The organism is Occultella gossypii (assembly GCF_019947135.1).
In the GTDB taxonomy this organism is placed as follows: Bacteria; Actinomycetota; Actinomycetes; order Actinomycetales; family Beutenbergiaceae; genus Occultella; species Occultella gossypii.
Window position 1 is genome coordinate 57,095 of record NZ_JAGSHT010000021.1, and the last position, 54,960, is coordinate 112,054.

Below are 54,960 nucleotides of genomic sequence, written 5' to 3' on the forward strand. Positions count from 1 at the left end.
CTACCGGTGGGAGATGCTGGACCGGAAGGTCTGACCCCGGTCAGGAGCTGGTGGCCGGCCACGCCGCGCGCCGGGCCTCCCACTCCTCACGGAGCGTGCCCATGACCACCGAGTCGTGCACCCCGCCGGACCAGCGCCGCGCCTTGCGGAACCGGCCCTCCTCAACGAAGCCGAGCCGCCGGCCGACGCCGATCATGCCCTCGTTGCCCGAGTAGGTCGCGAAGTCGAGGCGGAGCGTGTCGGTGGCGTCGAACAGGTACGTGGTCCACAGCGCCATCGCCTCGGTGGCCAGGCCGCGGCCCCAGTACGCCTCGTCGTGGATGCCGATGCCGAGGCGCCGCCAGTCCGTCTCGTGGCTCTCCCAGTACCAGCTCACGGCGCCGACGAGCGCGTCGTCCGAGCGGTCCACGACCGCGAGCATGCCGCGGGGATCGGGGCGATCCGTCTCGTCCATCGCCGCCAGGGCGAGGATCCCGGCCCGCATGGCCTCCATCGACTCCGCGGTGGGCGGGCCGAAGTACGGGCCGTTCGTCAGGTGCCAGGGGCGCGCCGGGTCCAGCAGCGAGCGGATTCGCGGGTCGTCGGCGATGGTCCAGTCCCGCAATTCCACGCGGGTTCCGGTGATCTTCATCGGGCGCGGATCCGTCAGCGGCGGCGCTGGTCGGCGACCCGGTCGAGGATCGCCTCGCCGACCCGTCCGAACGTGGCCAGATCCTCGGCGCTGACGGCGTCGACCACGAGTGTCCGCGCATGCTGGACGTGGCCGGGCGCGGCGGACTCCACGCGAGTGCGTCCGGCGTCGGTGAGGATCGCATTCGTGGCCCGGCGGTCATCGGCGCAGGTCTCGCGGCGGACCAGTTCCTGGCGCTCGAGCCGCTGCACCACGTGGGACAGCCGGGACAGCGATCCGTTCGTGAGCTCGGCCAGCGCGCTCATCCGCAGCACGCCGTCGTCGGATTCGGCGAGCATCGCCAGGACCATGTACTCGTAGAAACTCAGGCCCGCGTCCCGGGTGAGCTGGGAGTCGAGGGCGCCTGGCAGCTTCGTGATCAGGCCCGTCAGGGCGAGCCAGGTCGAACGCTCCTCCTGGGACAGCCAGCGTGGCTCGGACATGTTCACCTCTATTGTTTACGGTTCAAGTAATTCTAGCCGAGGTGGTGGGTTTGTCAAGACAACGCCGACCGTGTGGCGTACGTCAACCCTCGTCGGTCTCCCGTCGGAAGATCACGATGAGGACGCGCAGCACGAGGATGATACTGATGCACAGGAGCGTGCTGCCCAGGACGTGGTAGATCCCGATCTCGGGAGTGACCAGGGGGCCGGGCGCGACGGCGAACAACACGACCGACATCAGGCCCGCCGTCGCCCCCAGGATGGCGAGCAGCGCCTGGTGCCAGAGCCCGGTCACGAACCGCCGGTCGCGCGGATCGGCGAGGAGCCGGACCCCCACCGACAGTCGCCCGTGCTCGGCTGCGTCGGCCAGCCGGTCCATCCGGCGGGGTAGCCGCCGCAGGATCGGCAGTGCCGTGGCGACCTCGCGGACCACGCTGGTCCGCACCGCCTCCGGCGTGAGTTCCCGGGCGATCCGGCTCGTGCCCGCGGCCCGGGTGGCGCCCAGCAGGTCGTAGCCGGGATCGATGGTGGTGACGGTCCCCTCGAGCGTGGCGACCGCCCGGAACACGGCGGCAACCTCCGGGCGGATCCCGAGCCGCTGCGTGGCGACGAGGCGGAACAGGGCTCCGAACGCGGCGGCACCGTCGGTGCTGCCGGCCGTCGTGAACCGCAGGATGATGGTGCCGATCTCCTGCTCCAGGCCACGCTCGTCCACGTTCTCGGGACGGTCCACCAGCTCCAGGAGCGCGTCCGTGGCCGCCTGCGAGTCACCGGAGCCGAGCGCGGCGACCAAGCGGCCGACGTTCGCGCGGGTCACGGACCCGAGCCGACCGACCGAGCCGAGGTCGAGCATCGCCAGGGTCCCGTCCGTGTCGACGAGCAGGTTCCCGGGGTGTAGGTCCACATGGAAGATGCCGCTGGTCAGCAGCTGGTCGATCACAACGCGCAGCAGCGTGTCCGCGATCTCCCGACGCCGCTCGTCGCCGAGCGCGGCCAGGGGCTCCCCGGCGCTACCGAGCGGGACACCGGCCATCCGCTCCATGACGAGCACGCGGGGCGTACACAGGTCCGTGTGTGGGGTGGGCACGCGGATCCCGTCGGTGCCGGCGGCGCGCAGGGCGGCGGCCACGGAGCGCATGTTGCCGGACTCGATGGTGAAGTCGAGTTCCTCCGCGAGGGCGTCCGAGAAGCCGTCGACGAGCCCTTGGAGCCCGAGGGAGGCGCCCCACTCGGTGCGAGCGGCGAGGGTGCGCGCCAGCCGCGCAATGATGTCCAGGTCGCGCTCCACCTCGGCGCTGATCCCCGGGCGCTGGACCTTGACGACCACCTCCGACCCGTCCAGCAGGCGCCCCGCGTGGACCTGCGCGACGGACGCGGCTGCCAGCGGCTGCGAGTCGAGGGAGGCGAACACGTCCTCGAGGCTGCGGCCGAGCTCGGTCTCCAGCACGTCTCGGACCTGCGGCCACGGCACCGCTGGTGCATCGTCCTGCAACGCGGCCAGTTCGGCTGTGAACTCCGGGGGCAGCAGGTCGCGGCGGGTGGACAACTGCTGCCCGAGTTTGATGAAGGTGACCCCGCCATCCTCGAGGGCCCGGCGCAGGGAGCGGGCCAGGTCACGCCGCTCCGGGGCGGTCCGCAACCCCCGGTGCACGCGTCCCCGGAGGAACCGGGACAGTCCGTGCTTGGCCACGACGCGCAGGATGTGCAGGTAGCGGCGGGTCCGGGACAGTCGGGCCCGCGCCGAGCGCCGCAGTTCCAGCGGTCCGGGCAGGGAGCCGTTCGGGACCAGGGCCTCGATGACCACGAGGATCGCCATCGCGACGATCACCACGAAGCCGGACAGGAGCGCGGCATACAACCCGAGGGTCAGGACGTCCTGGTCCTGGGGCGGCGCCGGCAGGATCGCCTGGAGTACCGACGGGCCGATTGCGCCCGCGACGAAGGCGGCCACCATGGTGCGCAGCAGACCCATGCGCACGCCGAGCAGCCGCCGCACGAGCAGCGCGAAGATCAGCACCGAGAAGATCACGCTGGCGACGGTGAGCGAGCTCCCCAGGAAGTCGACCATGGTCCCGAGTCTCCCGGCAATCGGAGCGTGGCACCAATCCCCTCAGGGGTGAAACTGCAGGCGTGGACTCACCCGGAGGGTGGAGACGCGGCGTCCCACTCGGCCACCAGGCGGGCCGGGCTGACCTGCCGGTAGGAGGCGTCCACCAGCTCGAACACCTCGTCCCAGTCCACCTGCTCCGGGGTCGCGCCGCCGTGGGCGAGGTCCCAGCCGATCCAGCCGTACGGCCCGTAATAGGCCGGCAGGTAGTAGTGCCCGTCCTGCTCGAGGGCCGGGCGCTCGCCGGCGTCGGGCAGGACGATGATCGACTGGTCGTACCTCTCCCGGGTGCCGCTCGGGCCCCTCGTGCCGCCGCCGTAGGTGACGAAGATCTTGGCGGTGCTGAAGGTGGGCCGTCCGTGGCTGACGGTCTCGGTCGCGCCGGGGAACCGGGCGCAGATGGTGCGCAGGCGGGCGAGGTACGGGTCGGCGTCGTCGAACATCTGTGGGTGTCCCATGGGTGCCTTCCGGGGCCGGGCCGGTCGGAGTGTCGGTCCCGATCGTAGGGACCCTCCACCACGTTACCGTTGCACCATGCGCGGGACGTTGAGCGAGCGGGCCCATGCGGCCGTCGAGGAGGTGCAGGAGAACCCGGTCAGATTCGCCGACCGCGTGTTCTTCACCTTCGCGACCGTCGCGGCCGCGTGGCTGGCGTTCCTGCTCGTCAACCAGTTCCTGACGGCGGGCTGGCGCCACCTCTGGGCGTTCCTGCCGTTCTGGCTGATCGTCACCTACCTGCTGCTGCCGCGGATCCACTCGCTGCTCACCAAGGTGTACGTGCCGGACTACTTCATCGGCCGCTCCCGCACCCGCGAAGGGCTGCTCGGGGACCCGGTCAACGTCGGCTTCCGGGGCCGGCAGGACCGGATCCACGAGGCCATGCTCCGGGCCGGCTGGCACCGTGCCGACGAGATCAACCTGACCAGCAGCCGCCGGATGGTGGTCTCGACCATCATGCGCCGGTCCTACCCGGACGCCCCGGTGAGCCCGCTCTACCTGTTCGGGCGCCGTCAGCGGTTCACCTACCAGCAGGAGGTCGAGGGCAATCCCGCCAAGCGTCATCACGTCCGGTTCTGGCCATGCCCGAAGGGCTGGCGCCTGCCCGGCGGACACCGCGCGAACTGGCTGGCCGCGGGAACCTATGACACCGCCGTCGGGCTCAATCTGTTCACGCTGCAGGTGACGCACCGGATCGATGCGGACATCGACGCCGAACGGGACCACATCGTCGCGACGCTGACCGCACCGGAGGCCGGGAACGACGGCCTCCGGGTGAAGCACCTGAAGAACTTCTCCACCGGCTACCACGCCCGCAACGGCGGCGGGGACGCGATCCGCACCGACGGGGACCTGCCGATCGTCGACGTGCGGGCGCTGCCGCCGGCGACGCCGGAGATCCTGGCGGCCGTCGAGGCCGATCACCGCGAGGCCGAGCAGAGCCGCGCCGTGCCGCTGACCGTGGCCCTCGGGTTGTTCCTGATGCTGCTGCGGGTGGTGGCCGGCGCGTTCTCACTGAACTGGGTGCTGCACCTGGCCCGGGAGTCGATCGACGACCTGTGGATCCTCGCGCCGATGCTCGACCTCGGCTTCAGCCTCGAGCAGGGGTACGTGCTCGTGCGCGGGGTCATCATGGGCTACCTGCTCGCCTACCTGCTGCTGTCCTACCTGGTGTACCGGGGCCGGAACTGGGCCCGGATGGTGACGATGGCGATCAGTGCGGTGAGCATCATCGTGTACGCCGTGCTGTGGCTCACCGCGGCCCCGGAGAGCGCGCTCTCGAGCAACCTGATCGGCTCCTCGCTCGAGATCCTTGTGCTCCTGGCGTTCTCGGGTGAGACCGCGCGGAGGTTCACGAGCGGGAAGAACCCGGAGAACCACCCGATCGACGGGGTCTGACCGAGTCGATCGGGCAAGCGCCGTGCGAACGGCCATGGCCGCGCCGGTCAGGCGGCCCGCTCCAGCTCGAGAAGGGTGGCCTTCGCGTCCGGACCGCCCACGTAGCCACCCAGCGAGCCGTCCGCACGCAGGACCCGGTGGCACGGCACGACGACCGGCAGCGGGTTCGTCGCGCAGGCGGACCCTACGGCCCGGACGGCGCCCGGGTTCCCGACGTGGATCGCGACCTCGCGGTAGGACTGGGTGTGTCCGTAGGAGATGTCCGGCAGGTGCCGCTGGACCAGGCCGCGGAACCCATGGGACAGGCGACGGTCCAGTGCGACGTCGAAGGAGGTGCGGTGTCCGGCGAAGTACTCCTCGATCTGCCGGGCCGCGGGCTCCAGCCGGGCCGGCGCTCGCAGCACGCGCGGGCCGATGCCCGTCGCAAGCTTCGTGAGGACCTCCTCGAAGCCCTCGCGTTCGTAGGCGACGCGGACCAGGCCGACCTCGGTGGCGGCGAGCAGCAGCCGCCCGACCGGGGTGTCGACCTCGGTGTAGGCGACCTCCACGAGGCCCTGGTCCTGCGCGGCATCCTCCAGTCGGCGGTGCAGGCGGGCCAGCACGTCGTCGTCGGGGGTGGTGCGCGCGAGCAGGTCGGCGGCGTCGGCGGTCGGTGGCATGGGGTTGGTGGTCATCGGTGGTGTCCTTCCTCGGCAAGTCCGATCAGGTGCGGGTTGCGACGCAACGACCGCAGCCCGTCCGCGGCGGCCCGGCGGACGGCCGCCGGTGTGCCGCCGATGAGCTCGGCGGTCTGGGTGTGGGCGAGGCCACCGAGGTAGTGATAGGCGACGGCGAGGCGTTGCCGCTCGGGCAGGGCGGCCACGGCGGACCAGATGTCCGGGTCCGTCCCGCCCGGGACGCCGATGGTCGAGGCTCGGTCCGGCACCGCCTCGGTGGGGATCGCGAGCCGTGCCCGCGAGCGGGTGACGTCGATCGCCTTACGGTGCGCGACCCGGACCAGCCAGGCCTGCACGTTGGTGTCCTCCGGAAGGCCGGGCCACTCCCGCAGGGCAGCGAGGAACGTCTCGGACCAGGCGTCGTCGGCATCCGGGCCGGGGCCCAGGACCGCACGACAGACCCGCAGGACGGTGGCGCCGTGGCGGGCCACCGCTTGCTCGAAGGGCTGTTTCATCGTCATCACCAGGTAGACGCGTGCGGGACCGAGAATGTGAGGTCTGCGGGTCAAGCCTAGGATCCGACCATGGACCCGCTCTCCGAAGCAGACACGAACGCGGTGATCGCGATCGTCATGGACCTGGCTCGCGCCGGCAGCACCGACGAGCTTGTGGAGTTCTTCGATCACGGTCTCGACGTCGATGTCCGCGATGCCGACGGGAACACCGCCCTCATGCTGGCCGCCTATCACGGCCACGCCCCGGCCGTCGCCGCGCTGATCGAGCGGGGCGCAGACGTGGACCTGCGCAACAACCGGGACCAGTCACCGATCGCCGGCGCCCTGTTCAAGGGCGAGGACGAGATCGTCGCTGCCCTGCGCGCGGCCGGCGCGGATCTGGACGCCGGGACCCCGAGCGCCCGTGCGACGGCCGAGATGTTCGGCCGGGCCCACCTGCTCTCCTAGCCCCGCCGTCGAACGCGAGGTTGTTGGCCCGGAACGCCCGGGACCAGCCAACGATGTCGCGCTCGGGCTCCACCGGACGAACGGACGGCCCGGACACCTTCATGGGTGCCCGGGCCGTGGTCGCCGGTGGGTCGGACGTGGGTCAGACGAGTTCGCTGATCCGGTCGTCGTCACCGAGTGCGCCGGCCTTGCGGGCCTCGATGGCCCTGCGCACACCCTCGCCGTAGGCCGGGTCGGCCAGCGTGCAGTTGTTGATGTGCCGCTCGATCGTCGTCTCGGAGGCGCCGTCGATCGCCCGGGCCGTGTTGGCGAACAGGGCCGACCGCTCTTCCGGCGTCATCTGCCGGAACAGGTTCCGCGGCTGCTCGAAGTAGTTGTCGTCGTCCTCGCGGTACTCGAACCGGTCCGCCGGACCGTCCAGGGCGAGCGACGGCTCGTTGTAGGCGGGCTGGTCCGAGAAGCGGTCGTAGCTGTTCGGGGTGTACCCGGGCACGCCGCCCTGGTTGCCGTCCACGCGCATCTGACCATCGCGGTGGTAGGTGTTCACGTTCGTGGCCCCGCGCGGGTAGTTCACCGGGATCTGGTGGTGGTTCACGCCCACGCGGTAACGGGCGGCGTCACCGTAGGAGAACAGCCGGCCCTGCAGCATCCGGTCCGGGGACGGCCCGACGCCGGGCACCATGTTGCTCGGCGCGAACGCGGCCTGCTCGACATCGGCGAAGTAGTTCTCCGAGTTCCGGTTCAGCTCGAACTCGCCGACCTCGATCAGCGGGTAGTCCTTCTTCGACCACACCTTGGTCACGTCGAACGGGTGGAACCGGTAGTCCTTGGCGTCGGCCTCGGGCATGACCTGGATGGAGAACGTCCACTTCGGGTTCTCGCCACGCTCGATCGCGTCGAACAGGTCCCGCTGGGCGGACTCCCGGTCCCCGGCCACGAGCTTGGCGGCCTCGGCATCGGTGAGGTTCTTGATGCCCTGCTGCGTGCGGAAGTGGAACTTCACCCAGAACCGCTCGTTCTCGGCGTTGATGAAGGAGTAGGTGTGGGATCCGAACCCGTGCATGTGCCGGTAGCCGTCCGGGATGCCGCGGTCGGACATCACGATGGTGACCTGGTGCAGCGCCTCGGGCAGGTTCGTCCAGAAGTCCCAGTTGTTCTCGGCCGAACGCAGGTTCGTGCGCGGGTCGCGCTTCACGGCGCGGTTGAGCGCCGGGAAGTGGTGCGGGTCGCGGTGGAAGAACACCGGGGTGTTGTTGCCGACGAGGTCCCAGTTGCCCTCCTCGGTGTAGAAGCGCAGCGCGAAGCCGCGGATGTCCCGCTCGGCGTCCGCGGCGCCGCGTTCACCGGCGACGGTGGAGAACCGGGCGAACATCTCGGTCTGCTTGCCGACCTCGGAGAACAGCGCGGCCTTGGAGTACCGGGTGATGTCCTGCGTCACGGTGAAGGTGCCGAACGCCCCCGACCCCTTGGCGTGCATGCGGCGCTCGGGGATGACCTCACGGCTGAAGTGGGCCAGCTTCTCGAGGAACCACACGTCCTGGAGCAGCATCGGACCACGCGGGCCGGCGGTGACGGCGTTCTCGTTGTCCGGAACCGGGGCACCGGCCGCGGTCGTCAGGGGCCGGGTGTTGTCTTGGAACTGTTCGGTCATTCCTTGATGCTCCTTCAGTGGTGGTGGGAAATCTCTGGGCGCGGCGCCGGATCGGTGCTGGCGGCCTGGCACGCGGGGCAGATGCCCCAGTAGGTGACCTCGACGGCGTCGATGATGAAGCCGGGTGCCTGGGGCACCGCGAGCGGGATCGCGCCGGGTGCTCCGTGGACGTCGGTGAGGGTGCCGCAGCGTCGGCAGACCGCGTGCTGGTGGTCGTCCCAGCGCAGCCCTTCATAGCGGGCCGACGAGTTCGGGAGATCGATCCGTCGCGCCAGATCCGCGTCGACGAGCGTCTTCAGGACGTCGTAGACGGCTTGCGTGGAACAGCCGCCGATCCGCGTACGGACCAGCCCGACGATCGCTGCGGCGTCGGAGTGCGGGTGCTCGTGGATGACCGTCAGGACGGTCACCCGCGGCCGCGTCACGCGCAGTGATGCCCCCCGCAGAAGTTCCTCCGCCTCGGACTCGATCACGTCTGCAGTCAATCATCTTTTCTGGATTCATTCCAGAAAGGCCGGGTGTCCTGTGTCACACCGGGTCGCCCGGTGGCGGCGAGATCAGCCGAGAATGATCCAGAGCAGCGCCGCGAGGATGAGGACCGCGCTGCCGGCGAGGATGCCGGGCAGCATCGACATGTCGGACGTCGTCGTCGCCGGTGGTTCGAAGGATCGGGCGACGGCGGGGGTCGCCACGCGGGGCTCGTCGCTCTCGCCGGGGCTTGCGTCGGGCGAACTGTCCGCGGCCGCGCGGTCGTGGTCCGGGCCCGTCTCGTCGTCGGCCGGGTGGAGGTCGCCGAGGTCGTCGCCGGCGGCCGTCGGGCTGTCGAGCAGGGTGACGCCGTCGTCGGAGTCGACGTCGACCCCGACGGGCCCGGTCGACCCGGCGGTCGCCGGTCGCGGCGTGCGCACGTGGGCACCGGCCGCGGGGCTCGTGGGATCGATGATCATGGTGGGCAGCGACTCGCTCAGGGCCGCGCCGGCGTCCGGGGAGAGCGTGATGCCGTCCGTGACCGCACCGGCGAACACCGGTGCCGCGTCGAGCGGGTCGGTGTCGACGTCGGGCTCGGTGACCACGTCGGCCACCACCACGGTGACGTTGTCCCGGGTCCCCAGCACCAGCGCGGCGTTGATCAGGCCGCGAGCGGCCTCGGCCGGGTCGGGGCGGGTGAGCAGTTCACCGATGTGCTCCGCGGACAGGTAGTCGGAGAGGCCGTCGCTGCACAGGAGCAGGCGGTCCCCTGGGCTCACCGTCAGGGCGATGATGTCCAGGTCGGCGCCGCCGGGCTGGTCGTCGAGGGAGCGCAGCAGCATCGACCGGTACGGGTGGGTGCGGGCCCGCTCCGGGGTGAGCTGGCCCTGGTCGATGAGCCGCTGCACGTGCGTGTGGTCGGTGGTGACCTGGTACAGCGAGCCTTCGTGCAGGCAGTAGACCCGGGAGTCCCCGATGTGGCCGATCGTCAGCTGCTCGCCGTCGCTGGCCACCGCGATCAGGGTGGTCCCCATCGACTCGAGCATGGCGTCCGCCTCGGACATGCCCTGGAGTGCGTGCCGGGAGGCCCGCCCCGCGTTCAGGAACTGGGTGGGGATGTCCGTGCCGGGGGAGTGCTCCACCTCGGCGAAGACCCGCACCGCCACGCTCGAAGCGACCTCGCCGGCCGCGTGCCCGCCCATGCCGTCGGCGAGCACCAGCAGCCGTGGGCTGCCGAGAGCGGAGTCCTCGTTGTTCGTCCGGACGGTCCCGAGGTCGGTCTGCACGGCGTAGCGGAAACTCACCGCCATCGTGTGCACCGCCTCTGACTGTCAGCCGCCTTCGGGGGCGGGGGCTTGGGAGCGAGTCTCACCCTACAACGCGGGAGGGCGCCGAATCTGCATCGCAATGGACCGAGGTGCCCATCTCCAGGAGGCGGACCTCCGGCGCGGCCGCCGCGTTCGAGTGTGGCCGGTCGTGGCCCGGTGACATTGCCGGGTCAGAGCGCGTTCTGCTTCTGCAGGTAGCGCAGCGCCGCCCAGCCGAGGGGTACCCGGATCCAGAACGTCAGCACCCGGAACAGCACCGCCGTCGATGCCGCGGTCGCGGTAGCGATCCCGGCGGTCCGCAGACCTGTGGAGAGCGCGAACTCCACGGTTCCGATGCCACCCGGGGTGGGCACGGCCGAGCCGACGGCGGTACCGGTGAGGTAGACGATCGCGAGCGTCGTGGCCGGCAGGGTCTGGCCGAACGCGGCCAGCGCGGCAGCGAAGGACGCTAGGTAGCCGAGGGTCTGCACCAGGTTCCCGCCGAGGGCGAAGGCGAGCCGCTGCGGCTGGCCGACCACCCAGACGAGCCGCGGCCAGACCTGCTTCAGCGTGGGGGTGACCTTCGCGATCACCCAGCGGCGCAGCGCGGGCACCGCGAACGCGACCCCGACCACCACGGCCAGTGCCGCGGCGACGATCAGCGCGGCGCCCGAGGGAAAGCCCTGCAGTGCCCCGGAGCTGCCGGTGAGCAGGGCGATCGCGATCAGGAGCAGCACGGTGGTGACGAACTGGGACACCTGGAGCAGGGCCACCGTGGCCAGGGCTATTGGTGTCTCGAGGCCCCGCTTCTGCATGTACCGGAGGTTGAGCGCCGCCGGGCCGACGCCGGCCGGGGCCACCAGGGTCACGACGGACGCGGCGACCTGGACCAGCGTGGTACGCCACAGCCCGAGCTTCTCGGGAGAGAACCCGACCAGCCCCATCGCGGAGCCGACGTAGGTGACCAGGCCCAGCACGAAGGCCACGACCATCCAGAACGGGTTCGCCTCGCTGATGACCTGAGCGATCTCCTGGAAGTTCAGGGTCGTCAGGAGCGCCCAGCCGGCCACCACCGCGATCGTCAGCGTGATCACCGTGCGGGCGCTGAACCGACTGAGCCGGATCGGCTCGACGATCCCGGCCGTCGGGATGAAGTCGACGAGGTGCGCGCGCAGAGCCGCCATCCCGGCCTTGTCCGCGCGGGCCTCGGCGCGGGTCTGCATCGGCAGCGCGATCGGCTGCAGAAGGGGTGCGATCTCGGCGAGCTGCTCGATGGACAGCACCCGGGCGGCGGCGGCGATGGCACGCTCGGGTCCGACCCGCAGCGCGAGCAGCGTCAGCAGCTGGGTGCGGTCGACCCGCCTGGCCAGGGAGCCGGACGCGATCTCGCCCTCCTCCCAGCCGTTCAGCCAGACCTCGCCCGCATCGGGGCCGTCGGCGTCGGCGATCATGAGGGTGTCGGCGGTGAGGTTGCGGTGCGCGAGGCCCGCCTCGTGCGCGATCTGGAGCTGCTTCCAGGCGTTGATCATCACCTCGTCGGTGATCGCGCTGTTCGGGAGGTCGGAGAGCTGGCGGGCATGGTCGATGTGCTCACCGAGCAGCAGCACGGAGTCCTCGGTCTCGGCGATGCCGCGCAGGCGGGGACTGTTCACGCCGGCGGCGGATGCGGCGTAGTACATGAGGGCGGCGCGCTCTGCGGCCTGCCGCAACGAGACCGCGGTCCGGCGGGCCAGCCCGCGCCGCATGATCGTCGAGATCACGGCGCTGAGCATGCCGATGACCTGCCGGTCACCATCGAGCACCACGGCGTCCCAGCGCACACCGCCGGAGTCGATGACGGCGTACACCCGGTTCGCACCCTCGCGCTCGTTCGCGATGGTCGCGGACTCGGGCAGCTGGGCGAGCAGGCTGGTCTCGGTGTCGCTCGGGCCGCTGACCGTGTCGGTCGGGACGCGGAGTGGGTCGCTCGGGCCGTCGAGTGTGTCGTTTGGGGTGCCGAGGGCGTCGCTTGGGGCGCCGACGGTGTCGCTCGGCGCGGCGAGGGCGTCGGTCGGGGTGCCGAGGGCGTCGCTCGGGCCGCCGAGCCCGTCGGACGTCGCGGTCACTCCCGTCCGCGGGGCGGTCGGCGGCACGGTCCCGGCCCGGGACGGTGTCGCGAACGACGGCGCGGTGTACCCGATCGGTCCCGACGCCTCGACCACATCCTGGCGCAGGTCCTCGGCGAGGGTCGAGTCGCCGATCCGGATCACCCGGACCGGGTCCACCCCGGCCCGCCGGATGCCCTCGACGAGCTCGAGTCCATGGGCCCGCTGGCTCAGGACCCCGGACAGGTACCGCATGCCGAGGCCCGTCGCGCGGCCGATCAGCACGGACACGATCGCCGCCACGAGGGTCGCGGTCCCGGTGATCACCGTGACGACCAGGACGAACCACAACAGGTTCCAGGAGATCCGCACGATGCGGCGCCGGTCACTGGTGCCGACCGCCGTCAGGAAGGCGCCCAGCGCGGCGACCGGCGCGGAGATCGTGATCACCCAGGCGCCGTCCTGGAACCGGAGCAGGGACCGGGCCAGGGCGTTCGTGGCGAACGAGTCCAGCAGCCAGATCGCGAGCAGGGCCACGACGTAGGCGACCGCTGCCGCGGCGATGGCGTCCAGGACGGCCCGGACGTTGCGCCGGACCAGCTGCTCGATGACCACGATGATCGGCAGCACGAGGATGAGCAGACCCTCGATCACGTTCACCGGGACGAGCAGGATCGTGCGGACCACCTGCGCCAGTGCGGACTGGACGTCCTCGGTCACGCCGGTCGTGGTCGCATAGGCGTACACGGCCAGTGCCAGGACCGCCGCGATACCGAGCAGCGACAAAAGCATCAGGACCAGGTCGACCGGGCGCCGGACCCGGGTCAGTGGGATGTCCAGGATCCGCACCTGGCGGACCGGGCCCCTGGGGGTCACCGGCCCTGCGGAATCGGTGGACATGCTCCCGATAGTAGGTGAGATGGACTCTGCGCCGTCGGTGCGTCCAGGCGCGGCGCCGATCAGCCGATCAAGCCAGCCCGAGCGCCGTCAGCGCGGCGGCGGGAAGCAGGGCGTAGCCCACAAAACCCACGATATCGATCAGGGTGTGCGCGATGACCAACGGCGCCACCCGCCGTCGGCCCCATTTCGAACAGTAGAACAGACCGAAGATCACGCCCATGATGACGTTCCCGAAGAACGGGCCCCAGCCCTGGTACAGGTGGTAGGAACCGCGGATCAGCGCCGAGACCACGATGATCGACCACAGTCGCCAGCGCTTCTCGCGGAGCCGCTCGAACAGGTATCCGACCACGAGGACCTCCTCGAGGACACCATTCTTGAGGGCCGCGAGGATCAGGATCGGGACCGACCACCAGTACGGATCGAGCGCGGAGGCCTGCACCGACACCGTGATGCCGACCGCGCGTCCGGCCAGATACAGACCGAGCCCGGGGATGCCGATGATGGCGCCGAGGGCAAGACCCCAGCCGAAGTCGCGACCGGGGCGGCTCAGGTCGAGGCCGATCCGCCGGAACGGATTGCGCCCGGTGTCGCTGAGCAGGTACAGCGCGAGGGCAACCGGTACCAGCGCGAACGTCAACGAGAGCACCTGGTAGAGCAGGTCCCAGTACGGCCTCTCGGACAGTGGTGGGTTGAGCGTCGCGGTCTGGTCCCCGAGTGGGCCGCGGGTGAGGCGGTCGAGGATGTTCACGACGGCGTACACACCGGACCGGCCGAGCGACAGGCCCATCACGATCCAGATCTCGACCGTCAGGCGCCGGGACCGGGCCTTTGCCGACGGCGGCGGTGCGGTCAGGGAGGGTGTCGACGGTTCGCCCTGGGTCGCCATACGCCGGTTATAGCGCATCCACCTGCGCGTCAGGAGGTGTCAATGGGGATTGACCCTCCTGGCAGCGTCAATATAGATTGACGGTCATGGACGATTCGGAGGTGAAGTCGATGAGTGCACTGTCCGCCGCTGCCGAGGACGACGGTGACATCTTCGCCGGGCTCGCGGCGCTCGTGGAGCTACGCCGCCAGGCCGATGCCCGTGAGGAGGTGCTCGTGCGCCGGGCGCGGGGCGAGGGGCTGACCTGGGCCGAGATCGCGTTCCTGCTCGGGGTCTCCAAGCAGGCCGTGCACAAGAAGTACGGCGGCTCGCGGTTCGAACGTCGCAGGCCCGGCGGCGCCTGACTGCGGCCGGAGGGTCAGGTTGTCAGACGAAAATAACTTCTAGCCCGCGGGCGTCTCGGAGCGGCGCGAAGTCGTCGTCCTGTGTGACGACCGGCAGGCCGTTGGCGACCGCCGTCGCCGCGATCCACAGGTCGTTGACGTTGATACGTCGGCCGGCCTGGGCCAGGTACACCCGAAGGCGCGCCCATTCGGCCGCGACCAGGCCGTCGATCGGGAGCACCTCGATGTCGGCCACCGCCTCCAGGGTGGCCAGCCGACGGGCGCGAATGTCGACATCGGCGGCGACGAGCACGCCTGCCTGCAGCTCCGCGATGGTCACTGGGCAGATGACGCCCTCATCCGGCAGCCTCCGACTCTCCAGTGGCCGGCCCGACTCGAGGGCGATGAACACGCTCGTGTCCAGAAGGCCTCTCGACGCGGAGGTCATCACCGAATCGGGTCGAGGTCGTCAGTCGTGTCCCCGGCCAGCGCCGCCAGATCTTCACGGATTCCGGGGTCGGCCTGTGCGCGGCTGAGCCGCCGGACGAGTTCCGCGCGCGCGATCGGCCTGCGACGCGCTCCGCGTACCGGTGTCAACTCCGCTACGGGACGGCCGCGGGAGGTGATCGTCACCTGTTCGCCCGCTTCCACCCGTCGAAGCACGTCGGCGGTGTGGTTGCGCAGTTCTCGCGCCGCGATCTCCGACATGCGACAAACGTAGCACTTGCGTAGCCGCCCGCCGATGGCTCAGGGTCGCTTCTCGATCAACCCCACGACCTCGCAACGGTAGTGCTGGGACGCGGTCATGGACCCGCGGAACCACAGCACGGCGCGGGTGGCGGGGTCGCCGGGGACCACGATCGGACGCAGGTTGTCGACGTCGGAGTTCTCGGTGACCGGCGTCCAGTCCCAGGACGCACCGCCGTCCGTCGTCCGGCCGTGGAAGATCTCGTGGTGGTCGAGCGCCGAGTCGTCCCGCGGGTCGATCGGGGTGGAGGCGTAGACCGAGTCCAGGTCGTAGGGGTCGATCGCGACCAGGCCGGTGTAGTCCTCCTCGTGTGGCAGCAGCGCACCGCCGGCCTTGGCGAGATGGTGCACCTGCCAGGTTCCGCCGTCGAACGTGCCGTAGAAGAACCGGTGGTCGGAGAAGTTGCTGTTCTCCGGGTCGTCGCCGGCGCGGCCGGTGAGGATCGCGGCGAGCCGGCCGTCCGGGGCGCGGCGGATGTCCGTGGTCCACGCGTGGGTGATCGTGGCGCCGGCGAACTCCGATCCGGCGGCCAGGATCGTGGTGAGCTCCACCTGGGACGGTGCCTGCTCGTCGAGGACCGGCCCGCCGACGACGGTGCCGTCGCTGCTGTGCAGGGCTCCGCCGGAGATGTACCCGTGGTAGATCGAGTTGTTGTAGTCGCGCGGGTGGTGGTCGGTGGTGATCAGGTCGATCCGGTCGGTGCCGTTGCTGACGTACCGGGTGTAGCCGTTGACATATCCGATCTTGGGGCGGGTGAAGAGCTTGCCGCCGAAGTCGAACGTGGTGCCGTCGTCGGTGGAGACCAGGATCGAGGGGTCGTCGTTGATGGCGCGCGCGAAGTTGTACAGCCGGCCCTCGTCGGCGAGGTGGTGCAGGTTGGAGTAGGTGACCCCGCGCCCGTCGGTGAGCTCGGCCCAGTCGAACGACTGCTCGGGCTCCCACGCCGTGGCGTCGTGCGGTGCGGACGAGATCCGCCACCGGGTCAGGTTGTCCGTCTTGTGCTTGGTGTACATGGCCAGGTAGCGGCCGTCCGGGCGGATGAACAGGGCCGCGGTGTTGTGGTCGTCGGTCTCCAGGCGCTCGTGCAGCACGACCACCTCGGAGTCTCCCGTAGCCAGATCCACGACGGCGATCTCCACGTTGCCCGCGCGCGCCTCGCCGCCCGGGCCCTCCGGCGCCGGGATCGAGCCCACCAGCAGGGTGTTCGTGACCGGGTCGATCAGGGCGCGCTCGTCCTGGAACCAGCACCACGCACCGTTGTCGTTGATTAGTTGCACCGTCGCCATGAACCTGATCCTGCCAGTTGGAGAGCCCTTTCCGCACCTCCGGCCGGTGTGGCGACGTCCGACACTTGCGCACATTCGGGACGCGTGGCAGAGTAGTTTGTAGCACAAACCACTCTGCAGGAAGGCGCACGATGACCGTCGATGAACCTGGCGCGACGAACGCCGACGGTGCTCACGGGCCGGTCGCCGACCCGCGGCCGGGCGCGGCCCGGGCCGAGGCGTCGTCGCTCGACCGTGGCGGCGGCGAACTGGACCCGAATGCGGAGGACGACGCGCCGCCGTCGGACCCGGCGGCCGTCCTGGCGATGATCGCGGCCCAACGCGCGGCCACCCGCAAGGGCGTCGAGCCGAACGGGCCGCTCCTGTTCGGGACCTGGGGCGTCGCGTGGCTGATCGGCTATCTGATCCTGTACTTCACCTACGACGAGGCGCTCGGTCGCGCGCCCGCCTGGGGATTCGTGGTGTTCGGGCTCTGCCTGATCGCGGCGCTGGTGATCACGGCCGTGCACGTCGCGCGGCGGGTCGCCGGCGTCCGGGGTGTGTCCGCCGCGGAGGGGGCCATGTACGGCTGGAGCTGGATGATCGCGTTCGTGGCGGCCTGCCTGCTGTTCGCCGGGCTGTCCCGTGCAGGTGCTTCGCCGGATGTGATGGCGATCGCCACGAACGGCGTCAGCGCTCTGATCGTGGCCGTCATGTACATGGCCGGCGGTGCGCTCTGGCGGCAGGTGCGGATGTTCGCCCTCGGCGCCTGGGTGGGGGTGGTCGGCGGGGGTGCGGCCCTGGTCGCGCAGCCCAACACGTATCTCGTCATGGCGCTCGCCGGTGGTGGCGGGTTCCTCGTGGCCGCCGTCGGGGACCTGCTCGTGACCAGGCGGCGGGCGAGGCGGTCGCGGCGATGACCGAGCTCGAACTGGATCCGGTGATCCATGCCCAGGCGCGGCTGCGGGTGGTCGCCACCCTCGCGACCCTCGACGCGGGCGACCGGATGGCCTTCCCGAAACTCCAGAAGCTGCTCGAGATGACCGCGGGCAATCTCTCCACCCACCTCCGCAAGCTCGAGGAGGCCGACTACGTGCAGATCGACAAGCGGTTCGAGGGTCGCAGCCCGGCCACCTACCTCGAACTCACGAAGAAGGGCCGCCGGGCCTTCGAGACCTACACCGAAACTCTGGAAGCACTCCTGAGAGGAGCGCAGTGATGGAACCGATCGTCAGCGTCCGAGACGTGCGCCGCAACTTCGGCGACGTCGTCGCCCTGGATGGGGTGAGTCTCGACGTCCACCCCGGCGAGATCGTCGGCCTGCTCGGCCCGAACGGCGCCGGCAAGACCACCCTGTTGTCCCTGATCAACGGGCTCCGCAAGCCGGACTCCGGCACCGTCCGGCTCTTCGGTGGCGACCCCCGCAAGGCCTCGTCCCGCTTCGGGCTGGGCACCACCCCGCAGGAGACCGGGCTACCTGCCACCCTCAAGGTCGGTGAGGTCATCGACTTCGTCGGCGGCCACTACAGCGACCCGATGGGCCGCGACGAACTCCTCGACCGGTTCGAGCTGCGGGACCTGGTGACCCGGCAGACCGGGGGCCTGTCCGGCGGTCAGAAGCGTCGCCTCGCGGTGGCCCTCTCGCTCGTCGGCCGCCCGTCCCTCGTGCTCCTCGACGAGCCGACCACCGGCCTCGACGTGGAGGGCCGCCGTGCCTTGTGGCGGGCCCTGCGGGACTACCACGCCGAGGGTTCGACGATCATCCTCACCAGTCACTACCTGGAGGAGGTCGAGGCCCTCGCCGAACGCGTGGTCGTGGTGGGCGGCGGCCGCATCCTCGCCGACGACCGCCTGGACCGGGTCCTCGCACATGTGAATGCCCGGCGGGTGAGCCTGCACACCGGCGCCGCGGCGGCGGAACTCGCCGCGCTGCCCACGGTGACCGCCGTGCAGACCGACGGCGACCACGTCCGGCTGCTCGTCTCGGACTCCGACGCGTTCGTCCGGCACCTGGTGGCCTCGGGCACCGAGTTCTCCGGACTCGAGGTCCGCGGCGCCTCGCTCGAGGAGGCCTTCCTATCCCTGACCGGCACGACCGGCGCGCCCGAGACCGAGGAGGTCGCAGCATGAGCACCGCCACCGCACAGGCACCGATCGGGGCCACGCCCCGCAGCGGGCCGAGCCTGCCCAGCCTGATCCTGCTGCACGCGAGATTCTCCGTGCTCGAGACGATCCGGATCCCGATCGCCGTGGTCGGTAACCTGCTGTTCCCGACGCTGGCCATGTTCTTCTTCGTGGTCCCCAACTCCGCCGTGGCCGGTGATCCGGTGATCGCCACGGCGGCCGTCGGGCAACTGGCGATGTTCTCGGTGATGTCCACGTTCCTGTTCACGTTCGGCTCCGGTGTGGCCGAGGACCGGGCCCTCCCGTTCGACGGATACGTACGCACGCTGCCCGCCGGGGCGGCGCCGCGGATGCTCGGCCGGGTCCTGGCCGGGTGTCTGTTCGCGCTGGTCAGCCTGATCCCGCTCGGGGTGGTCGGTGCCCTCCTCACCGAGGCCACCGCACCGCCCGCGACGGTGGTGCTCGCCGCGCTCATGGTGCTGGTGGTCGGCCTGCCGTTCCTGATGCTCGGCCTCGCGATCGGCTACCGGATGAGCAGCAAGGCGGCGATCGCCGTGGTCCAGGCGGTGCTGTTCCCGCTCGCGTTCGCCGGCGGCCTGTTCCTGCCCGCGGAGATGTTCCCGAGCTGGCTGAACGCCTTCTCCCAGGCCCTGCCCAGCCGTGCCGGACGGGACCTGCTCATCCAGGTGCTGACCGGCCAGCAGGCATATCCGCTGGCTCTGCCGGTGCTCATCGCCTGGGGTCTGCTGTTCACGGAGCTCGCCGTGCTGGCCTACCGCCGCGACGAGGGTCGCCGCTTCCACTGAGCGCGATGCCCGACGGCGGCCGCCGGGGCACCGGTGCGAGAATGGGGCGATGGGTCGCAGCAGACCCGCAACCATCGGGCCGATCGTCGAGCGCGCCACCCTGAGGGCCATGGCGCGTGTGGTGCGGCGCGAGCCGGCGGTCCGAGCGTTGTCGGTGGAGCCTGCGGTGGACTCCGCGCATGCGGTCCACCGGCTGCGCGTGGCCGTGCGGAAGCTGCGGGTCCTGCTCGCCGCGTTCGGGCCGTACCTGGACCCGGACTTCTCCGGCCCGCTGCGCGGGCGGCTGTCGGAGCTCTCCGACGCACTCGCCGCGGTCCGCGATCTCGACGTGCAGCTGGTCGGCCTCGACTGGGAGACGACGGCGTCCGCTGCGTTCGCGATGGACGTGGAACCGTTCCTCGGCCTGCTCCGGTCCGATCGCGCCGACGCGCTCCGGCGGCTCGAGGATCGCCTGGCGGCACCGGAGCATGCCGCACTGATGGCTGACCTGCGTGCGGACCGGGTCCCGGTCCGCCACGGTGACGTCCGGGCCCGTCGCGCGCTGCGCCGACGCCTGCGCAAGGCCTGGCGCCGGACCCGTGACCGTGTGGCCACCGCCGAGGCAGGGTCAGGTTCCCTCCACGAGGTCCGCAAGTCCGTCAAGCGGCTGCGCTACCTCGCCGAGATCGCCACCGACCCGATCGGACGGCCCGCGAAGCGGCTCGCCACCCAGGCCGAGCGGACGCAGGAGCTCCTCGGGGCGCACCAGGACGCCGTCGTCCTGGACCGGATGGTCCGGAGCTACGTCGCGGAAGCCACCGGCCTGCCGCCGGCCACGATGTTCGCACTCGGGGAGCTCATCGGCCGGGCGCAGGAACGGCGCCGACGGATCGAGCAGGACTGGCCGCACCGGCGCGACCGGCTGACCCACCGGGCCCGCCAACTCCTCGACTGACGGGGCGCCAACGGCCGGCTTGACCAGCCCAGCGTTCGCCTTGAGCGAAGGTGACTCAACCTCGGGAACGATCCTCCGCCGTCGGGGGTTGTGCCTGGCATGAGGGACCGGCGTAGGGCCGGACCCGGTCAGACGAGGAGATAGACATGGCTCTCACCTTCGACCCCTTCCGCGAGGCGGACCGGCTCGCGTACCGCACCTCCACCCGCGTGCCCCGCTGGATGCCGATGGACCTGCACCGCAGCGGTGACGCGTTCATCGTCGAGATCGATCTGCCCGGCGTTTCGCCGGAGAGCATCGACCTGGATGTGGACGGCAACACCCTGACCGTCCAGGCCGAGCGTGCCTCGAGCCTCGGCGACGGTGAGCGGTGGATCGCCAAGGAGCGCGCGACCGGCACCTACCGCCGGCAGCTCAGCCTCGGCGACGGGCTCGATGCGGCCGCGATCCAGGCCGACTACGCCCACGGCGTGCTGACCGTGACCATCCCGGTGGCGGAGCAGTCCAAGCCCCGCAAGATCGAGGTGCGCACCACGGGGCCGGTCATTGAGCCGGTCACCGAGGGCCAGGCGGACGTCCAGGAGGACGCTGCCGCCTGACCTGAGGACCCTGGCGGATCGCCACGAACAACGAGCCCCGGCCGCAAGCGGTCGGGGCTCGTTCACGTCCGGGGTCGGCGCGGGATCCGGGAGCGCGTCAGGCGTGGATCGCCACCACCGCGTAGCCCGCCTCATCGACGGCCTCGCGGATGGCGGCCTCGTCGAGCGGCGCGTTCGAGACGACGGTCACCGGTGACGGCTCGCCCGCGCGGAGCTCGACGGAGACGTTCAGCACGCCGTCGACTCCCTCGATCTCCTCGGTGACGTGGGCCACGCAGTTCGCACAGGTCATGCCCGTGACGTCGATCGTGGTGGTGCGGTCCATGGGGGTTCCTTCCGGGTTCTGGGGTCAGGAGCGGACGAGCCGGGCTATCGCGGCGGAGGCCTCGCGGACCTTCTCCTCGCCCTCCTCGGAGGAGGAGCGGGCCGCGTCCACCACGCAGCTGGCGAGGTGATCGTCCAGCAGTCCGAGGCTCACCGCCTGCAACGCCTTGGTGACGGCGGAGACCTGGGTGAGGATGTCGATGCAGTAGGTGTCGTTCTCGACCATCTTCGCGATGCCGCGAACCTGGCCCTCGATGCGGCGCAGGCGCTTGAGGTACGCCTCCTTGTCCGCGACGTATCCGTGGTCGTGTCCGTGCTCTTCCATATCCCGAGTATACCCCCAGTGGGTATCGATGTGCTCAGAGTGTGGGCACTGGACAACAGAACGGTCACGATCAGGGCCCTGCGGATATCGATCCGATATCGACCCGCCTCTCGGGTGCACTCGGCCCATACCGTGAGGGCCATGACCACAGACCGCCTCTCCCGGCTCCGCCGCGGCATCGTGCTCGCAGCAGTCGCCGGCGTGGCCGCGCTCGGTGCCGTCGTGGTCCCCGCACCCGCGCAGGCGTGCGCCTGCGGCGGCTACGTGGCGGCCGACGGGTACGAGGTCGCGGTCAACCGCGAGGTCGCCGCGATCGCCTGGGACGGTGAGACCGAGCGGATCCTGCTCGAGATGGACGTCCTCACCGATGCGCCCGACGCCGCGCTGCTGATCCCCACCCCGGCGCCGGCGCAGGTCGGGCTCGGCGACTCCGAGTTGTTCGACGAACTCCTCGACGTGATCGCCCCCGAGGTCGAGGTCACCTACACCTGGTGGCCCGAGGCCTCGTTCGGCGACGGTGCCGGCGGGGCACCTGAGGCGTCCGCACCCGACCTGGGCGTGGACGTCCTGGAGACGGTCGACCTCGGGCCGCTCGAGGCCAGTGTGCTCTCCGCGGACGACGCGGACGGCCTGGCCCAGTGGCTCGAAGCGCACGACTACGTCATGCAGGACGGTCTCGCCACGGCGCTGCGGCCGTACATCACCGAGGGCTGGTACTACGTCGCGATGCGGCTGACCACTGATGCCGCCGACCTCTCCGGCGAGCTGCAGCCGGTGGACCTGACCTTCGCCTCCGAGTCCCTCATCTATCCGATGCGGCTGTCCGCGGCGGCCGCCACCGATCAGTTCGTCCGCACCTACGTGTTCGCGGACCGGCGAATGGCGCGCACCGACGCGAGCGAGGACACCGCGTCGATCGACCTCCGGTTCGCCGGTGCCGTCGACCCGGCGGCGGTCGAGAACCCCACCCTCGCCGAGATCGCCCGGGCCACGCCGTACCTGACCGTGATGGACCAGTGGTTCCACGAACCGTCCACCGAGATCGTCTCCGACTTCACGTTCTCCGCGTCCACCCAGACCGGGGACTACCGCGAGGTGGTCCACGAGACCCGAATGCGAGAGATCCTCGGCATGCCGGCAGGCCCGGTGCTCACGTTCCTGGGCCTGGTCGCTGCCGCACTCGCCCTGCTCCTCGGCGGGCGGGCCGTGAGCCGCCGGGCACGCCGCCGGGCGGCCGGCCCGCCAGGGCCTCGCCCGTCGGCGGAGAGCGGGCCCGAGCCGCGGCCGGCGCCACCGGCCGGAGTCGGTGGTAGCGGCCAGGAGCGGCACCCCAGCCACCTCTGATCCTCGCCGGAGGCGCGGCAGGCCGCCGAGTAGACTCGCGCGGTGCGACTGGGCGTCCTTGACATCGGTTCGAACACGGTTCACCTCGTGGTGGTCGACGTGGTCCGCGGCGCCCACCCCAACCCGGACCTGGACGAGCGGGTCACGCTGCGGCTGATGCAGTACCTCACCGACGATGGTGCGATCAGTGACGCGGGGATCGCCGCCCTGCTCAAGGCCGTCGACGGCGCCGTCCGGCTCGCGCGCGAACAGCGGGTCGACGAGGTCCTCACCATGGTGACGTCCGCCGTCCGCGAGGCGACGAACGGCGACGCGGTGCTCGCCCGGATCCGTGAGCGCCTCGATGGTGACCTCCAGGTGCTCGCCGGTGAGCAGGAGGCGGCTCTGACGTTCCTCGCGGCCCGCCGTTGGCTCGGCTGGGCCGCCGGGAGGCTGCTCGTCCTGGATATCGGGGGTGGTTCGCTCGAGGTCGCGCTCGGCGTGGACGAGGTGCCGGACCTCGCCGTGTCGCTGCCGCTCGGCGCCGGCCGGCTGACCCGGACCCACCTGCGCCACGACCCGCCGCTGCCGGAGGAACTGAAGCACCTGCGTTCCGTGGTCCGTGCCGAGCTCAAGCCGCTCGTGGCCAGGGTCCGGGCCGAGCCGAGGCCGGACCACGTGGTGGCCACGTCCAAGACGTTCCGGTCGCTGGCTCGGCTCGCCGGGATGAGCGTGGCGGGCGTCGGTCCGGACCAGCGCTGGCAGATGAGCACCTCGCTGCTCTCGGACTGGGTGCCACGCCTGGCCCGCATCCCCGCCGAACAGCGCATGGAACTGCCCGGCATCACGCCCGAGCGGACCTATCAGATCGTCGCCGGTGCCGTGGTGGCCGAGGAGGTCCTGCGCGGCCTGCGGGTCGAGATCGTCGAGATCTGCCCGTGGGCGCTGCGCGAGGGGGCGCTGCTGCGACGGCTCGACCAGGTCTGAGCCCGCCGGACTCGGGAAGGCCGGCACGACGACGACGAAGGACTGATCCCGGGTCTCTCCCGAGGTATCGCTGCCGACCGCTCCGGCACGAGAGCGAGGGCGGATGGGGGCTACGCCACGCCTGTGACGTCTGCCGGGTGGGGTGGTCGGGTCTGTGGATGGTGTGGCATCCGGGGGTGGTTCGGTCGGTCGTGGGGATTGTTCGAGGGTCTGGTGTCTCGTTGTCCACAATGGGTTGACATCCTCCTTGTCTCGTCGGTCAACTCCCGTAGCGTGGTTCTCACTAGCACACACGTTCGAGGGTTGGGGGTGAGGAACATGGACTGGACCACGGGTCACACGCCCGGCGACGGCGCACCCGAGCAGGGCACCGGTCCAGTCGACCTCGCCACGGACCCGCGGCGCGAGGTGGGCCTGGGCGCGTTGTTGAACGGGTCGTTGGATGACCGGCTCTTCGTCCTCGACTGTGTCACCGCCGCGATTGCGGCCGCGGACCCGTTCGAGGAGCAGCACGACCACACCGGGCGGGCCCTGGGTGCGGCGAGTGTGCGGGCCCACCGCGATATCGAGATCTTGACGGGTCGGCGGTTGGACTGGCTCGCGGCCGAGCGCGCCGAGGGCATGTGGGATCTGTCTGGGAAGGTCCGCACCTACCCCCAGCACGTGGCCCGCACGCACAGGATGTCCTTCGCCCGGGCCGCCCGTGAGGTCCGCCTGGCGGACCGGCTCACCAACGACCTGCCCGAGGTCCGCGCAGCCCTACGCACCGGCGACCTCGGCATCGAACAGGCCGGCCTGATCGCGACCGTCGCGGCCTCGAGCCCGGCCCGCCGGGCCGCGCTACGGCTACCCGCCCGCGGCATGCGCAACGACGCCACGGAGGCGGACGACACGACTGGAGCGAGCGCGGCCGACGATGGGGCGGGTGCGGCCGACGCCAAGGCTGCGGGCGAGAGTGCGTTTGATGATGATGCGACCGCGGAGTCGGTGATCCTCAAGCTCGCGAGTGCGGGGTCGTTCGAGGACCTGCGGGTGGTGTGCAAGTACTTCGCCGCGCTCTCGGACGCCGAGTCCGACGAGCGCGGCTACCGGGAGGCCTGCGAGCGGGAGTTCTTCGACCTCGCCGCCACGACCGGCGGGTTCCACCTGTCCGGGTTCCTCACCGAAGAGCACGGCCACCTGGTCAAGGAAACCCTCGCCGCCCTCACCCCGGTCCCGGCTGCCGGTGATACCCGAACCGCCAGCCAACGCCGCGCCCAAGCCCTCGCCGACGCCGCACAACTCATCCTGAACCAAGGCCTCGCCGGCACCGGCCAATCCGTAAGGCCACACATGGGCGTGCTGATCAGCGCCCCCGAATTCGAACACATCCTCGCCACCAGCGCCCACCACGGCTGGGACACCACCGACACCGGGGCCGACCCCACCGGGGCCGACCCCACCGAGGCCGTCGGGGTGGACATCCCCGACTGGGCCCGCCTGGACCCCGACACCGACCCGGCCGACCCCTGCGACGCACGCCCGGTGTTCGGCCGGGACCTGCCACCGCTACGGCCCGGCACGAGTGGCCTGACCACCCTCAAGGCCCTCGAGGGCGTGGACTGGGCCGCGATCTTGTCCCAACCCCCAGCGACCTGGGCCGACGGCACCGGCCCGGTCCCACCCTCAGTACTACGCCGGATCGCCTGCGGCGGCGAGATCTACCGCGTCATCTTCGGCCCCGACTCCGAAATCATCAACGTCGGACGCGCCCACCGCCGCTTCACCAACGCCCGACGCCGAGCCATGATCGCCAGAGACCGGCACTGCACCTACCCCGGCTGCGCCGCCCCACCCCCACTGTGCGAAGGCCACCACTCCGTCGTCCACTGGGCCGACGGCGGCGACACCGACCTGCACAACGGCGCCCTCCTATGCTTCTACCACCACCGCTACGTCGACACCCACCAAATCACCATGATCTGGAACGGCGGAGAATGGCAATTCTTCACCAAAGACGGCGACCAGATCCACGGCCCCGGACCCTAACCAGCACACACGCCCCCCGGGGCGTGCCAACCCGGGCTGTCCCACGACTCGAGAGCGTCAACCGCCCGCCATGAAACCGAGAGCACTCATCTGGCATGAGGGCACAGGGCGGGCGCACCACGTCAGCCGGTCGCTGCCACGCTCCCCTGTTCCGCAAGCACCATCGTTCGCGACGGCATCCGGCTCAGTGCGTCCGCGACGGCACGCTGGGCTCCGGTTGCCTACCCGCAGCGTCCGCGCTGCGCGGTCCGCCGGCACCGTGGTCGCCGTCGGCACGGCGCAGGGCCAGGCCGACTCCGACGGCGGTGAGCGCCATGGCCACGACCCCCGCCACCGCCGTCGCCGCCATGCCCTCGGCGAAAGCCGTCTTGGCTGACTCGAGCAGTGCGCCGCCGACCGCCGGATCGGCCGCGCCCGCGGCCACCTCGACTGCGCCCCCGAGGGTCTCGCCGGCCGCGGCCCGTTCGGCTGCGGGTAGCACCGCCGGAATCTCCACCTGGGCGCGGTAGGTCGCCGAGGCGAGGCTGCCGAGGATCGCCACGCCGAACGCGGAACCCAGCTCGTAGGCGGTCTCGGAGATGCTCGACGCGGCTCCGGCGCGGGCCGGCGGGACGGCGGCGAGGATGGCGTCGTTCGTGAGCGTCTCTGTGAAGCCCGCACCGGCGCCCACGAGCACGAAGATCGCGACGAGCACCCCGATGCCGGAGTCCCCGGTGAGGGTGGTGCCGAGCAGGTAGCCGCCGCCGGATACGGCGATCCCGAGCGGCACGAGCACGTGCAGCGGCGCACGCTCGGCCACCGCGGCCGCGATCAACCCGCAGGTCACGGTCGCGACGAGCCCAGGCAGCAGCCAGAGCCCCGCGACCATGGGGCTCAGCCCGAGCACGAGCTGCAGGTACTGGGCGAGCAGGAACAGCAGGCCGGCGATCGCCAGCGCGGCCACCAGGTTCGCGACCACTGATGCCGCGAATACCGGCCGCTGGAACAGGCGCACGTCCAGCAGCGGTTCGGGCCGGCGCAGTTGCCGGCGCACGAACCAGGTCCCCGCGATCACGGCGACCAGGAGCGGCGCCACCGCGCCGACCACGAAGCCGTCATGCGCGAAGGTCTTGACCCCGTACACCACGGGCACGGTCGCCAGGATCGAGAGCGTCACGCTCAGCACGTCGAACCGGCCGGTGCGGTCCCCCCGTGACTCCGGCACCAGGAACGGTGCCGCGATCAGGAACACGACCAGCACTGGGACGTTCAGGAGGAACACGGACCCCCACCAGAAGTGCTCGAGGAGCCACCCACCGACGATCGGACCTAATGCCGCCCCGCCGGAGAACCCCGCGGCCCATACCGCGATCGCGAACCGTCGTTCGCCGTCGTCGGTGAACACGTTGCGCAGCAGTGCGAGCGTGGCCGGCATCAACGTCGCGCCGAAGACCCCCATCGCGGCACGGGCCGCGATCAGGTGCGAGGCGTCGGCGCTGAACGCCGCCCAGACGCTGACCACGCCGAAGCCGGTCGCGCCGATCAGCAGCAGCCGGCGACGGCCGAGCCGGTCACCCAGGGTGCCCATCGTGACGAGTAGACCGGCGAGGACCAGCGGGTAGATGTCCACGATCCAGAGCAGCTGGGTGGCGGTCGGCTGCAGGTCCCGGCTCAGGGCAGGCACCGCGAAGGAGAGCACCGTGTTGTCGATGCTGACCAGCAGCACCGGCAGCATCAGCGCGACGAGCGCGAGCCAGCGGCGTCGGGTGCTTGGTGAAACGGCGTGGCTCGACGCGGCGAGGGGGGTGGACACGGGGTACTCCTGGCAGGTGGTCGGGCAGTCGCCAATCACTGTACCGTCTGGACGGTTTAGTCCGCGATAGAGTGTGATCATGTCCACAGCCAGGCATCGAATCCTCGACGCGCTCGAGCAGGTCCTCATCGCCGATGGCCCTGCCCTGGCGACGATCGAGCACGTCGCCGCGACGGCCGGCGTCTCCAAGGGCGGCCTGCTGTACCACTTCGGCAGCAAGGAAGCCCTCTACGAGGGGTTGCTCGCGCGACTGACCGACGCCGCCGAGCAGGTGCGGGTCGGGACCGACGCGCGCGCCGCCGTCGGCGAGTACTTGCGCCAGTCCACGGTGGCCGATGACGCCTACAGCATCACGATGCTCGCCGCGCTGCGACTGGTCGGGGCGCCCGAGGTCGACGTGCCGGCGGCCCTGGCGAATGCCAGTGACCAGTGGTTCGCCCCGGTCGGCGCGCTCATCGCGGACCCGGTCACCGCGCGCCTGGTGCAGCTGGTGGGGGACGGCCTCTACCTGAACGCCCTGGTGGCCGGATCGGCCAGCGAGCACGACCCGGCCGTGGTGGACCGGCTGTTGGGCTCGCTCGAACAGGAGCCGGCGGGGGACCGGCGCGAGCCCTGAGGAGCCGGGGCCGATGGCCCCGAGGGTCAGGCCAGGTGGTCCACGAGTCGCTGCGCGAGCCCGGTGTACGAACCCGGGGTGAGGTCCAGGAGCCGGTGCGCGACGTCGTCGGGCAGTCCCAGCCCGCCGATGAACTCGCGCATCGCGGCCCGGTCCACCCGGCGGCCGCGGGTCAGCTCCTTGAGCCGCTCGTAGGGGTCGGCCATCCCCTCGGCGCCGGCGACGGCGGCCGCGCGCATCGCGGACTGCACGGCCTCGCCGAGCACCTCCCAGTTGCCGTCCAGGTCCCGGGCCATCGCCTCGGCGTCCACGTCGAGCCCGGCCAGCCCGCGGCGCACGTTGTCCAGAGCGAGCAGCGAGTGCCCGAACGCGACGCCGATGTTGCGCTGTGTGGTGGAGTCGGTGAGGTCGCGCTGGAGCCGGGAGGTCACCAGGGTCGAGCCGAGCGTGTCCAGCAGCGCGCAGGAGATCTCGAGGTTCGCCTCGGCGTTCTCGAACCGGATCGGGTTCACCTTGTGCGGCATCGTCGAGGAGCCCGTGGACCCCTGCGCGGACAGCCGCTGCTTGAAGTAGCCGAGCGAGATGTAGGTCCACACGTCGGTGGCGAGGTTGTGCAGCACCCGGTTGAACCGGGCCACGTCCGCATACAGCTCGGCCTGCCAGTCGTGGCTCTCGATCTGCGTGGTGAGTGGGTTCCAGGTGAGCCCGAGGCCGGTCACGAACTCCCGGGCCACGGTCTCCCAGTCCGCGCCGGGGACCGAGATCGCGTGTGCGCCGTAGGTGCCGGTGGCGCCGTTGATCTTGCCGAGGAACTCCGCCGATTCGATCCGCCGCAGCTGGCGGCGCAGTCGGTGCGCGAGCACGGCGAGCTCCTTGCCGAGCGTCACTGGGGTCGCGGGCTGGCCGTGGGTGCGGGCCAGCATCGGCACCGCCGCGTTCACGCGGGCCAGGTCCGCGACGGCGTCCGCCACCGTGTGCGCGGCCGGCAGCCAGACCTGCCCGACGGCGGAGCGCACCGTGAGCGCGTAGGACAGGTTGTTGATGTCCTCGCTCGTGCAGAAGATGTGCACGATCTCGGTCACGTCCGGCAGCACCGTCTCGCCGAGCGCGTCCGGCGCGGCGGCGAGGCGCCGCTTGAGGAAGTACTCGACGGCCTTGACGTCGTGCAGCGTCTCCCGCTCGATCTCGGCCAGCTCGGCGATCTCGGCGGAACCGAAGGAGTCGACGACGCCGCGCAGGTAGGCGACCTCCGCCGTCGACAGCGTCGGTGCGCCGGGCAGCACGCCACCGGTGGTCAGGTGGATGAGCCACTCGACCTCCACGTGCAGCCGGGCCCGGTTCAGGGCCGCCTCCGAGAGGTGGTCCACGAGCGGCGCCACGACTGGCCGGTAGCGCCCGTCCAGAGGGCCCAGGGCGATCGGCGGGGTCAGGTCGGCAAGGTCCACGCGTGAGGGCATGGGGCAATCATCCCAGAGCGCACGGCTCCCCCCGAAGCTGTCTCACACGGTCGCGTCAGCCGTCAGACGTACGCGGCGGCGGCCCCGACCGCGGCGTCGGCGTAGGAGCTGCCGAACAGCACCGTGTGCACGAGCAGCGGGTTGAGCTGGTGCAACGCGATCCGGTCGGGCCAACCGTCCGCGAGCGGGGACACCTCCTGGTAGCCCTCGAGGATCTCGCGCAGGTGCGGCTGGCCGAACAGGTCCAGCATCGCCAGGTCGGTCTCGGCGTGCCCGCCGTGCGCGGTCGCGTCGATAAGGACCGCCTCGCCGCCGGCGTCGGCGTCCCACAGCACGTTGCCGTTCCACAGGTCTCCGTGCAGGCGGGCGACGGCGGGGCGTCCTTGTGCTGTGCGCTCGCGGACCCCGGCGGGCTGGTCGTGCTCGAGGTCACCGGCCACGAGCCGGGCCGCGACCGCCTCGACGGTAGCCGCGCCGTCGGGCGTGATCGAACCCTGCCCGACGGCGGTGCGCAGGAACGGCAGCACGCGTGCGGTTGCGTAGAACTCGCCCCAGGTGAGCGCCGTGAGCGGCGCGTGGTTCGGGGCGCTCGGGCCCGGCATGGGCGCCTGCGCCATGAAGCCGCCGGTGCTGCCCGGTACCTGGCCGAAGAAGTCGGCGCGGGCGGCGTGGGTGCGGGCCAGCGCCGCGCCGAACGCCCGGGCCGCGGCAGCCGTGGTGGTGCCGGACCGGATCGACTCCAACTCGAGTACGCCGGGGCCGACGTCGTGCACCCGGGCCACCCGGGCGCCGTCGGGTACTTGGGCGAGCCAGCGCAGGCCGTCGGCCTCGGCGAGTGCGGCGTCAGGGTGTGGGAACCGGGTCTTGCGCCAGGTCACGGGAGCCGTTCGCGCACGTGCGCCACAACGCCGGGGGTCGCCGCGAGGATCTCGGCGTAGCTGATCTCGAAGTCGCGCCGGTCGCCGTAGTAGGGGTCGGCCACCTCGTCGTCCTCGCGGTCCGGGTCGAAACTGCGCAACAGGCGGACCTTCTCCTGCGCGCCCGGATCCGGAGCGAGCCGGAGCAGGGTGTCGACGTGGCTCTGGTCCAGGGCCAGGATCAGGTCCGCGTCGGTGAAGTCCCCGGCAGCGAACCTGCGCGCCCGGTGGTCGGTGAGGCGGTGCCCCTTCTCGGACAGCACCGCCAGCGCCCGGTGGTCCGCATCCTCGCCGAGGTGCCAGTCCCCGGTGCCGGCGGAGAACACCCGGACCCGGTCGGTGAGCCCGGCGTCGGCGATGGCGTCCCGGATCACCACCTCGCCGATCGGGGAGCGGCAGATGTTCCCGGTGCACACGACAGCGATCGTGAAGAGGTCGGCCATGCCAGCCATTGTGGACGCGGCGCCGCCGGGCCGCACCCAGGGCACCGGGAAGGGTGCTGTAGGTGCAGTCCGCGACGGCGAGGGGCTGGTTGCTTCCGGCCAGGGCATAGCGCACCACGCCGTCGTTGCGTCCGGCGCACAGGAGGATGCCCATGGTCGGGGCGTGCTGATCCTGGTTCCGAACGTTGGCGTCGACCCCGCTGACGTAGAACCCGAGTTGGCCGGCGTGCTCGTGGGCGGAGGCGCCGACCTTGAGCTCGAGCACGACGAACCGGTTCTGGATCCAGTTGACGAAGAGCAGGTCGATGTGGAAGTCGTCGCCCGAAAAGTCGGGCGATGACGCGCGTGCCCCAGCCCTCGGCGCCCTGCCGCTCAAGAAGTGGTCGTGCCGATCCGCCAGCAGAGGGCGAGCAACGCGGTGTTGACGACGCTGGGCACGCCAGCGGGCCTCAGCGACTGTGCGCTTGAGATCGGCTAGCGATCGCGGGTAGTCGTCGGGAAGGTTCTGGTACTCGGTGATCGTGTGGCTCCGATCTCCGCGGCGATGGGGTATCCGACGACAAGTCACCCCTCCAGCGTCTCTGGACTCGGTCCGACAGGCGGGGGCTGACTCGCGGAGATTCGCGCGGACGTCTGAGCCATGAGACTGGGCGACGGTGCAATGCGACCCGAGGTTGGTGACTGCCCGGCGTGAAGTGGAAATGGCGGTCAGGGGACCTGCCACATGGTGAGTGATCCATCGTCGGTGATGATCGCGAGTCGTCGGCCCTCGGCGCTGGTTGCCATGGGTGTGCCTGGGAGGTCGGCGGTCCAGCGGGTCTCGCCGGACTCGATCTCAAGGCCCGCGAGGCTGGATGTGCCGTCGTCGCTGGTGGTGGTGAGTAGGACGCCATCACCGGCGTAGCAAAGGGACCATTGGCTGGTTACGGGGTTGGACTACAGTTGATCTCCAGTGGTGGCGTCCAGACCGTAGAGGTTGGCTTCTGTGCGCACGATGATGGTGCCCCGCTGACGCGCGACGGTGTGGGCGGGGGAATCAGCGATGGCGGCAGTCCAGAGGGTGTCGCCCGTCGACGCCGAGACTGCGGTGGGCTGGTCGGGCAGTCGCGAGATGTAGAGGTCCGCGCGAGGGTCGTCGTCCACGCATATCGGCGAGGCGTCTCGCGGCCGCGTGATCACGTCGTTGCCGTGGAGCGGGTAGAAGCGCAGTTGGCCGCCGTTGGGCTCCGCCACGACCACGACGTCGTCCGAGACTTTGTACGCGGTGGTGTTCTCCAGGAGCACCTCACCGGTGTCAGCGTCGAGGACGGCTCCGCGTGTGCTGCTGATGACCAACTGACCTGCCGAGGGCTCGATGGAGCGGCGATAGTAGGAGGTCTCTCCGGCTATCGGGCCAACGACGCGACGCCATTGTTCGTTCGCTGTGGTCCAGCCGCGGTAGCGGATCACACGCTCGCCATCGGGGTCAGCGCGAAGCACGATGAGATCGCCATCGTGCTCGGCGGCTGCCAGCGCCTGCGGTGCGGCGGTGCGTCGGACGTCGCCGGTGGTGAGGTCGATCGACAGAATCGAGGCATCCGCGCCGGACCCCGTGACGCATACCAGGGAGGTCTGTGGGCGAGCGCAGGTCAGTGTCTCCTCGCTGAGCGTCCACAGCAGGGCGCCGTCGTGGGCGTCGAAGGCAAGGATCGTGGACGCGACGGGCCGAAGGTCTGGATCGAAAGCTCGGACAGGCACGAGCACGACGTCGGCGAGGAGGTGGACCTCGAAGGCCTGCTCGTCGGCCACTAGGTCGACATTGGACGACCAGGCCTCGACCACTGGCTCTTCGAGCCCGGTCAGCCGCCCCCACACGGGCGGCGGACCCAGCGTGGCATTCGGGGGCACCGCCAGCACGCCGCCCAGCACCAGGGCGACCGCGGCCAGGGTCCACCCGAGCCAGCCCGGACGACGAGGGGCTCCACCGGGCTCGTGGCCGGGCCCGGGCTGGATGTGATCGTCGAACGCACCTACGCCCGCACCGACTTCGAACTCCTCGTGATCGCCCATTCCGGCCATCCCTGCATTATGGTCCGGGGATGAGTTTCGACTTCGTCTGGCTTCCGGCTGTGATCGTGCCATGGCTGATCGGAGCGGCGCTGGCATACGGGGTCATTCGGCTCGGGGTCAAGCACGGCATCCTTGACGCAGACCGCCAGCGCACGCGCGATGCCTCGAATGGCCGGCACTTCGGGCCGCAGGGGAGACATCCCGCTGGCCTGACCGGTGACTCCACCTCCGAGAAGCAGCCCGAATAGGTGAGGCAGGCGAGGGCCGACCGGGTCCACTCACTGGAGTCTCACCGATGGGGCCGAGTTGCCGGCGCCGGGTGTTTGCGTGGTCGCCATGCCTGAACTGATCACACACCGGATGCGGGTGCGGGGTTCCTCCATGCGTCGGCCTGGTCAGGGCGCATACAGCGGCTCCGCCGACTCGTAGTCCCACAGCTACCATGGCCACCCCTCGCGACTCCACCGAGTTCGACGTCGCCGAGCCTGAGCCGGCCCAGCCACGGGCGACGGTCGAGCGGGGAGGGGCACACCCAGCCGCGGGCTGGGTACTCACCGCGATCCTGCTCGCGATCGCCGGCATCATCGCTGTCCCCAACGCGGTCCCTCTGACCATGCACCGCGTCGCCGACCCCTCCTACGTGGCCTGGTCCTGGAACGGGACCGATCCACTCTCCGACGACGAAACAGATCACCTCTATCGGACGTTGGTTCAGAACCAGCCCCAGCACCGCGAGCCGTGGCGGTGCACGCGCCTCGCGGAATCGGAGAGCCAGTTCTTCGACCGTCCCGGCGACACCATCATCTGCACGGCCGGCGACCAGGTCATTACCACAGTCGTCGCGATCCCCGCCACGAGCAGGAAGGCTGAAGACTCCTGATCCAATGGCGCCGCCCTGGTTAGCGCCAGCGGCCGCGCGGAACTTGGGCTGCAGGCGCAACCGTGGATAGCGGTCCACAGGCGAGGAGGCAGTGCAGGCGGGTCCACCGGCGCGGGCGCACCCGCGGCAGGCGGTAGGGAGCGCTGCCTAGCGTCGGTGTCATGAGAGCACCCTCGCCCATGATCACCTCGCCGGGCCTGTCCAGCGGCGCCGCGTCAGCACTCCTGGCGTCAGCCGCCGAGCAGGTCCGCCTCGGCAGAGCCGCCTACGCCACCGTGCTGCCCGAGCACTGGGACTCGCCTGCCGCGAGCGCCTACCGACGCCGGATCGGCACGCTCACTTCCGCCGCCGATCGTCTCGCCCAGACGCTCGACGCCGCCGCGGCGGCGGCCCGCGTCCACGAGAACCAGAGCGCCGCCGTCCGCGCCGCGTTGGCCGGGCCGACGATGACCCCGCGATGACCGTCGGCAACGGTGGGGGAATGGTGCCCGACTGCGCACCGTCCAGCGCTGCGGGGAACGCCGCTGCCGCACAACTCGTCGTCTACGGCACGCCGCTGGCCGCGGACCCGGCCGAACTGCGGGACCTGGCGGCCGCCGTCGACGGCGGTTCTGAGCAGGTCGGCCGCGGCCGCGGCCTGCTCCAGCGCGCCCTCGCGATCCTGCAGGAGACCGCCACCCTCGACGCCGGCTCGGCAGGGCCGGCGATCGCCCGGTGCTGGGAGGCGCTGCTCTCCATCGGCGGGGTCAGCGAGGAGGCGGACGGGATCGCAGCGGCACTGCGGACGGCGGCCGCGGACTATGAGCGGGCCGAGGCGCAGGCGCAGTCGGGGTTCACCCGGGGCCTCACCGTGACACAACCGTCGGCGCTGGCCCTGCCATGGGACCCGATCGGCATGATGCGTCCGTTGACCATGCTGGGCGCTGCGTTCGCCGGGGCTTTCGCTCGGGGGCAGTGGACTCCGACCGACGCGCAGTTCGGCGCCTACCTGGAGTCCTGGGCGGGAACCGTTACGAGTTCGCTCGGCGTGTACACGATGGGCGAGGACCGTCCCGGCTCATCGATTCAAACCCTGGCCGGGTTGCTCGCCCCGTTGGCGACCGTCGGGATGGGCATCGGGCACGCGGTGCGGGTGCGTCAGATCGATCCGCCCGGAATCGTGCCGACCGGGGCGCCGGCAACGGCCGCGGGCCCGGCACTGAACGGGGTAACCGGAGTGGTCGGCAGCCTGTACGGGCTGTATCCGCGTTACGGCGGCCCGGAGGGTGGGATCCGGGTCGACCGGGTGGTCGGACCGGACGGCGCGGTGTCCTGGCAGGTCATCGTGCCCGGCACCCAGACCGAGCTGGTCCCTGAACTGGCCCTACCGCAGCTGGCCGGCGGGCCGCCGCCGGCCGACCCGGGTTGGGCAGTGCCGATGCCGTATCCGGGGACCGTGCTGCGGCAGCCGGCGAACGCGATCAACAACGAGAACCCGTTCGACTGGGGCACGAACATCCAAGCCTTCGCCGGGATGGACACCGCAGTGGAGGACGGCGTGATCCAGGCCATGGAGCAGGCGGGCATCCCACCGGACGAGCCGGTGTTGCTCGTCGGGCACTCCCAGGGGGCGATGACGACGATGCGGCTCGCGGAGGCCCCGGCGTTCACCGAGCGGTTCGAGGTCCGGTCCGTGATCACCGTCGGCGGGCCGGTGGGCCACATCCAGACCCCCGACGGCGTGGCGGTGCTCAACATCGAGCACGTCGACGACCTCACGTCAGGGCTGGAGAACACCGCCAACCCGGTCGAACCCGGCCGCACCACGGTGATCCGGGACCTGGCTGTCTCGCCCGACCCGATGGATCAAGGGGTGACGTCGGTCGCTCAGGCCCATGACATCCCGGCCTACGTGCGCACCGCACAGATGATCGATGCCTCGACCGACCCGGCCGTGCGCGCCTGGTTCGCGGCCTCGCAGGATGTCCTCGGCGGCGCCGGGGACGCGGCGTCCTCGCGCTACTACCAGTTCGAGCGGGAGTGAGGAGTCAGCGGGTCTGCTTCTTCCTTCCATCGGGCAGGATCAAGGTGAGGATCACCGCGATGATCGAGATCACCAGGGCCGCGAGCACCGCTGACCAGAACCCGTCCACCGTCAGGCCATAGGTCGTGAACGAGGTGAGCCAGCTCGTCAGCATCAGCATCAGGGCGTTGACGACGAGGTGGAACAGCCCGAGGGTCAGGATGTAGAACGGGATCGAGAGCACCTGGACGATCGGTTTGACGATCGCGTTGACGAGCGTGAAGACCAACGCGACCACCGCCACCACGATCAGGGTGCCGAGCGGGGTGCCGTCCGTGGCCAGTTCCAGACCGGACAGCCACAGCGACGTCAGCCAGATGGCGATCCCGTTGATGATCACTTTGATGACGAAACTCATGCGTCCGATCCTCCCATGTGCGGTCCGGAGATGGCAGGGGGCCGCGGTCTCTGGCGAGCCGCTGGTGACGGACGCGTGCATCGACCGGTGCGCACGGGCATGCTGGGCGGATGGCATCGCGCATCCCCGGACCACCGGCCTTCGACGCACCCCCACCACCCCCGGAGACACCGCCGGTGCGGCTGCGCAAGGAACTGCTGGACCTGCCCGCGCACGTGCCCGGCGCGGTCGGGGCCACGGCCGCCGTGTTCAAACTCTCCGCAAACGAACTGCCGTTCCCGCCGCTGCCCGCGGTGATCGCGGCCATCCACGACGCGGCCGAGGACGTGAACCGCTACCCGCAGGTCTACGGCGCCCGGCTGCTGCGCGCCCTCGCCACGCACCACGGGGTCGTCGAGGACCAGGTGCTGATCGGCAATGGTGCGGTCGCGCTCGCCGAACTGCTGATCCGCTCCATGTGCTCGCCCGGCGATGAGGTGGTGCATCCGTGGCGGTGCTTCGAGGCCTATCCCGCCGTGGCCCGGGCGAACGGGGCCGTCAGCGTGCCGGTGCCCCTGCGCGCCGACGGCAGCCATGACCTGGCCGCGATGGCCGTCGCGGTCACCGAGCGCACCCGGGTGATCGTCGTGGCCGCCCCGGCGGACCCGACCGGTGCCTCGATCACCCACACCGACCTGTTGGCGTTCCTCGAGGTGGTGCCGGTCGACGTGATGGTGATCCTGGACGAGTCCTACGTCCAGTTCGACCGCACGGCCGACCGGATCGACTCCCGTGCCCTGATGCCCATCCACAAGAACGTGGTGGTCCTGCGCACCTTCTCGAACGCCTACGGCCTGGCCGGGCTGCGCATCGGATACGCCCTGGCCCGACGGCGCTTGGTGCGGGTGCTGCGCCGGGTCTCCACCCCGTTCGGCGTCAGCGAGCTCGGTCAGGTCGCGGCCATGGCCGCCCTGAACCAGACGGCGCTCGTGGAGTCCCGGGTGGCGGAGATCGTCGCCGAACGGGACCGCGTCGTGGCGGCCCTTCGCGACCAGGGGTGGGACGTCGGCGAGCCACAGGGGAACTTCTACTGGCTGCCGCTGGGCGAGCGCAGTTCCTTGTTCGCCCGGGACACCGTGCAGTCCGGCGTGACCGTCCGCCCGTTCCCGGGCGAGGGCGTGCGGATCTCGATCGGGGAGCCCGAGGCCAACGACATCGCGCTCGGCGTCGCGGCACGGTGGGTGCGCAGGGTGATGTCGCCCGGGGAGCCGGGTGGCTTCGCCTGAGCGCCGCAGCGTCCCGGGCGCCACGCAGGCTTGGCCGATCCGACGCCGATCCGACGCCGGTCCGATGCCGATCGTCGTTCGGCGGGCCGAGCCGTTCCGATGGCGCTGCCCGGGCACAGACTTCGCGCGTGTTGGTGGCGGCGCGCGGTCCGAAGTGCGACATTGGTGCTATGCCCTGACCGGGCACCTCAGGTAGCTCTTCACCGACGCAGAGTTGGAGGTTCTCTACAAAATCGACCCCGCGACGTGGTGGATCGGCCGAACTCGGAACTTACGGTCCCGTAGCCTACGCTGGCGTAGGTTGCACGTTGCGAACCGTTGATCCACATTCCACACGAATGGAGTTCGGTGTGATTCAGTCCGACACCCACGGGGAGACCCCCCACGTCGGCACACAGGATGACGATCTCATCCAATTGCTCACCGTCACCGGCGAGCGCGTGCACCAACAGACCTATTCACCGCTGGTCGAGCACCTCGACCGCGCGGCTCTCGAGGGCCTCTACCGGGACATGGTCCTGGTCCGTCGGTTCGACACCGAGGCCACCGCACTGCAGCGGCACGGCGAACTCGGGCTCTGGCCGCAGTGCCTCGGCCAGGAGGCGGCCCAGATCGGCTCCGGGCGGGCACTCGCCGCCCAGGACCACGTGTTCCCGTCCTATCGCGAGCACGGCGTCGGCTGGACCCGGGGCCTGGACTTGCGCAAGGTCCTGCACCAGTTCCGCGGTGAGGACCACGGCGGCTGGGACCCGGCCGAGCACAACTTCTCGCTGTACACGCTCGTGATCGGCTCGCACGCACTGCACGCGACCGGCTACGCCATGGGTGTGCAGCGCGACGGCGACGTCGGCACCGGGGACCCCGACCGCGACCGTGCCGTGGTCGCCTACTTCGGCGACGGCGCCACCTCCCAGGGGGACGTGAGCGAGGCGATGGTGTTCGCCGCCGTCAACGACGCACCCGTGGTGTTCTTCTGCCAGAACAACCAGTGGGCGATCTCCGAGCCGACCGAGCGGCAGAGCCGCGTCCCGCTGTACCGCCGCGGCTCCGGCTTCGGCATCCCGGGCGTCCGGGTGGACGGCAACGACGTGCTCGCTTGCTACGCCGTCACCCAGGAGGCGCTCGAGCGGGCCCGAAGCGGCGGCGGCCCCACCTTCATCGAGGCCGTCACCTACCGGATGGGTGCGCACACCACCTCCGACGACCCCACCCGCTACCGCAGCCGGGCCGAGGAGGACCACTGGCGCACCCGGGACCCGATCGACCGGCTCAAGCTGCACCTGGTCGCCGAGGGCACCACGCCCGAGTTCTTCACGGCCCTCGACGAGGAGGCAGAGGAGTTCGGCGCACAGATCCGCGACTACTGCCGGTCCATCCCGAAGGCCGCTCCGAGCCGCATCTTCGAGCACGTGTACGCCGCCGAGCACTCCCTGGTGGAGGCCGAGCGCTCCTGGTTCAACGACTACGAGGCGGGCTTCGCCACGGAAGGAGCGCAGCGATGAGCGAGACAACCGGAATCCAGCGGATCCCGATGGCGAAGGCCATCAACCTCGGTCTGCGCCGCTCCATGGAGCGCGACGACAAGGTCCTCCTGATGGGCGAGGACATCGGCAAGCTCGGTGGCGTGTTCCGGGTGACCGACGGCCTCCAGAAGGACTTCGGCACCACCCGGGTGGTGGACACCCCGCTCGCCGAGTCCGGCATCATCGGCACCGCGATCGGGCTCGCGCTCGCGGGCTACCGGCCCGTCTGCGAGATCCAGTTCGACGGCTTCATCTTCCCCGCCTACGACCAGATCACCACGCAGCTCGCCAAGCTCCACTACCGCTCCCGCGGGGCGCTCGAGCTGCCGGTCGTGATCCGGGTCCCGTTCGGCGGCGGGATCGGCGCGGTGGAGCACCACAGCGAGTCCCCCGAGGCCCTGTTCGCGCACACCGCCGGCCTGCGGGTGGTCAGCCCGGCCAATCCGGCCGACGCGTTCACGATGATCCAGCAGGCCATCGCCTCCCCGGACCCGGTGCTCTTCCTGGAGCCGAAGGCCCGGTACTGGGACAAGGCCGAGGTGGACGTGACCGCCGGCGACCAGGCGCTCGACCTCGGCGGCATCGGCGGTCTGCACACCGCTCGCGTGGTGCGCCCGGGCGCGGACGTGACCATCGCCGCCTACGGGCCCACCGTCGCGACCGCGCTGGCCGCAGCCGGGGTCGCCGAGCAGGAGGGCCACAGCGTGGAGGTGCTCGACCTGCGCTCGATCTCCCCGATCGACTTCGACACCATCGCCCACTCGGTGCGCCGGACCGGTCGCCTGGTCGTGGCGCACGAGGCGCCCGTGTTCTTCGGGGCCGGTGCCGAGATCGCCGCCCGGATCAGCGAGCAGTGCTTCTACTCCCTCGAGGCTCCGGTGCTGCGCGTGGGTGGGTTCCACGCGCCCTACCCGGTGGCCAACATCGAGGAGGACTACCTGCCGAACCTGGATCGGGTCCTGCACGCCGTCGACGCCGTTCTGGCGCACTGAGCCGCGCGACCGCGCAGAACTTGGAGTCAGTCATGCCGAAATACCTCGAGTTCCGTCTCCCTGATGTGGGAGAGGGCCTCACCGAGGCCGACATCGTCGACTGGAAGGTCGCCGTGGGCGACCGGGTGACCGTCAACCAGGCGCTCGTCGAGATCGAGACGGCGAAATCGCTCGTGGAACTGCCGAGCCCGCACGCCGGCGTCATCAGCAAGGTGCTGGTCGAGGCCGGTGCGACCGTCGAGGTGGGCACGCCGATCGTGGTGATCGACACCGACCCCGACGGCGCTCCGGAGGACGACGGCGGTTCGCCCGCCGTCGCGAGTGGTTCCGGTGGCGCCGCCGACGGCGCAGCGTCCGCCGACGACGAGACCAGCGGTGACGTACTGGTCGGGTACGGCACCAAGCACGCCGCGGCGTCCCGCCGCCCGCGCCGCGCCGCCGAGCCGGCACCGGCCGGCGGGCCGGCCGCGCAGCCGGCACCGCCCGCACCCGCCACCCAGCCGGCGCCCGCCGCACCCGCAGCAGCGCCGCCGTCGCCCCCTGCGCCCGCGACCGCACCCACGAGCACGGGAACCGTCGACGGCCAGGCCGCTGCGCCGTCGTCCACGATCTTGGCCAAGCCCCCGGTGCGCAAGCTCGCGAAGGATCTCGGCATCGAGCTGAACCGGGTGCCGGGCACCGGTCCCGGCGGCATCATCACCCGGGGTGACGTGGAGGCGGCGGCGCAGCGGTCCGAGCCCGAGCGCCTGGTCAGCTACCCCGGCGACGACCGGCCCTGGCTCGACGGTGGCGTCGTGTCCGCGGACGGGCGCCAGACCCGGGTGCCGGTGCGCAGCGTGCGGGCCCGGACCGCGGAGGCGATGGTCGCGTCCGCGTTCACGGCGCCGCACGTCACCGTGTTCCAGACCGTGGACGTGACGAAGACGATGAAGCTCGTGGCCCGTCTCAAGGAGGACCGCGACTTCTCCGACACCCGGGTGACGCCGCTGCTGATCGCGGCGAAGGCGCTCATCCTGGCGATCCGCCGGCACCCGACGATCAGCGCCGCGTGGGACGACGCAACCCAGGAGATCGTCTACAAGCACTACATCAACCTCGGCATCGCGGCGTCCACCCCGCGGGGGCTCGTGGTGCCGAACATCAAGGACGCGCACCGGATGAGCCTGCACGAGCTCGCGGTGGCCCTCGGCGATCTCACCGCCACCGCGCGGGCCGGGAAGACCACGCCCGCGGCGATGACCGACGGGACCGTCACGATCACGAACGTCGGGGTCTTCGGGATCGACACCGGCACGCCGATCCTGAATCCGGGGGAGTCCGCGATCCTGGCGTTCGGGGCCATCACGCAGCGCCCGTGGGTGCACCACGGCAAGATCAAGCCCCGTTGGGTGACCCAGCTGGCGCTGTCGATGGATCACCGGCTGATCGACGGTGAGCTCGGCTCCCGGGTGCTCGCGGACACGGCGCGCACGCTGGCGGACCCGGCCCAGGGACTCGTCTGGGGCTGACGCCGAGGCGGTTCCGGCCGGGACCTACCAGTTCTGGCCGGAGCCGTCCCCGCCCCCGGAGGCCTGCTCCTCCGCGTCGCGGGAGGCCTGCGCCTCCTCGTTCCGGCTCTGCAGCTCCTCCTGGCGCGGGTCGACGGACTCGCCGCCGGAACCGGACTCGCTGGGTTCCCCGGAGCCGGACTCGCTGCCGGACTCGCTGGGTTCCCCGGAGCCCGATTCGCTGCCGGACTCGCTGGGCTCGCCGGAGCCCGATTCGCTGCCGGACTCGCTGGGCTCGCCGGAGCCGGACTCGCTGCCGGACTCGCTCGGCTCCCCGGTGCCGGTCTCGCTCGGCTCGCCGGACGGCTCCTCGCCCTGCTGCTCCTGCTGCTGTTGCTGCTGCTCCTCCGACTGCTCCTGGCTCTCCTGCTGGCGTTCCTCGGCCTCCTGGGCCTGCTCGCCGCCGTTCCCACCGGACTCGCCGCAGTCGGCCAGGATGTCCTGGGCCTCCGTGTAGCGGGCCGTGGACTGCGCGAAGTCACCGGCGATCCGGGCCTCGTCGCCGAGCCCTTCGACGGCGAGCGAGTAGTTGGTCCGGACCGTGCACTCGTCCGCGCCGCGGGGCTCGCCCTCCGGGGCCTTGGGCACCATGTTCAGCGCCACCTCGAACTCCTGGGTGGCGCCGAAGAAGTCCCCGCCCGCGTAGATGGCGGTGCCCTGGTTGAAGTAGGGCTTCCACGGCTCGATGACGTTGAAGAACTCGAGCGCGGCGAACCGCTCCGCGGCGGTGTTGTGGTTCTGGTTGTCGTAGGCGCTCTGACCGGCGGTGTTGATCGCGACGGCGCTGAGCAGCTTGAGGGCGGCCAGGAACGCGATCACGACCACGGGCAGCGACCAGAGCAGCAGGGCCCGGCGGCGCTTGGCGAGTTTGTCCAGGAACCGCTTGTCGCGGATCTCCTCCGTGGTCTGGAACTCCCCGGGCGGCGGCAGTATGTCGACGCTCATCGTGGGCTCCCCTTCCCGGCCGGTTCGGGTTCACGCCGGGAGTTCTCCCGACGGCGATCCCTGGTCTCGACCTCGTTCTTGCGGCGGGCCTTGGGTACCTCGCGGGTGAGGTCCCATGCCTCCCAGGCGAGCAGCAGCGCAAGGATGACGGCGGCCGGCCAGTAGACGTCCCGATAGGTGGTGTTGTCGCGGCGTCCGTCGGCGGCGATGTCCTGGACGTCGATGCCCTCGACGAGGAAGCTCACGTCGTCCGGGGTGATCCGGTGGGTGAACTCCACGCCGAGCTGTCCGGCCAGGGTACGCAGGTTGTCCTCGTTGTACTGCGAGATGCCCGGCTGGCCGTCGGGGCCGGTGATGTACGGCGCGCCGGTGCCGAAGCCGGTGTCGGAGGTGCCGTCGTAGGAGCGCATCATGCCGCCCTCGGTGGTGCCGTAGCCCATCACGGCGCCGCCGTCGAAGAGCGGGCCGAGCGCCTCGAAGGACTCGAACTCGTTGCCGCCCGCGGAGTCGGAACCGTCGGTGTTCTCTCCGTCGGAGAGGAAGAACACCAGGCGCACGTTCTCAGGGCCACGCTCGAGCGCGGCGTTCACCGAGTCGGTCAGGGCCTGCAGGGGACGGTCGATCGAGGATCCTGCTGAGTAGGCGGTGATCTCCTGGGTGACCGTGTCCGCCCAGGACCGCACGGCTCGGGCGTCCGTGGTCATCGGCAGCTGCCGGGTGGCCTGGGAGTCGAACGAGATGATCGTGTACCGGGCGCCCGGCATGGCCTCGGTGAGCGCCACCATGTCGGCCTGCACACCCTCCAGGCGAGCCCGTCCGCCGTCGTAGTCCTCGGCGGCCATCGACCCGGTGCGGTCGACGACGAAGAACAGTTCCGCGTTCGAGGTCAGCAGTTCGCTGTCCGTGCGTGGCACGGCGGGGCAGAGCCCGATGACCAGGGCGGCCACGAGGATCCCGGACCGGCGCAGCCAGTCCCGGCGGCGGTCGCCGCGGGACGCCTTGACCCGCCACACGGCGAGCCCGATCAGGGGCACGAAGATGATGAGGAGCAGCCAGAGCGGCAGCAGCATGCGCAGGGTCATGTCCGCAACCTCCAGACGGCGAGGATGTATATCCCGACGAGTGCCATCAGCCAGGGGAAGTACTGCTCCGGCCGGTCGCTGACCACCACCTCGGGGTTGGCGTCCAGTTCGGCCGCCTGCTGGGAGGTGATGTTGTCGATGATGCCGTCGACGGCGTCGGGGTCGTCGCTGGCGTAGAAGAGCCCGTCGTGCAGTTCCACGACGTCGCGGTACTCCTTCTCCTGGGCCGCGGACGTCGGGGTGACCTCGCCGGCATAGAAGCCGTGCAGGGTGATGCCGCGCTCGGCCACGAGTTCACCGGCCTCGGGCAGGGTGTAGATCTCGTTGCCGAACACCTCGTTGTCCGTGGCCAGGATGATGGACCGGGATCTCTCGGTGTCGGTCAGGTCGAAGGACAGGGCGCAGGTGGCCAGCCCGTCGCCGACCAGGGACGAGGAACTGTCACCCAGGCCCGTCGTGCCGAGCACGAAGTCCAGCAGCCGGTCGTAGGCGGCCGGGTCGAAGGACAGGTCGTCCAGGGAGTCCAGGTCGAAGTCCAGGGCGTCCGCGGCGTACCGCAGCTCCTCCTCGACGAGGTCGTAGTCGTCGGTGAGTGGGAACACTGTGCGGGACGTGGAGTTCCAGATCGAGAGCGCGATCCGTTCGCCGTTGAAGCTGGGCAGCAGCTCGAGGAACTTCTCCACCACCTGGGTGTCGTACTCGATCATCGAGCCGGACACGTCCAGGCAGAGGACGATGTCCCGGGTCGCCAGCTCGTCCGCGCGGGTGACCTTCTCCACCGGTCGGGCGGCCAGGAACCCGGTCGCCACGACGGCGCCGATCAGCACGACCGCGAGGCCGCTGAGCAGCACCCGGTACTTGCTCATCCGGGACCGGAACGAGGGCAGCGAGGTCAGGTAGGACGCGTTCGCCACCCACGTGACGGCGGTGCGTTCCCGCTTCGCGGCCCGCGCGAACCAGCCGGCCACGAGTGCCGCTACGGCCACCACGATCACGGCGGCGATCGCCCACGGGTGCAGGAAGGTCTCGGTCACCATTCCCGGACCACCCCCCGTGCGGCCTCGGTCGCGGACAGCGCCTCCGCGTCGGAGTCGGACGCGAACGCCGGCTCCTGGTAGTCCTCGAGCAGCATGGAGAGCCGGTCGGTGCCCTCCAGGGTGGCGATCTCACCGACGGTCAGCGAGCTCGTGTCCATCCGCAGTCGGCCGTTCGCGAACTCCCGCAGGATGTGGTTCAGGTCCAGGTGCAGGGTGCGCAGGTCGGACTCGCCCTCCCGGTAACGGGCCTCGGCGGCGTCCACCTCGTCGAGCGTCTCCTTGCGCAGGCCGGAGTACCGGTCCCGACGGCCGCCGTCGGCATCCGTCGCGGACCGCTCCCGGGTGAAGTAGAAGACCCACCAGTACCAGGCGGCGATGAGGACCAGCAGCGCGGCCCCGACGATCCACACCCACATCGAGAACGACGCCGGGTCGACGGGTTCGTTGATCGGGGCGGCTCCGATGACGGCCGCGGCGGTGGCGACGGTCTCAGTGGCGAGCACGGCGCTGCCTCCTCAACAGGTCGAACATCCGGTCGATCAGTTCGTCCTCACTGTTGGCGGTGACGGCCTCGACGCCCTGCCGGCGCAGCATGGCCGCGACGTCCTGACGGCGACGCAGCGCCGCGTCGGCCGCCTCGGCGGCGAGGTCCTTGCGCGAGCGCAGGTACTCGGGGATCTCGAGGTGGCTGTCGACGTCGTCGATGACCCGCTCCGAGAACGCCGTGGGCAGTGCGTCGCCGATCTGGATCACCATCACCTCGTGGCGGGTCCGCAGCCGCTTCAGGCCGAGCTCGTGCTCGGGCAGCGGCCGGGCCTCGTCGGTGATCAGGACCACCAGGGAGCGTCGGGTGAACCAGGTCAGGACCCGGTCGAACACCCGGTTCAGGTTGCTCGGCGGCGCCTGGAGATCAAGCATCGCCTCGGCCCGGCGCAGCAGCATCTCCATGTGTTCGGTACCGCCCCGGGCCGGGATCTGCACGACGCGGTCCTCGTCACCGGCCACCAGGGCCACCAGGTCCCCGCGGGCCCGCGCCAGGTAGCAGATCACCTCGGCGGCGAACAGGGCGATGTCGGACTTCTTCGAGCCGTCCGGGGCAGTCGCGGCCATGTTCCGGCCGGTGTCCACGGCGAGCACCATGGCCACGTTCGAGTCGCGCACGAACCGGCGGATCACCGGGTGCCCGGACGAGGCGCTGGACTTCCAGTCGATGTCGCCGACGTCGTCGCCGAACTGGTACAGCGCCATCTCGTCGAAGTCCTGGCCGTGGCCGGAGTAGATGGACCGGTGCCGTCCCTCCAGCAGGCCCGCGGCGCGCCGGACCGTGGGAAGGTCGAGCCGTGCTCGGACCTTCGCCAGGCGCGATCGGGACTGTGCCAAAGGGGTGACTCCTTGCTGATCGGGAGGGTGGTTCGCCGTCAGTACTGGGATGCGGGGTGCCGCGGCCCGGTCAGGGGCTCGGCACCGCCGCGTAGACCGCGTCGATGAGCGACTCGGGCGCCACGTTGTTCGCGAGCGCGTCGTAGGTGCGCACGATGCGGTGTCGCAGGATCGAGTGGCGCAGGGCCTTCACGTCGTCCGGGACCACATAGGAGCGGCCGGCCTGAACGGCGAGCGCCTGGGCGATACGCATCAGGGCGATGCCACCACGAGGGCTCGCGCCGACGCGCACGTGCTGGCTCAGGTTCGGCAGCGGGCGTGGCCCACCACCACGGGTGGTGTTGATGATCGCCACGATGTACTGCTTGATCGCGGTGTCCACATAGACCTTCTCCACCAGCGACTGCAGGAACTCCAGGTCCGGCAGCGAGATCGGCTGCGCGGACAGCGGGGCCGTCATCGACCCGGAGTTGATCCGCTCGAGGATGTCCACCTCCTCGTCCGGCGCGGGGTAGGTGAGCACCTCCTTCATGAGGAACCGGTCCATCTGGGCCTCGGGCAGCACGTAGGTGCCCTCCTCCTCGATGGGGTTCTGGGTGGCTAGCACCATAAACGGCCTGGGCAGCTTGAAGACCTCGCCGCCGATGGAGGTCTGCTTCTCCTGCATCGCCTCGAGCATCGCGGACTGGGTCTTCGCCGAGGACCGGTTGATCTCGTCGAGCAGCACCAGGTTCGCGTGCACCGGCCCGAGCTGGGTGGCGAACTCACCGGTGGCGTAGTTGTAGATCTGGGTACCGATGATGTCGTTCGGCATCAGGTCCGGCGTGCACTGGATCCGGTGGAACGAGCCACCGACGGAGGAGGCCAGGGTCTGCGCGGCCGTCGTCTTGGCCAGTCCGGGCACCGATTCGAGCAGGACGTGCCCGCCGGCGAGCAGTGAGGAGACCAGCGCGGTGCGCAACGGGGCCTGCCCCACGATGCGCTGATCGAACACCCGCGAGATCTGCCCGAGCAGCGCGGTGGCGCGGCGGGTGTCGTCATAGGAGATGGGTGATGTCGATGGCGCCAGGTGTGACGGGGCTGGGTTGGACATGGTCTCCCACTTGGTGACGACGGCGGATGCACCGGCGATTATGCCAGTGCTTCCTTGGAGTTCCCTGGGCGGCGACGGGCAGCGCTGCCCATCCGTGCGCCCAGCGGGCGCCGCCAGGGCGACCGAGATCTCCCCACCCGGCTCGTTCGCCCGGGACCTGCTCGGTTGCCGCCGGCCGGCGTGCCATCGGGCCGCGGCCAGATCCCGGGCGCGGCCGGCGGGCACCCCGGCGCGGATTAGGCTCGTTGGGTGTCCGTGATCCCTGCCCCGATGCGCTGGGTGCTCGCCGCGCTGCCGACGGCGGTGCTCGCCTGCGTCCTCGGCCTCGCCTTCTCCGGTGCGGCCGCGCCGACGCTGGTCGCGGACTCCGGCGCGCTGGTCCGGTGGGGCCTGCCGGTCGTCACGGTGCTCAGCGAGGCGGCCGCGGCGGTGACCCTCGGCGGGCTCGTGCTGATGCTCTTCGCGCTGCCGCGACCGCCGGAGCCGGAGCAGACCGCGAGGCCCACGTCGACACGGGCGAAGGAGCGCACCGGCGACCGGTCCCGGGCCGGCCGGTCCGACAGGGCCGATGGGGTCGCTTGGACGCTCGCGGCCCGGGTGGTGGCCTGGTCCGGTCCGGCGTGGGCGCTGCTGCTGGTGGCGGACATGGTGCTCGGATACGCCTCCGTCGCGGGCCGGCCGCTCGGGGGCGCAGGCTTCGGCGACGAGCTCGCGTTCTACCTCACCGAGATCTCCACCGGCCGTGCCGCCCTCGTCACCGCGATCATCGCCGCCCTGGCCTCCGTGGCGTGCGTCGCCGTCTCCGGGTACGGCACCGCGATGCTCGCGGCCGTCGTGAGTTTCGCCGTACTGATCCCGGTCGCGACCACCGGGCACGCCGCCGGCACCGCGAACCACGACCTCGGCATGACCGGCCTGTTCGCGCACCTCGCCGCGGTCTGCATCTGGATGGGCGGCCTGGTGGTGCTGTGCATCTGCGCGCCGCGGCTGGGCCGGGACCTGCGTGCCGCCGTAGGGCGCTACTCCACCATCGCGATCTGGGCGTTCCTCGGCGTGGGCCTGTCCGGGGTGGCGAACGCCTGGATCCGGCTCGGCTCGCCGTCCGGCTTCCTCACCGACTACGGCCTGATTCTGCTCGCGAAGATCGCTGCGTTCGTGGTGCTCGGCGCGTTCGGGTATCTGCACCGGCAGCGCACGATTCCGAAACTGCCGGCCGACGGCGGCTCTCGCGCCGTGTTCTGGCGGCTCGCCGGGGTCGAGGTGCTCGTGATGGCCGCGGCCACCGGGCTCGCGGTGGCGCTCGCCTCCACCGGTCCTCCGGTGGCGCAGGTGCCGGTCGAGGGGCAGAGCCCGGCCGAGGTGCTGTCCCAGTACCCGGTGCCCCCGGCGCCGACGCTGGCCCGGTGGTTCACCGAGTGGACCCCGGACCTGCTGTTCGGCACCCTGAGCCTGGTCCTGGCGGTGCAGTACCTGCGCTGGGTGTGGCGACTGCGTCGCCGGGGCGACTCCTGGCCGGTGCACCGCACGGTGATCTGGGTCGTCGCCGTCGCCGCCTTCGCGTGGGTGACCTGCGGCGGCCCCACCGTCTACGGCCGGATCATGTTCAGCGCGCACATGCTCGAGCACATGAGCCTGGTGATGGTCATTCCCATCCTGTTCGTGCTGGCCGCACCGGTGACGCTGGCGCTACGGGCGCTGCCGGGCCGCACCGACGGCTCCCGGGGCCCCCGCGAGTGGCTGCTCGCGCTGGTGCAGTCACGGGCGGCCCGGATCTTCGGGAACCCGGTCGTGGCCGCCGTGAACTTCGTCGGCTCGTTGATCCTGTTCTATTTCACGCCGCTGTTCGAACTCGCGCTGACCACCCACCTCGGTCACATCGGCATGGTGGTGCACTTCAGCCTGGCCGGGTACATGTTCGTGAATGTCCTGATCGGTATCGACCCCGGCCCGGCCCGGCCCAGTTACCCGCTGCGGCTGCTGCTGCTGTTCGCGACCATGGCGTTCCACGCGTTCTTCGGGGTCGCGCTGATCTCGATGACCACCCTGCTCGCCGCCGACTACTTCGGTGCCCTCGGCCTGCCCTGGGGTGTGGACGCGCTCGCGGACCAGGAGACCGGCGGCGAGATCACCTGGGGCATCGGGGAGGTACCGAGCCTGGTCCTGGCGGTGAGCCTCGCCGTCGCCTGGGCGAAGGACGACGCCCGCACGGCCAAGCGCCTCGACCGTGCCGCCGACCGGGACGACGATGCCGATCTCAAGGCCTACAACGCGATGCTCGAGCGGATGTCCAAGGACGGCTGACCCGCACCCCCGTGCCGGGACGGGGACGGACCCCTGACCAGGGGTCAGCAGGTGGCGAGCAGACGAGGCAGCACGATGGTGGCGAGGTACTCGCCGTACCCGGACGGCCAGTCCGGGAGGTCCGTGGTGACCGGGTGGGCGAGCACGGCGACCACGCAGCCGCGGTCGGCGGTCCACGCCTCGGCGGCGAGACCCCATTCGGGGCCTGAGTACGTGCGGCCGTCGCCGCCCGGGACCTCGAGCGGCGTCGTCGGACCGCCCACCGGCTCGCCGAGGGTGATGTCGACGCCGTGGTTCGTGCGGAACGTGAAGCCGACGCCGCTGGGGGACTCGTACGCGCCGCCGACCACGGCGTCCGTGACGCGGACCGCCGCCGCGAACTCGAGCCCGAGCTCGGCGCCGAGATCTTCGGCCACGAGGGTCGCGTACGGCGCCGCGGCGGCGCCGTCGAGCAGGGTTCCGGTGCTCAGCGCCTCACCCATCAAGGACGTGGTGGTGGCGACGTCCTCGTCCTCCGGGGTGTTCAGCGACGGGAACGTCTCGAGGATCTCGAAGGTATAGGCATCGAGCACCAGCGCCGACTCCGCGGGCCAGGACGGGTCCACCGGGACGGGGCACGGCGGTTGTCCGGTCGAATACGCGACACCGTCCTCGTCCCGGTCGATGCTGTCGATGATCGTCATCGTGTAGGTGTCGACCATGATCGTCGCAGGGTGGGCCAGGATCTCGGCCTCCAGATCGGCGGGATCCTCCGGGGTGGAGCCCCACGCGGTCTCGTAGCTCGAGCCTGGCCCGTAGGCCACGAGGTCGGTCGCGGCCTCCGCGCATTCCGGCGCCGCGGGCGTGGCGCTCGCGCCGGTGGCCACCGGCGGTGTGGTGGCCACCGGATCGTCCGCGGCGGCCGTCGCACAGGCGGACAGAGCCAGCAGGAGTGCGCTTGCTCCGACGATCATCCGAGGGTAGTGCACGAGCGACCTCCTGTGTCTGGCCGCCTCACGGGCGGTGGGCGGCGATGTGGGCAAGCGTCCCGGCGATGCTCTCGGCGACCTCCTGCTCCTGCCCCGGGTACTCGGTGTGACCGGCAGCGACGACGTACAACTCGGTCGGACCGGCGAGCCCGTTGTGGACGGCGAACTGACCCGGCGGCGGAACGGAGGGGTCCCAGAGGGCCGCCTCCACCCGGGTCGGGACGGTGATCCGGGTCGCTGACGTCGACGCGTCGAAGTACCGCAGTACCTCCCGGGCCTCCGGGTGCGCGGCGACGTGGTGGCGCACCGACTCCCCGCTCCCGGTGCACGGCATCCGCAGCCGCAGGTCGTGCTGACCGAAACTCGGCACCACCAGCGTGGCCGCGAAGAACCGGTCGTCCCACGGCAGCGCGAGCGCGCCCTGCCCGCCGCCGAAACTCCCGCCGTGGAAGTAGAGCGGCAGGTCGCCGACGAGGCGAGTCAGCGCCGTAGCAGCGCACCAGATGTCAGCGGCGCAGCCACCGAGGATGTAGCTCTGTGCCGACTCGATGCCCACCAGCACGTGCCGGGCGCCCTCCGAGGGGATGCCGTCGACCAGGCTCGCGGTCGGCAGCCCGCGGGCGACCGGGAAGATCACCGCGGCGTCCGCCGGGACCCGGGCCAGATCCGGGGTCTCGCGCCCGCCGTATCCATGGCTGTGCACCATCCCGATCGCCGGCGGCCCGGCCACCGGGAGCGCGAACCAGCCGCCGAGCGTCAGCCCGTCCGTGGTGTGGAAGCGGACGGTGTGCAGTTCGTGGTCGCCGCTGCGGCCGATCGGAACGAGCACCGGATCCGGATCCACGGCCCGCGCGAGCGCTGCGAGATCCCGCCAGAACTCGGCGAAGCCGGGCGGCTCCGGCACCGGCTCGAGCGCCAGCAGTGCGTCCAGGTCGTAGCCATAGGTGGCGTCGTCGGCGTCCGGGCCGAACCAGTCCTCGAACGGGGGTCGCACCCGGAGCCCAGTCATGGCGCCCACCCTACTGATGCCCGGCGTGCGCGACCGGGCGTGTCAACCTGCGGCCCATTCCACCGAGTCAGCCGCGCGATCGCGCCGTCGCATGGGGATTGGGGGAGGACGGGATGCAGGTTGTCGTGATAGGACCGTGCGGTGACCACAGACACCTCCCGCAGTGACGCGCCCACCCCGACCGCGACCAGCTCCGAGGCGACCGCGGATGGATCCGCCGCCCCCACCGAGGACGCTGCCCCGCCCACCCCGTTCCACGACCTCGACGCCTACGTCGCGCTGCCGCGTGCGGGGGGCCTGGCGCTGTCCCCGGACGGCACCCGCCTGGTGGTGGGCGTCGCCGCCCTGAACCACGACTCGACGGCGTACGTCACCTCGCAGTGGGACGTCGACCCGGCGGGGGAGCGGCCCGCCCGTCGGCTCACCCGCGGCACCAAGGGCGAGAGCCAGGCCACGTTCACCGCGGCCGGCGACCTGCTGTTCGTCGCCAAGCGGGCCACCGCCGAGACCGGCGAGGACAAGGCCAAGCCCGCGCTCTGGGTCCTCCCGGCTGCCGGCGGTGAGGCCCGCGTGCTGGCGACCCGACCCGGCGGCGTCGGCGCCATCACCGCCGCGCGCGCCGCGGACACGGTCATCGTCACCGCGGACACGCTGCCGTCGGCCACGGACACCGAGTCCGAGCAGCGGCTCCGGGACCTGCGCTCGGACAACAAGGTCAATGCGATCCTGCACACCGGCTACCCGGTCCGGTACTGGGACTCCGACCTCGGCCCGGACCGGCCCCGGCTGTTCGTGGCCGAGGCGAGTTCCGCCGTCGTCGCGTCCGCCCCGGACCAGGCGCCCGACGACCCGACGGACCCGGACGCGCCCCTCGAACTGCGTGACCTCACCCCGGATGCCGGCGCCCACCTGACCAACACCGGACTGGACCTCAGCGCCGACGGCACCACCGCCGTCACCTCCTGGAACCGGCCGATGGCCAAGGGTGCGGTGCGTTCGATCCTGGTCCGCATCGATGTGGCCTCCGGCGAGCGCACCACCATCGCCGACGAGGACGACGCGGAGTTCGGCGGCGCCCGAATCAGCCCGGACGGGACTCGCGTCGCCTACATCCGCGAGACGCTCTCCACGCCGGAGAGCGCCCCCGAGGTCACCCTCTGGGTCGCGGGCACCGACGGCACCGCACCGCAACAACTCGCCGGCGACTGGGACCGCTGGCCCGCCTCGCTCGTGTGGCTGCCGGACTCCTCCGGGCTCCTCGTGACCGCGGACGACGACGGCCGCTCGCCGGTCTTCAAGGTCACCCTGACGGGCGGGCCGAGCCGGCTCACGCCGGACGACGGCGCGTACACCGATGTCGTCGTCGCGCCGGACGGTTCGGCCGCGTACGCCCTGCGCAGCTCGTATGAGTTCCCGAGCGAGGTGGTCCGGATCGACCTGTCCGACGGCGTCGCCGAGCCGGTCACGACGCTGCGGTCCCCGGTGCCTCGCCCGGTCCTGCCCGGCACCCTGCGGGAGGTCGAGACGACTGCCGCGGACGGTTCCCGGGTGCGCGCCTGGCTGGCCGTGCCCGAGGGTGCCTCCGAGGAGGACCCGGCCCCGCTGGTGCTGTGGATCCACGGCGGCCCGCTCGGGTCGTGGAACGCGTGGAGCTGGCGCTGGTGCCCGTGGCTGCTGGTGGCCCAGGGCTACGCCGTGCTGCTGCCGGACCCGGCGCTGAGCACCGGCTACGGCCAGGACTTCATCCAGCGCGGCTGGGGAGCCTGGGGCGAGGCGCCGTTCACGGACCTGATGGCCGTGACCGATGCCGCGGAGGCGCTGCCCGAGATCGACGCGACCCGGACCGGCGCGATGGGCGGCTCGTTCGGCGGGTACATGGCGAACTGGGTGGCCGGCCACACGGACCGGTTCAAGGGCATCGTCACGCACGCGAGCCTGTGGGCCCTCGACGGGTTCGGCACCACCACCGACGCCGGCTACTTCTGGGGCCGCGAGATGACCCCGCAGATGGCGCTCGCGAACTCTCCGCACCTGTCCGTGGAACGGATCGCCACGCCGATGCTCGTGGTCCATGGGGACAAGGACTACCGGGTGCCGATCGGTGAAGGGCTGCGGCTCTGGTACGAGCTCCTCTCAAAGTCCGCGCTCGCTGCCGACGAGGACGGGCGCAGCCCGCACCGGTTCCTGTACTTCCCGGACGAGAACCACTGGGTGCTCACCCCGCAGCACGCGAAGGTCTGGTACCAGGTGGTCGCAGGGTTCCTCGCCGAGCACGTGCTGGGTCAGGAGGCGCCGGCGCTGCCGGAGACGCTCGGGTGAGCGAGCCCGCCCGGCCGCCCGTGCGCCGCGGCTAGACTCACCCGCAGCGCCGGGACCCAAGCGAGGATGATTCATGGACGCAGTTCGGGGCCCCTTGCCCGAGGCGGTGACGATCGGTGTGATCGGGGCGGACCGGTTCATTCACCGGGTCGCCGCCGTCGCCCGGGAGGAGACCCGCACGCCGTATCGGCTGGTCACAGGCGCGGCCGACCGAGAGGTCGACGCCCGCGAGCGAGCCATGCGGCTCGTCGGCGACGTGGACGTGCTGTTGTTCTCCGGTCCGCTCTCCTACGACGAGGCGATGTCGGACGGCCCACTGCCGGTGCCGGCCACGTTCGTGCCGACCGGGGGCGTGGCGCTCCCGACGGCGCTGCTGCGCGGGGCGCTCACCGGTGCGGTGGATCCGGCCCGGGTCAGCATCGACTCCGCACCCGAGCGTGACGTCCGCGAGACGTACGCCGAGCTCGGTCTGCCCACGGATGACGTGCACGTGCTGGAGTACCGGGAATCGGTGACGGCCGAGCAGTTCCTCGCATTCCATCGCGAGCACTACGACGCCGGCCGCACCAGTGGCGCGATCACCACCGTGCCCTGGTTGGCCGAGCAGCTCTCCGAGGCGGGTATCCCCAACATCACGATGGCTCCCGCCGTGATGACCCTCCGGGCCACACTGCGCACCGCCCGCCTGCTCGGTAGCGGAGCCAGGCTCGAGGACTCCCGGATCGCGATCGTCATCGTGCGCCTGCCTGACTCCGCGCTGCCCAACCGCACCAGCTCCAGCAACTACTGGTACCAGGAACTGATGCTCTCCCTGCACCGGGCGCTGCTGCACGACGCCCGCAGGATGGACGCCGCGGTGCTGCAGCGCGACGAGAACAGCTACCTCGTCATCACCACGATGGGCTCGCTGCGATCGGGCACCGACGATCTCGCGCGCGCCCCGTTCCTGGCGTCCATCCGTGCTGCCCTGAGCCTGGACGCCGGGGTCGGGATCGGTCTCGGCATGACCACGCTGGAGGCCGAGGAGAACGCGCAGGCCGCGGTCAACCTCGCGGTGGCCAGCAGCGGCGGGCTGGCCTATCTGGTGGGTCCGCACGGCAATCCGG

Annotated in this window: 55 protein-coding genes and 1 pseudogene (2 of these 56 only partly in view); 25 read left to right on the forward strand and 31 right to left on the reverse strand. The window is 71.0% G+C overall.

All coding sequences use genetic code 11. The features are described from left to right. Positions 1-34, forward strand: the 3' portion of a protein-coding gene (locus KCQ71_RS21255) for a YqeB family protein (protein ID WP_223409875.1). The gene continues 557 nt to the left of window position 1, outside the view; the window shows 34 of its 591 coding nt (coding positions 558-591); the start codon falls outside the window, past its left edge; its stop codon occupies positions 32-34. 6 nt (positions 35-40) lie between these two features. Here KCQ71_RS21255 and KCQ71_RS21260 read toward each other — a convergent pair whose 3' ends face one another. The 4 genes from KCQ71_RS21260 to KCQ71_RS21275 form a co-directional block, all read right to left on the reverse strand. Beyond that, entirely contained in the window at positions 41-631 is a 591-nt protein-coding gene (locus KCQ71_RS21260) for a GNAT family N-acetyltransferase (protein ID WP_223409878.1), read from the reverse strand. Between the two features lie 14 nt (positions 632-645). Further along, entirely contained in the window at positions 646-1,113 is a 468-nt protein-coding gene (locus KCQ71_RS21265) for a MarR family winged helix-turn-helix transcriptional regulator (protein WP_223409880.1), read from the reverse strand. 82 nt (positions 1,114-1,195) lie between these two features. Beyond that, positions 1,196-3,181 carry an ABC1 kinase family protein gene (locus tag KCQ71_RS21270; RefSeq protein WP_223409883.1) on the reverse strand — a complete coding sequence of 662 codons (1,986 nt, stop codon included), beginning with the start codon at positions 3,179-3,181 and terminating at the stop codon, positions 1,196-1,198. Between the two features lie 68 nt (positions 3,182-3,249). After that, a complete protein-coding gene (locus KCQ71_RS21275; RefSeq protein WP_223409886.1) occupies positions 3,250-3,678 on the reverse strand; it encodes an MmcQ/YjbR family DNA-binding protein in 429 nt (142 codons plus the stop codon). Between the two features lie 76 nt (positions 3,679-3,754). Here KCQ71_RS21275 and KCQ71_RS21280 point away from each other — a divergent pair, with 76 nt between their 5' ends. Then, positions 3,755-5,116: an LssY C-terminal domain-containing protein gene (locus tag KCQ71_RS21280; protein WP_223409890.1), complete on the forward strand. Its 1,362-nt coding sequence runs from the start codon at positions 3,755-3,757 to the stop codon at positions 5,114-5,116. Between the two features lie 47 nt (positions 5,117-5,163). Here KCQ71_RS21280 and KCQ71_RS21285 read toward each other — a convergent pair whose 3' ends face one another. Both KCQ71_RS21285 and KCQ71_RS21290 read right to left on the reverse strand, forming a co-directional pair. Further along, the gene (locus tag KCQ71_RS21285; RefSeq protein ID WP_223409893.1) at positions 5,164-5,790 is read right to left on the reverse strand and encodes a methylated-DNA--[protein]-cysteine S-methyltransferase; all 627 of its coding nucleotides are present in this window, start codon (positions 5,788-5,790) and stop codon (positions 5,164-5,166) included. Next, positions 5,787-6,287 (reverse strand): RNA polymerase sigma factor, encoded by a 501-nt coding sequence (locus KCQ71_RS21290; protein ID WP_223409896.1) that lies wholly within the window; start codon positions 6,285-6,287, stop codon positions 5,787-5,789. The genes KCQ71_RS21285 and KCQ71_RS21290 overlap by 4 nt, the downstream gene beginning before the upstream one ends. 69 nt (positions 6,288-6,356) lie before the next feature. Between KCQ71_RS21290 and KCQ71_RS21295 the strand changes: the two genes are divergently transcribed. Next, positions 6,357-6,734 (forward strand): ankyrin repeat domain-containing protein, encoded by a 378-nt coding sequence (locus KCQ71_RS21295; RefSeq protein ID WP_223409899.1) that lies wholly within the window; start codon positions 6,357-6,359, stop codon positions 6,732-6,734. 142 nt (positions 6,735-6,876) lie between these two features. On the opposite strand, the gene KCQ71_RS21300 is transcribed toward KCQ71_RS21295, so the two are convergent. The 5 genes from KCQ71_RS21300 to KCQ71_RS21325 form a co-directional block, all read right to left on the reverse strand. Further along, complete coding sequence (locus KCQ71_RS21300; protein WP_223409902.1) at positions 6,877-8,385, reverse strand: catalase; 1,509 nt, start codon at positions 8,383-8,385, stop codon at positions 6,877-6,879. Positions 8,386-8,399: 14 nt separating this feature from the next. Next, the gene (locus KCQ71_RS21305) at positions 8,400-8,858 is read right to left on the reverse strand and encodes a Fur family transcriptional regulator (protein ID WP_223409905.1); all 459 of its coding nucleotides are present in this window, start codon (positions 8,856-8,858) and stop codon (positions 8,400-8,402) included. 84 nt (positions 8,859-8,942) lie between these two features. Next, positions 8,943-10,157: a PP2C family protein-serine/threonine phosphatase gene (locus tag KCQ71_RS21310; protein WP_223409908.1), complete on the reverse strand. Its 1,215-nt coding sequence runs from the start codon at positions 10,155-10,157 to the stop codon at positions 8,943-8,945. Between the two features lie 194 nt (positions 10,158-10,351). Continuing rightward, entirely contained in the window at positions 10,352-13,144 is a 2,793-nt protein-coding gene (locus KCQ71_RS27435) for a lysylphosphatidylglycerol synthase domain-containing protein (RefSeq protein WP_283248772.1), read from the reverse strand. A gap of 67 nt (positions 13,145-13,211) precedes the next feature. Beyond that, positions 13,212-14,033 carry a CPBP family intramembrane glutamic endopeptidase gene (locus KCQ71_RS21325; protein WP_223409911.1) on the reverse strand — a complete coding sequence of 274 codons (822 nt, stop codon included), beginning with the start codon at positions 14,031-14,033 and terminating at the stop codon, positions 13,212-13,214. 86 nt (positions 14,034-14,119) lie between these two features. On the opposite strand from KCQ71_RS21325, the gene KCQ71_RS21330 reads away from it, so the two are divergent. Beyond that, positions 14,120-14,377: a hypothetical protein gene (locus tag KCQ71_RS21330; protein WP_372454079.1), complete on the forward strand. Its 258-nt coding sequence runs from the start codon at positions 14,120-14,122 to the stop codon at positions 14,375-14,377. A 22-nt stretch (positions 14,378-14,399) separates the two neighbouring features. Here the strand turns inward: KCQ71_RS21330 and KCQ71_RS21335 are convergent, their stop codons facing one another. Genes KCQ71_RS21335 through KCQ71_RS21345 form a run of 3 tightly spaced genes read right to left on the reverse strand, consistent with a single transcriptional unit; the run spans position 14,400 to position 16,390 of the window. Beyond that, positions 14,400-14,804, reverse strand: a complete 405-nt coding sequence (locus KCQ71_RS21335) for a type II toxin-antitoxin system VapC family toxin (RefSeq protein WP_223409914.1) — start codon at positions 14,802-14,804, stop codon at positions 14,400-14,402. Beyond that, complete coding sequence (locus tag KCQ71_RS21340) at positions 14,804-15,064, reverse strand: type II toxin-antitoxin system Phd/YefM family antitoxin (protein WP_223409927.1); 261 nt, start codon at positions 15,062-15,064, stop codon at positions 14,804-14,806. The genes KCQ71_RS21335 and KCQ71_RS21340 overlap by 1 nt, the downstream gene beginning before the upstream one ends. A gap of 39 nt (positions 15,065-15,103) precedes the next feature. Further along, complete coding sequence (locus tag KCQ71_RS21345) at positions 15,104-16,390, reverse strand: BNR-4 repeat-containing protein (protein WP_223409930.1); 1,287 nt, start codon at positions 16,388-16,390, stop codon at positions 15,104-15,106. A 131-nt stretch (positions 16,391-16,521) separates the two neighbouring features. Here KCQ71_RS21345 and KCQ71_RS21350 point away from each other — a divergent pair, with 131 nt between their 5' ends. The 6 genes from KCQ71_RS21350 to KCQ71_RS21375 all read left to right on the forward strand — a co-directional run bounded on the left by KCQ71_RS21350 (position 16,522) and on the right by KCQ71_RS21375 (position 20,832). After that, complete coding sequence (locus KCQ71_RS21350; protein WP_223409932.1) at positions 16,522-17,289, forward strand: hypothetical protein; 768 nt, start codon at positions 16,522-16,524, stop codon at positions 17,287-17,289. Further along, positions 17,286-17,588, forward strand: a complete 303-nt coding sequence (locus KCQ71_RS21355) for a transcriptional regulator (RefSeq protein WP_223409934.1) — start codon at positions 17,286-17,288, stop codon at positions 17,586-17,588. Before KCQ71_RS21350 ends, KCQ71_RS21355 begins: the two co-directional genes overlap by 4 nt. Continuing rightward, positions 17,588-18,499 carry an ABC transporter ATP-binding protein gene (locus KCQ71_RS21360; protein WP_223409936.1) on the forward strand — a complete coding sequence of 304 codons (912 nt, stop codon included), beginning with the start codon at positions 17,588-17,590 and terminating at the stop codon, positions 18,497-18,499. The genes KCQ71_RS21355 and KCQ71_RS21360 overlap by 1 nt, the downstream gene beginning before the upstream one ends. Continuing rightward, the gene (locus KCQ71_RS21365; RefSeq protein ID WP_223409938.1) at positions 18,496-19,299 is read left to right on the forward strand and encodes an ABC transporter permease; all 804 of its coding nucleotides are present in this window, start codon (positions 18,496-18,498) and stop codon (positions 19,297-19,299) included. Before KCQ71_RS21360 ends, KCQ71_RS21365 begins: the two co-directional genes overlap by 4 nt. A gap of 49 nt (positions 19,300-19,348) precedes the next feature. Beyond that, a complete protein-coding gene (locus KCQ71_RS21370) occupies positions 19,349-20,233 on the forward strand; it encodes a CHAD domain-containing protein (protein ID WP_223409940.1) in 885 nt (294 codons plus the stop codon). 146 nt (positions 20,234-20,379) lie between these two features. Then, positions 20,380-20,832 (forward strand): Hsp20/alpha crystallin family protein, encoded by a 453-nt coding sequence (locus KCQ71_RS21375; protein WP_223409942.1) that lies wholly within the window; start codon positions 20,380-20,382, stop codon positions 20,830-20,832. 97 nt (positions 20,833-20,929) lie between these two features. Here KCQ71_RS21375 and KCQ71_RS21380 read toward each other — a convergent pair whose 3' ends face one another. After that, a complete protein-coding gene (locus KCQ71_RS21380; protein WP_223409945.1) occupies positions 20,930-21,157 on the reverse strand; it encodes a heavy-metal-associated domain-containing protein in 228 nt (75 codons plus the stop codon). A gap of 24 nt (positions 21,158-21,181) precedes the next feature. Then, positions 21,182-21,481 (reverse strand): metal-sensitive transcriptional regulator, encoded by a 300-nt coding sequence (locus tag KCQ71_RS21385; RefSeq protein WP_154796260.1) that lies wholly within the window; start codon positions 21,479-21,481, stop codon positions 21,182-21,184. 141 nt (positions 21,482-21,622) lie between these two features. On the opposite strand from KCQ71_RS21385, the gene KCQ71_RS21390 reads away from it, so the two are divergent. From KCQ71_RS21390 to KCQ71_RS21400, 3 genes are all read left to right on the forward strand, one after another. Then, the gene (locus tag KCQ71_RS21390; RefSeq protein WP_223409948.1) at positions 21,623-22,825 is read left to right on the forward strand and encodes a DUF2330 domain-containing protein; all 1,203 of its coding nucleotides are present in this window, start codon (positions 21,623-21,625) and stop codon (positions 22,823-22,825) included. Between the two features lie 42 nt (positions 22,826-22,867). Further along, on the forward strand, positions 22,868-23,791 hold the full coding sequence (locus KCQ71_RS21395) for a Ppx/GppA phosphatase family protein (protein WP_223409951.1): 924 nt from the start codon (positions 22,868-22,870) through the stop codon (positions 23,789-23,791). 318 nt (positions 23,792-24,109) lie between these two features. Further along, positions 24,110-25,819, forward strand: a complete 1,710-nt coding sequence (locus KCQ71_RS21400) for an HNH endonuclease signature motif containing protein (protein ID WP_223409954.1) — start codon at positions 24,110-24,112, stop codon at positions 25,817-25,819. Between the two features lie 184 nt (positions 25,820-26,003). On the opposite strand, the gene KCQ71_RS21405 is transcribed toward KCQ71_RS21400, so the two are convergent. Continuing rightward, on the reverse strand, positions 26,004-27,611 hold the full coding sequence (locus tag KCQ71_RS21405; protein ID WP_308116674.1) for an MFS transporter: 1,608 nt from the start codon (positions 27,609-27,611) through the stop codon (positions 26,004-26,006). 79 nt (positions 27,612-27,690) lie between these two features. On the opposite strand from KCQ71_RS21405, the gene KCQ71_RS21410 reads away from it, so the two are divergent. After that, a complete protein-coding gene (locus KCQ71_RS21410) occupies positions 27,691-28,227 on the forward strand; it encodes a TetR/AcrR family transcriptional regulator (RefSeq protein ID WP_223409957.1) in 537 nt (178 codons plus the stop codon). Positions 28,228-28,253: 26 nt separating this feature from the next. Here the strand turns inward: KCQ71_RS21410 and purB are convergent, their stop codons facing one another. The 5 genes and pseudogenes from purB to KCQ71_RS21435 form a co-directional block, all read right to left on the reverse strand. After that, complete coding sequence (purB, locus tag KCQ71_RS21415; RefSeq protein WP_223409960.1) at positions 28,254-29,684, reverse strand: adenylosuccinate lyase; 1,431 nt, start codon at positions 29,682-29,684, stop codon at positions 28,254-28,256. Positions 29,685-29,746: 62 nt separating this feature from the next. Beyond that, positions 29,747-30,562 (reverse strand): fructosamine kinase family protein, encoded by an 816-nt coding sequence (locus tag KCQ71_RS21420; RefSeq protein ID WP_223410386.1) that lies wholly within the window; start codon positions 30,560-30,562, stop codon positions 29,747-29,749. Next, positions 30,559-31,044, reverse strand: coding sequence for a low molecular weight protein-tyrosine-phosphatase (locus KCQ71_RS21425; protein WP_223409963.1), 486 nt, complete (start codon positions 31,042-31,044; stop codon positions 30,559-30,561). Before KCQ71_RS21425 ends, KCQ71_RS21420 begins: the two co-directional genes overlap by 4 nt. 124 nt (positions 31,045-31,168) lie before the next feature. Further along, positions 31,169-31,768 (reverse strand): annotated as a pseudogene (locus tag KCQ71_RS27935) (PDDEXK nuclease domain-containing protein); the annotation flags it as partial. Between the two features lie 212 nt (positions 31,769-31,980). Then, entirely contained in the window at positions 31,981-32,952 is a 972-nt protein-coding gene (locus KCQ71_RS21435; RefSeq protein WP_223409966.1) for an outer membrane protein assembly factor BamB family protein, read from the reverse strand. A gap of 170 nt (positions 32,953-33,122) precedes the next feature. On the opposite strand from KCQ71_RS21435, the gene KCQ71_RS21440 reads away from it, so the two are divergent. From KCQ71_RS21440 to KCQ71_RS21455, 4 genes are all read left to right on the forward strand, one after another. Beyond that, positions 33,123-33,341, forward strand: coding sequence for a hypothetical protein (locus KCQ71_RS21440; protein WP_223409968.1), 219 nt, complete (start codon positions 33,123-33,125; stop codon positions 33,339-33,341). A gap of 194 nt (positions 33,342-33,535) precedes the next feature. Next, complete coding sequence (locus KCQ71_RS21445; RefSeq protein WP_223409971.1) at positions 33,536-33,973, forward strand: hypothetical protein; 438 nt, start codon at positions 33,536-33,538, stop codon at positions 33,971-33,973. Positions 33,974-34,134: 161 nt separating this feature from the next. Next, positions 34,135-34,434, forward strand: coding sequence for a hypothetical protein (locus tag KCQ71_RS21450; RefSeq protein ID WP_223409972.1), 300 nt, complete (start codon positions 34,135-34,137; stop codon positions 34,432-34,434). Then, on the forward strand, positions 34,431-35,996 hold the full coding sequence (locus KCQ71_RS21455) for a hypothetical protein (RefSeq protein ID WP_223409974.1): 1,566 nt from the start codon (positions 34,431-34,433) through the stop codon (positions 35,994-35,996). Before KCQ71_RS21450 ends, KCQ71_RS21455 begins: the two co-directional genes overlap by 4 nt. A gap of 4 nt (positions 35,997-36,000) precedes the next feature. On the opposite strand, the gene KCQ71_RS21460 is transcribed toward KCQ71_RS21455, so the two are convergent. After that, a complete protein-coding gene (locus tag KCQ71_RS21460; protein ID WP_223409977.1) occupies positions 36,001-36,393 on the reverse strand; it encodes a phage holin family protein in 393 nt (130 codons plus the stop codon). A 110-nt stretch (positions 36,394-36,503) separates the two neighbouring features. Here KCQ71_RS21460 and KCQ71_RS21465 point away from each other — a divergent pair, with 110 nt between their 5' ends. The 4 genes from KCQ71_RS21465 to KCQ71_RS21480 all read left to right on the forward strand — a co-directional run bounded on the left by KCQ71_RS21465 (position 36,504) and on the right by KCQ71_RS21480 (position 41,681). Then, on the forward strand, positions 36,504-37,658 hold the full coding sequence (locus KCQ71_RS21465; protein WP_223409980.1) for a histidinol-phosphate transaminase: 1,155 nt from the start codon (positions 36,504-36,506) through the stop codon (positions 37,656-37,658). Positions 37,659-38,011: 353 nt separating this feature from the next. Beyond that, positions 38,012-39,160, forward strand: coding sequence for a pyruvate dehydrogenase (acetyl-transferring) E1 component subunit alpha (gene pdhA / locus KCQ71_RS21470; RefSeq protein ID WP_372454083.1), 1,149 nt, complete (start codon positions 38,012-38,014; stop codon positions 39,158-39,160). Then, on the forward strand, positions 39,157-40,173 hold the full coding sequence (locus KCQ71_RS21475; RefSeq protein ID WP_223409986.1) for an alpha-ketoacid dehydrogenase subunit beta: 1,017 nt from the start codon (positions 39,157-39,159) through the stop codon (positions 40,171-40,173). Before pdhA ends, KCQ71_RS21475 begins: the two co-directional genes overlap by 4 nt. Positions 40,174-40,205: 32 nt before the next feature. Next, on the forward strand, positions 40,206-41,681 hold the full coding sequence (locus KCQ71_RS21480; protein WP_223409988.1) for a dihydrolipoamide acetyltransferase family protein: 1,476 nt from the start codon (positions 40,206-40,208) through the stop codon (positions 41,679-41,681). Between the two features lie 24 nt (positions 41,682-41,705). On the opposite strand, the gene KCQ71_RS21485 is transcribed toward KCQ71_RS21480, so the two are convergent. The 6 genes from KCQ71_RS21485 to KCQ71_RS21510 all read right to left on the reverse strand — a co-directional run bounded on the left by KCQ71_RS21485 (position 41,706) and on the right by KCQ71_RS21510 (position 47,257). Beyond that, complete coding sequence (locus KCQ71_RS21485) at positions 41,706-42,665, reverse strand: hypothetical protein (RefSeq protein ID WP_223409991.1); 960 nt, start codon at positions 42,663-42,665, stop codon at positions 41,706-41,708. After that, complete coding sequence (locus tag KCQ71_RS21490; RefSeq protein WP_223409994.1) at positions 42,662-43,747, reverse strand: vWA domain-containing protein; 1,086 nt, start codon at positions 43,745-43,747, stop codon at positions 42,662-42,664. The genes KCQ71_RS21485 and KCQ71_RS21490 overlap by 4 nt, the downstream gene beginning before the upstream one ends. Next, entirely contained in the window at positions 43,744-44,784 is a 1,041-nt protein-coding gene (locus tag KCQ71_RS21495; protein WP_223409997.1) for a vWA domain-containing protein, read from the reverse strand. The genes KCQ71_RS21490 and KCQ71_RS21495 overlap by 4 nt, the downstream gene beginning before the upstream one ends. Continuing rightward, on the reverse strand, positions 44,778-45,287 hold the full coding sequence (locus tag KCQ71_RS21500) for a DUF4381 family protein (RefSeq protein WP_223409999.1): 510 nt from the start codon (positions 45,285-45,287) through the stop codon (positions 44,778-44,780). Before KCQ71_RS21500 ends, KCQ71_RS21495 begins: the two co-directional genes overlap by 7 nt. Then, on the reverse strand, positions 45,274-46,164 hold the full coding sequence (locus KCQ71_RS21505) for a DUF58 domain-containing protein (RefSeq protein WP_223410000.1): 891 nt from the start codon (positions 46,162-46,164) through the stop codon (positions 45,274-45,276). Before KCQ71_RS21505 ends, KCQ71_RS21500 begins: the two co-directional genes overlap by 14 nt. 70 nt (positions 46,165-46,234) lie before the next feature. Then, entirely contained in the window at positions 46,235-47,257 is a 1,023-nt protein-coding gene (locus tag KCQ71_RS21510) for an AAA family ATPase (RefSeq protein ID WP_223410002.1), read from the reverse strand. A 249-nt stretch (positions 47,258-47,506) separates the two neighbouring features. Between KCQ71_RS21510 and KCQ71_RS21515 the strand changes: the two genes are divergently transcribed. Further along, positions 47,507-49,558 carry a bifunctional copper resistance protein CopD/cytochrome c oxidase assembly protein gene (locus tag KCQ71_RS21515; protein ID WP_223410004.1) on the forward strand — a complete coding sequence of 684 codons (2,052 nt, stop codon included), beginning with the start codon at positions 47,507-47,509 and terminating at the stop codon, positions 49,556-49,558. Positions 49,559-49,602: 44 nt separating this feature from the next. On the opposite strand, the gene KCQ71_RS21520 is transcribed toward KCQ71_RS21515, so the two are convergent. Together KCQ71_RS21520 and KCQ71_RS21525 are read right to left on the reverse strand one after the other, a co-directional pair. Next, entirely contained in the window at positions 49,603-50,511 is a 909-nt protein-coding gene (locus KCQ71_RS21520) for a hypothetical protein (protein ID WP_223410006.1), read from the reverse strand. Positions 50,512-50,551: 40 nt separating this feature from the next. Next, the gene (locus KCQ71_RS21525) at positions 50,552-51,535 is read right to left on the reverse strand and encodes an acetylxylan esterase (RefSeq protein ID WP_223410007.1); all 984 of its coding nucleotides are present in this window, start codon (positions 51,533-51,535) and stop codon (positions 50,552-50,554) included. 141 nt (positions 51,536-51,676) lie between these two features. On the opposite strand from KCQ71_RS21525, the gene KCQ71_RS21530 reads away from it, so the two are divergent. Continuing rightward, complete coding sequence (locus KCQ71_RS21530; protein WP_372454080.1) at positions 51,677-53,854, forward strand: S9 family peptidase; 2,178 nt, start codon at positions 51,677-51,679, stop codon at positions 53,852-53,854. Between the two features lie 73 nt (positions 53,855-53,927). Beyond that, positions 53,928-54,960 carry the 5' portion of a hypothetical protein gene (locus KCQ71_RS21535; RefSeq protein WP_223410009.1) on the forward strand. The gene runs 296 nt beyond the window's last position, so only the first 1,033 of its 1,329 coding nucleotides appear in the window; its start codon is at positions 53,928-53,930; its stop codon lies beyond the right edge, outside the window.

Coding starts and splice junctions, on each gene's coding strand:
- KCQ71_RS21260 (WP_223409878.1), bottom strand. CDS start 631: ATGAAGATCACCGGAACCCGCGTGGAATTGCGGGACTGGACCATCGCC.
- KCQ71_RS21265 (WP_223409880.1), bottom strand. CDS start 1,113: ATGTCCGAGCCACGCTGGCTGTCCCAGGAGGAGCGTTCGACCTGGCTC.
- KCQ71_RS21270 (WP_223409883.1), bottom strand. CDS start 3,181: ATGGTCGACTTCCTGGGGAGCTCGCTCACCGTCGCCAGCGTGATCTTC.
- KCQ71_RS21275 (WP_223409886.1), bottom strand. CDS start 3,678: ATGGGACACCCACAGATGTTCGACGACGCCGACCCGTACCTCGCCCGC.
- KCQ71_RS21280 (WP_223409890.1), top strand. CDS start 3,755: ATGCGCGGGACGTTGAGCGAGCGGGCCCATGCGGCCGTCGAGGAGGTG.
- KCQ71_RS21285 (WP_223409893.1), bottom strand. CDS start 5,790: ATGACCACCAACCCCATGCCACCGACCGCCGACGCCGCCGACCTGCTC.
- KCQ71_RS21290 (WP_223409896.1), bottom strand. CDS start 6,287: ATGAAACAGCCCTTCGAGCAAGCGGTGGCCCGCCACGGCGCCACCGTC.
- KCQ71_RS21295 (WP_223409899.1), top strand. CDS start 6,357: ATGGACCCGCTCTCCGAAGCAGACACGAACGCGGTGATCGCGATCGTC.
- KCQ71_RS21300 (WP_223409902.1), bottom strand. CDS start 8,385: ATGACCGAACAGTTCCAAGACAACACCCGGCCCCTGACGACCGCGGCC.
- KCQ71_RS27435 (WP_283248772.1), bottom strand. CDS start 13,144: ATGTCCACCGATTCCGCAGGGCCGGTGACCCCCAGGGGCCCGGTCCGC.
- KCQ71_RS21325 (WP_223409911.1), bottom strand. CDS start 14,033: ATGGCGACCCAGGGCGAACCGTCGACACCCTCCCTGACCGCACCGCCG.
- KCQ71_RS21330 (WP_372454079.1), top strand. CDS start 14,120: ATGGACGATTCGGAGGTGAAGTCGATGAGTGCACTGTCCGCCGCTGCC.
- KCQ71_RS21335 (WP_223409914.1), bottom strand. CDS start 14,804: ATGACCTCCGCGTCGAGAGGCCTTCTGGACACGAGCGTGTTCATCGCC.
- KCQ71_RS21340 (WP_223409927.1), bottom strand. CDS start 15,064: ATGTCGGAGATCGCGGCGCGAGAACTGCGCAACCACACCGCCGACGTG.
- KCQ71_RS21345 (WP_223409930.1), bottom strand. CDS start 16,390: ATGGCGACGGTGCAACTAATCAACGACAACGGTGCGTGGTGCTGGTTC.
- KCQ71_RS21350 (WP_223409932.1), top strand. CDS start 16,522: ATGACCGTCGATGAACCTGGCGCGACGAACGCCGACGGTGCTCACGGG.
- KCQ71_RS21355 (WP_223409934.1), top strand. CDS start 17,286: ATGACCGAGCTCGAACTGGATCCGGTGATCCATGCCCAGGCGCGGCTG.
- KCQ71_RS21360 (WP_223409936.1), top strand. CDS start 17,588: ATGGAACCGATCGTCAGCGTCCGAGACGTGCGCCGCAACTTCGGCGAC.
- KCQ71_RS21365 (WP_223409938.1), top strand. CDS start 18,496: ATGAGCACCGCCACCGCACAGGCACCGATCGGGGCCACGCCCCGCAGC.
- KCQ71_RS21370 (WP_223409940.1), top strand. CDS start 19,349: ATGGGTCGCAGCAGACCCGCAACCATCGGGCCGATCGTCGAGCGCGCC.
- KCQ71_RS21375 (WP_223409942.1), top strand. CDS start 20,380: ATGGCTCTCACCTTCGACCCCTTCCGCGAGGCGGACCGGCTCGCGTAC.
- KCQ71_RS21380 (WP_223409945.1), bottom strand. CDS start 21,157: ATGGACCGCACCACCACGATCGACGTCACGGGCATGACCTGTGCGAAC.
- KCQ71_RS21385 (WP_154796260.1), bottom strand. CDS start 21,481: ATGGAAGAGCACGGACACGACCACGGATACGTCGCGGACAAGGAGGCG.
- KCQ71_RS21390 (WP_223409948.1), top strand. CDS start 21,623: ATGACCACAGACCGCCTCTCCCGGCTCCGCCGCGGCATCGTGCTCGCA.
- KCQ71_RS21400 (WP_223409954.1), top strand. CDS start 24,110: ATGGACTGGACCACGGGTCACACGCCCGGCGACGGCGCACCCGAGCAG.
- KCQ71_RS21410 (WP_223409957.1), top strand. CDS start 27,691: ATGTCCACAGCCAGGCATCGAATCCTCGACGCGCTCGAGCAGGTCCTC.
- purB (WP_223409960.1), bottom strand. CDS start 29,684: ATGCCCTCACGCGTGGACCTTGCCGACCTGACCCCGCCGATCGCCCTG.
- KCQ71_RS21425 (WP_223409963.1), bottom strand. CDS start 31,044: ATGGCCGACCTCTTCACGATCGCTGTCGTGTGCACCGGGAACATCTGC.
- KCQ71_RS21440 (WP_223409968.1), top strand. CDS start 33,123: ATGAGTTTCGACTTCGTCTGGCTTCCGGCTGTGATCGTGCCATGGCTG.
- KCQ71_RS21445 (WP_223409971.1), top strand. CDS start 33,536: ATGGCCACCCCTCGCGACTCCACCGAGTTCGACGTCGCCGAGCCTGAG.
- KCQ71_RS21450 (WP_223409972.1), top strand. CDS start 34,135: ATGAGAGCACCCTCGCCCATGATCACCTCGCCGGGCCTGTCCAGCGGC.
- KCQ71_RS21455 (WP_223409974.1), top strand. CDS start 34,431: ATGACCGTCGGCAACGGTGGGGGAATGGTGCCCGACTGCGCACCGTCC.
- KCQ71_RS21460 (WP_223409977.1), bottom strand. CDS start 36,393: ATGAGTTTCGTCATCAAAGTGATCATCAACGGGATCGCCATCTGGCTG.
- KCQ71_RS21465 (WP_223409980.1), top strand. CDS start 36,504: ATGGCATCGCGCATCCCCGGACCACCGGCCTTCGACGCACCCCCACCA.
- KCQ71_RS21475 (WP_223409986.1), top strand. CDS start 39,157: ATGAGCGAGACAACCGGAATCCAGCGGATCCCGATGGCGAAGGCCATC.
- KCQ71_RS21480 (WP_223409988.1), top strand. CDS start 40,206: ATGCCGAAATACCTCGAGTTCCGTCTCCCTGATGTGGGAGAGGGCCTC.
- KCQ71_RS21485 (WP_223409991.1), bottom strand. CDS start 42,665: ATGAGCGTCGACATACTGCCGCCGCCCGGGGAGTTCCAGACCACGGAG.
- KCQ71_RS21490 (WP_223409994.1), bottom strand. CDS start 43,747: ATGACCCTGCGCATGCTGCTGCCGCTCTGGCTGCTCCTCATCATCTTC.
- KCQ71_RS21495 (WP_223409997.1), bottom strand. CDS start 44,784: ATGGTGACCGAGACCTTCCTGCACCCGTGGGCGATCGCCGCCGTGATC.
- KCQ71_RS21510 (WP_223410002.1), bottom strand. CDS start 47,257: ATGTCCAACCCAGCCCCGTCACACCTGGCGCCATCGACATCACCCATC.
- KCQ71_RS21520 (WP_223410006.1), bottom strand. CDS start 50,511: ATGATCGTCGGAGCAAGCGCACTCCTGCTGGCTCTGTCCGCCTGTGCG.
- KCQ71_RS21525 (WP_223410007.1), bottom strand. CDS start 51,535: ATGACTGGGCTCCGGGTGCGACCCCCGTTCGAGGACTGGTTCGGCCCG.